Origin of the sequence: Streptomyces sp. NPDC002809 (assembly GCF_040295435.1) — a bacterium.
In the GTDB taxonomy this organism is placed as follows: domain Bacteria; phylum Actinomycetota; class Actinomycetes; order Streptomycetales; family Streptomycetaceae; genus Streptomyces.
Genome location: NZ_JBEOVJ010000009.1, coordinates 114300 through 171693, shown reverse-complemented (window position 1 = coordinate 171693; position 57394 = coordinate 114300). Strand labels below are relative to the sequence as shown.

Here is a 57394-nt window from a genome sequence, read left to right as displayed (position 1 = left end):
ATGTGGAAGAGCTTGCCCGCCCACAGGGCCTGGGCGATGCCGTGGGCGAAGTTCAGCCCGGCCATCTGCTCGTGGCCGACCTCGGGGTTCACGCCGTACATCTCCGGGCGCTCCAGGCGCTCGATGAACGCGAGGGCGTGGCCGACCGTCGGCAGCAGGATGTCGCCGCGGGGCTCGTTCGGCTTGGGCTCGATGGCGAACTTGAGGTCGTAGCCCTGGTCGACGACGTAGTCGCCCAGCAGGTCGAACGCTTCCTTCATCCGGTCCAGCGCGTCCCGCACGTCCTTGGCACCGCCGGACTCCGCACCTTCGCGGCCGCCCCAGGCGACATACGTCTCGGCGCCCAGCTCGACGGCGAGGTCGATGTTGCGGATGACCTTGCGCAGCGCGAAGCGGCGGACGTCGCGGTCGTTGGAGGTGAAGCCGCCGTCCTTGAAGACGGGGTGTGTGAAGAGGTTGGTGGTGGCCATGGGGACCTTGAGACCGGTGCGGTCCAGGGCGTCCTTGAAGCGCGCGATGATCGCGGCGCGCTCGCTGTCCGAGGACCCGAACGGAATCAGGTCGTCGTCGTGGAACGTCACACCGTGCGCGCCGAGTTCCGCGAGGCGCTCGACGGACTCGACCGGGTCCAGGGCGGGGCGGGTGGCGTCACCGAAGGGGTCGTTGCCTCGCCAGCCGACGGTCCAGAGCCCGAAGGTGAACCGGTCGGCGGGGGTGGGGGTGAAGCGATTCGACATTCTTCTGCCTCTTGTCGACATGGCCCGGGCGGCTGCTCTGCCGTCCGACCGATTTGTTTTCTGACAGTACTAATACGGCATCCTGACGTTTGTTTCTAGACCATCCCGGTGACACATCCGTCACATAGGGGCAACTTGCGAGGCCCGTAGGGGCTCGAAGTCCCCATTGGGGCGGCCCACAGGGCCTTTTCGACCGCAGTCGAAGCGCTTCGAAGATTATTTGTTTTGTGTACGATCAAAATCGGGACCCACAGGAACGAGGTACGACATGCCGTCGCGACCAGCCAGGAATCCGGCCACCGCACCGGTATCGGCCGTCATCGGCGTGGACAGCTCCACCCAGTCCACCAAGGCCGCCGTCGTCGACACCGCGACCGGCCGGCTGCTCGCCGTGGGCCGCGCCCCGCACACCGTGACCGGCCAGGGCGGCGCCCGTGAGAGCGACCCCGAACAGTGGTGGCAGGCCCTGCGCACCGCCGTCACCGCCGCCCTCGCCGAATCGGGCCTGGACCCCTCAGCGGTCACCGGGATCGCTGTGGCCGGCCAGCAGCACGGACTCGTCACGCTGGACGCCGACGGCAACCCGCTGCGCCCCGCCCTCCTGTGGAACGACACCCGCTCCGCCCCGCAGGCCGCCGCCCTCACCGCCGCACTCGGCCGGGAGGGCTGGCTGGACCGCACCGGATCGGTGCCCGTCGCCTCGATGACCGCCGCCAAGTGGATGTGGCTCCGCGAGAACGAACCGGCCAACGCCGCCGCGACCGCCGCCGTCCGCCTCCCGCACGACTTCCTCACCGAGCGGCTGAGCGGCGCCGCCGTCACCGACCCCGGCGACGCCTCCGGCACCTGCTGGTACGACCCCGCCACCCAGGGTTACGACCCCGAGCTGCTCGCCCTCACCGGCATCCGCGCGGACATGCTGTCCACGGTCGCCGCCACCGGAGCCACCCGCGCCGGACACCTCACCGCCGAGGCCGCCCGCGCCCTCGGCCTGCCCGCGGGCATCCCCGTCGCCGCCGGCACGGGCGACAACATGGCCGCCGCGGTGGGCCTGGGCCTGGGCGCCGAGGGGCTCCTCGACCACCCCGTCGTCAGCCTCGGCACCTCGGGCACCGTCTTCGCCGCCACCCGCAACATCCCGCACTCCCCGCTGCTCGCCGACTTCGCCGCCACCGACGGCACCCGCCTCCCGCTGGGCTGCACCCTGAACTGCACCCTCGCCGTGGACAAGGTCGCCGAGCTGCTCGGCCTGGACCGCGAGGACGCCGTACCGGGCGGCGAGGCCGTGCTGCTGCCCTTCCTGGACGGCGAGCGCACCCCGGACCTCCCGGCCGCCTCCGGGCTCCTGCACGGCCTGCGGCACGACACGACCCGGCAGCAGATCCTCGGCGCCGCCTACGAGGGCGCGGTCGTCGCCGTCCTGCGCGCCCTGGACGAGCTGCCGCTGGTGCCGGGGCGGTCGACGTCCGCCCCGTCGCACGAGCAGACGGTGACCGCCGCGGCACCGGACGCGCCCGACGCGCCGCTGCGCCTGATCGGCGGGGGAGCGCGGGGCACGATGTGGGTGGAGACCGTGCGCCGGCTGTCCGGCCGTGCGGTGATCCTCCCGGACTCCGCCGAACTGGTCGCCCTGGGAGCGGCCGCCCTCGCCGCGGGCGCCGCCACCGGGCGCGACCCGGTCGCCCTGGCGACGGAGTGGGGCACCGGCGAGGGCCGCGAGCTGCCCGCCGTACCGCGGGACACGGCCACCTGGGACCGGGTGACTGCGGTCCTCGACCGGGCGACGCCCGCACTCCTGACGACGCACTCCTGACGACGGACCCCTGAACGACGTACCCCGCACGCCCCCGTACCACCGGCTAAGGAAGACCCCCCATGAAGTTCACCGACGGCTTCTGGCAGATGCGAGACGGTGTGAACGCCTCGTACGCCACCGAAACCCGCGACCTCCGCCTCGACGCCGACCGCCTCACCGCCCATGCAGCCGTCAAGCGCGTGACGCGGCGCGGGGACACCCTGAACGCCCCCCTGATCACGGTGGAGGCGTACGCCGCCGCCGAGGGCGTCATCGGTGTCCGCGTCACCCACCTCTCGGGCAAGCGCCGCCCCGGCCCGGACTTCGTCCTCCCCGGCGCGACCGGGGACACCACGGCCACCACCCGCGACGACGGCCCCACCGCCGAACTCACCAGCGGCCCGCTCACCCTCCGGCTCCCCACCGAGGGCGGCTTCGGCCTGGAGTTCCTGGACGCGGACGGCCGCGTGCTGACCTCCGCCGGACGCAAGGGCACCGCCTTCGCCACCGTCCAGGACGGCGGCCACCACATGTTCGCCCAGCTCGCCATCGGCGTCGGCGAGACGATCCACGGCCTCGGCGAGCGGTTCACCCCGTACGTCAAGAACGGCCAGGTCGTCGACATGTGGCAGGCCGACGGCGGCACCAGCAGCGAACAGGCCTACAAGAACGTCCCGTTCTACCTCTCCTCGCGCGGCTACGGCGTCTTCGTCAACCACCCCGGCAAGGTGTCCTTCGAGGTCGGCTCCGAGGCCGTCGGCCAGGTGCAGTTCAGCGTCGAGGACCAGACGATGGAGTACTTCGTCGTCGCCGGCCCCACGCCCAAGGACGTCCTCACCCGCTACACCGCGCTCACCGGCCGCCCGGCCCTCCCGCCGGCCTGGTCCTTCGGTCTCTGGCTGACCACCTCGTTCACCACCAACTACGACGAGGCGACGGTCACCTCGTTCGTCGACGGCATGGCCGAACGCGGCATCCCGCTCTCCGTGTTCCACTTCGACTGCTTCTGGATGCGCGAGTACCAGTGGTGCGACTTCGAATGGGACCCGGACACCTTCCCCGACCCGGCCGGCATGCTCGCCCGCCTCAAGGCCAAGGGCCTGAAGATCTGCGTCTGGATCAACCCGTACATCGCGCAGAAGAGCGCCCTGTACGCGGAGGGCGTGGAGAACGGCTACTTCGTCCTCACCCCCGAGGGCGACATCTGGCAGTGGGACAAGTGGCAGGCCGGCATGGCGCTGGTCGACTTCACCAACCCCGCGGCCACCGCCTGGTTCCAGGCCAAGCTGAAGACCCTCCTCGACCAGGGCGTCGACGGCTTCAAGACGGACTTCGGCGAGCGCATCCCCACCGACGTCGTCTGGCACGACGGCTCCGACCCGGAGCGGATGCACAACTACTACACGCACCTGTACAACAAGGCCGTCTTCGACATCCTGGAGAAGGAGCGCGGCCAGGGCGAGGCGGTCCTCTTCGCCCGCTCCGCCACCGCCGGCGGCCAGCAGTTCCCGGTCCACTGGGGCGGCGACTGCTGGTCCTCGTTCGAGGCGATGGCCGAGTCGCTGCGAGGCGGACTCTCCCTGTCCCTCTCCGGCTTCGGCTTCTGGAGCCATGACATCGGCGGCTTCGAGGGCACCCCGGACCCGGCGGTCTTCAAGCGCTGGCTCGCCTTCGGCCTGCTCTCCTCGCACAGCCGCCTGCACGGCTCCTCGTCGTACCGCGTGCCGTGGGAGTTCGGCGACGAGGCGGTCGCGGTCGCCAAGCAGTTCACCGAACTGAAGCACCGCCTCATGCCGTACCTGTACGGAGCCGCCGTCGAGGCCCACCGCACCGGCGTCCCCACCATGCGCCCGATGCTGCTGGAGTTCCCCGACGACCCGGCCACCCGCACGGTGGACCGCCAGTACCTGCTGGGCCCGGACCTCCTAGTGGCGCCGGTCTTCAGCGAGGACGGCCAGGTCGAGTACTACGTCCCCGAGGGCACCTGGACCCACTTCCTGACCGGCGAGACCGTCAGCGGCCCCGCCTGGCACCACGACACCCACGGCTTCGACAGCCTCCCGCTCCTGGTCCGCCCCGGCGCGGTCCTCCCGCTGGGCGCGGACGCCTCCCGCCCCGACGGCGACTGGACGCAGGACCTGGAGCTGCGCGTGTACGCCCCCGAGGGGATCGGCGACTTCACCCGCACGGTGACGGTCCCCGACCTCACGGGCGCCCCGGCCGCCACGTACGAACTGGTCCGCGAGGGCGGCACGCTCCGCGTCACGGCGGACACGGACCGGCCGTACGAGGTCGTGGTCGTCGGCGACGCGGCGCCGGAGGTCGTCAAGGGCTGAGGACGAGGCAGGCCCCTCCGGCCACAGTGCCGGGCCGGAGGGGCCTGCGGGGCGGTTCGGTCAGCCGCGGGTCAGGTCCTGGAGGCCGACCACGCGCAGCAGTTCCAGCCGCTCGTGGGACGGGCTGCCCGGACGGGCGGTGTAGACGACCAGCCGCTGGTCGTGCTCCGGATTCAGCAGCACCTCGCAGTCCAGCTCCAGCAGGCCGACGACCGGGTGCAGGAAGCGTTTGACGTCGGCGCGGCGTACCGCGACATCGTGGGTGTCCCACAGCGCCGAGAACTCCTCGCTGCGGGCGCGGAGCCTGCGTACGAGCTCTGCCAGCCGCGCGTCGTCGGGGCGGCGCGCGGCGGTGGCGCGCAGATCCGCCACCGCCGCGCGGGCGGCACGGTCGCGGTCCTCGGCCGGGAAGAGCTCCCGAGCGGAGGGGTCGGTGAAGTAGCGCCAGGTGGCGTTGTGGTCCGCCTCGGGGCGGGCGGACGCGTCACCGTGGAGCGCCTTCGCCATCGCGTTCTGCGCGAGGACGTCGCCGCGGTCGCTCACCACCTGGGCGGGGGTGTCGGTCAGCCGGTCCAGGACGAGAAGCAGCCCGGGGCGGACATGCTCGGTCGTCGGCCGGTTGCGTGGGGGCTCCTCACCGGCGAGATGGAACAGGTGGTCCCGTTCGTCGCCGGTCAGCCGCAGCGCGCGGGCCACGGCGGCGAGCATCTGGCGGGACGGGCGCGAGCCCCTGGCCTGTTCCAGCCGCGTGTAGTGGTCCGTGGACATGCCGGCCAGCTGCGCGACCTCCTCTCGGCGCAGCCCGGGGGTGCGCCGCCGCGCGCCCTGCGGCAGCCCCACGTCGGCAGGGGCGAGCCGGGTACGGCAATGCCGCAGGAAGTCGGCCACTTCGGTTCTGTCCACACCTCCACCATGCCCCCGGACTCCGGCCGCAGCCAGGGACAGCCCGTCCCCGGACAAGCACGTCTCTCCCGCCGACACCCGGCCCGCCGCACGCTGGAAGCCGGATGCCGCGTGCCACATGCGGTATCAGTACGGCAGCCGTAATCGGCGTACGCGGACTCACCGGCATGACCGTCCACCTGCATGTTCACGGAGAGAGGGAGATTTCCCATGCGCTACCGCACACTCGGCCGGACCGGGATCAAGGTCAGTCCCTACGGGCTCGGCACGCTGATGCTCGCCACATCCATCGGCAACCCCGACCCCGACGACTCGGCCCGCATCATCCACAAGGCGCTGGACGCGGGAATCAACCTCATCGACACCGCCGACGCCTACGGTGACTCCGAAGAGGTCGTCGGCAAGGCGCTCAAGGGGCGACGGGACAACGTCGTCCTCGCGACCAAGGTGAGCCGTCCGACGGGAGACGACCCCAACCAGCAGGGCGCCTCACGGCGCTGGATCGTGACCGCGGTCGAGAACTCACTGCGCCGCCTGCGGACCGACCACATCGACCTCTACCAGATCCAGCGGCCGGACCCCGCCACGGACATCGAGGAGACGCTCTCCGCGCTCTCCGACCTGATCCACAGCGGGAAGGTCCGGGCGATCGGGACGTCCACGATGCCGGCGTCCGACATCGTCGAGGCCCAGTGGGTCGCCGAGCGGCGCGGCCTGGCACGGTTCCACACGGAGCAGCCGCCGTACTCGCTGCTCAACCGCGGGATCGAACGCGAGGTGCTGCCGGTCGCACAGCGCTACGGGATGGGCGCGCTGGTGTGGGGACCGCTCGGGCAGGGACTGCTCACGGGGCGCGTCCGCAAGGGCCGGCCGAACGAACTCCGACGCGCCGGCTTCTTCAAGCACCTCAATGACGAGCGCCGCCTCGACACCGCCGAGCAGTTCACCGCGCTCGCCGAGGATTCGGGCCTGGCGCCGAGCCACCTCGCCATGGCGTTCGCGATCGCCCATCCGGGTGTGACCAGCGCGATCATCGGTGCGCGCACGATGAGCCACCTCGACGACCTTCTCGCCGGCCTCGACGTGGCACTCACCGACGACATCCTCGACCGGATCGACGAGATCGTTCCGCCGGGCACCGACGTCGGCACGCTCGACCAGGCATACGTGCCGCCGGCTCTTGAGCGGGCGAACCTTCGCCGCCGCCCCGCAGGTGAACGCACCGCCGCCTGAAGGCCGGTGGCAGACGCGTCCTGCCGCTTTTGCCCCTGCGAGGCCAATTGAGCGGAACTGACGTAGCGTCACGTTGCAATGGCAGCCCCGCGCGCGTCGCTCGAGTGCAGGTTGCTGACGATGTGTCACACAAAGCTTGTGAAAAGTTCGGTGACGGCTTCGCCGGTCAATGTCGGGTCCCCTTCGCAAGGGGGCGGGTACTCGCCGGTGGCGGTGTTCCGGAACCCGTCCACGGTGCCCTACGGCGCTCCTGCGGGATCGGGCGCGGCCGAAGCGGTGTTCGTGGACGCATCCGGGGTCCTGCGCCACCTCTCCTCGAACGGCGGGCTGAGCTGGAGCGTGGCGGGTCTGACAGGCGGGCCGTACACGCTGGGCGGTGGCGACGAGCGTGCAGGGGGGATCGTCGCCGTCACCGGGTGCTCCGGCGACCCGGCCACGGTCAACGTCTTCTGGACCGACGAGTCCGGGACGCTCGGGCAGCTGGAGCTGACCGCAGGCGGCTGGAGCGACTCGCCGCAGTACCCGGTGGGACAGGTGCCGATCGTCAACGGCCTGAAGGTCGCCTATTCCCCGCCGGTCGGCGACGACCCGCCGCGCCCGGTCCTGTACGGCGCACAGAACTCCTCCACCATCGTCGTCACCGCGTTCAACGGCAACGGCTGGATGCCGTACCAGAACTTCAGCGACTGGTCCCTCGCGCCGCAGTACAACGGGACGGTACTGGCGCCGACCGCGGCGGGGACCGGGACGAGTGGCTATCCGCACTTCAACGTGTTCTTCAACTCCAGCGGCTCTCCCGGCGTCACGCAGTTCTCCGGCTCGGGGGACGGCGTCCTGACGCCGTGGCACACCCTCCGGTCGCCCGGTCTCAGCGGCAGGGCGGGCGTGGCCGGCGGCGTCTTCCCGGGAGGGCTCGTGGCCCTGACCCAGGCGTACTCCGAGGGCGAGCCGCTCATCCCTGCCTGCGTCTACCTGGACGAGCAGCCGGACGGCGAGCGGAACCTGATGGTCTGGCCGGCCGGGTTCACCGGGGCGATGGCGCTGCCGGTGCCGAATCTGGGGTGCCGGCTGGCCGTCGCCGGACAGTCCGTGGCCGGCCTCAACACGACCGTGTACGTGATCGGCTCCGACAACAGCGTCTACGCCATCCCGCAGATCAGCACGTGCTTCAACGCCCAGACGCCGATGATGGGCCCGGCCTCGCAGATCTATGCCGGCGGATCCGGAACCGACCCCGTGCAGCTCGCTCCGGACCAGGTGCCGGGCGACGCCCCCGCCCTGTTCGTGGTCGGCGACGACCAGAGCCTCTGGCTCTACGAATCCTCGGGCCGGCCAGGCAGCTACAGCGCCACATTGCCCGGCTGCACCGGCCAGTGGTCCGGATACCAGGTGCGGCAGAACGCCCCGCTGCCGCCCGTCGAGCTCGTCAGCCCTGTACCCGCCGGTACGGCGCTGCCCACCGGTTCGAGCGTCAGCACGCCTCTGAACACCATGCTGACGGTGCAGCCGACCGGTCTGCTGCTCACCACGGGCGACACCCCGGTGTGGACCCTGCCCCTCGACGGCGTCGGCGGTGCGATGCTGACCCAGGGCGCCGATCTGACCGTCGTCGACGTGTACGGCGACACGCTCTGGGCGTCGGGAACCGGCACGTCCCCGGGCGCGAGCCTGAAGATCGTGGACTCTCCGCCCAGCGTGCAGATCCTCGACGGCAACGGCTTCCCGTTCTGGTACTCGAACCGTACGCAGGGCCCGTGTTCACCCGGAACCCCGATCGGCCCCGGTGCTCAGATCGCCGCCGACGGAGTGGTGCTGGTCATGCAGCTCGACGGCAACCTGGTCCTGCTCGACCGGTCAAGTCAGCCGGTCTGGAGCACCGGCACGGACGGGAGCGGCGGCAACACCCCCGGGCACTGCGCCGCCTTCACCGAGGCGGGCATGCTGGAGGTCTACGACAGCACCGGGGCGAACGTGGTGTGGAGCTCCGCAGCCTTCGGGGGCAGTCCCGGTGACAGCCTCACGCTTTCCAGCGACCCCGAGCCCTGTCTGGAGATCACGTCCGGCGGTTCCCTGGTCTTCCGGGTCGGCCGGCCGCCGACCGGCGGCGACGCCACAGGCTGCCCTCCCGGCTGGTGGTTCACCCCCGGCACCGGCATGACCGGCGACGGAGGATCCCAACTGCTCATGCAGGCTGACCGGTTGCTCTTGTGGGACCAGATCGGGACGGACTACTGGTCGCAGCCCGGATCGGGCGCCGTGTTCACCACCGACGGCGATCTGCAGCTGCTCGACGGTCAGGGCGCCGCCATCTGGAAGGCGGGGGTGAACGGCGCCCAGCTCATCGTGGACAAGTCTCCCGGCACGCTCTGCATCGTCGACGACCACGGCAACAACCTCTGGACCGTCCCCCCGTCCGGCTGACCGCGTGCCGACCGCCGAACGCCCCCGAAGCCGCCGCCAACTTCCGGAGACCGCCCGTGAGTACGCCGTACCCCAAGATGCCGTTCAGCGCGCAGGTCAGCAGTGTCCTGATCCAGGACGCCGTCAACACCAACAGCGTCATGGTCAGCCTCGATCAGGACCTTCCGCAGAGCGCGGCCCCCTGGGTCGGCACGTTCTGCAACCCCTTCAAGAACGGGCTGGCCGAGGCCTTCGTCATCACCGACACCGCTTCGGACGGGGCATCGAACAACGGCACATACGCGCTGAACCACCTCGCCCAGGACCCCACCGCGGTGCACGGCTGGACCCTGACCCCCATCTCCGGCATCCCCGACGGCTACAGGCCGGCATCGGTCGTCTCCTGCATGGCCGGCGGGTTCCCCAACTTCCTCTGCACTCTGGAAGACGCCGATGGGGCGTCGGGCACGATGTGGCACGGCTGGCTCGACGCGGACGGCAACGTCTCCTCTGAGACGCTCGAATTCCCTGGCGTGGTCGAGGTGTCAACGCTCAAGGTGGCCTACTACGATCCCGCCGTCCACGGCCCGAACAACGGTCCTCTTCCGACAACCGGCGCAGGTCCGTTCCCGATCGTCTACACCGTGGTCCCCGACGCCGTCGACTCCTATCCGGTTTACGGCACACTGAGCTTTGACGGAGGAAGCTGGAACGGCACCACCTTGATCTGGCCCGGGCCCGGCTGGGACACCCCCTTCTCCGACTGGACGCTGTTCCCGGTCCCCGGGGAGTTCGGCAACTGGGACCTGGTCTTTGCCAACGGGTCGTCGTCCGCCGGCGCGTCGCTGTTCTCGATGGAGCGGCGCAACAGCGACGACCTGGTCTACCAGGACCCGTATTCCAGTACCGGCACACCGGTCTCGCCTCCACCGGTCACGGCGGTTCGGTCGTTCGCCGGCGTCTGCTGGGAAGGAAGCGAGTACGGCTCCCGGCCGCTGTACGTCGATGCCAACGGCGTGCCGTTCCTCTACGACGCCGAGTACGGCAGCATCGTGCTGCCCGTGAACACGAGCGGCACGATCACCGCGGCCCAGGCCGTCACCGACAGCGCGGGCATGACCTCGGTGTTCTTCACCGACTCGGACGAGAACCTGTTCTTCCTGACGCAGACGGGCTACTTCACCAGCGGCTCCGCGCCGGACAAGTACACGATCCAGTGGGCGCCCAGCGTCGCGATCGCCGCCGCCTCCACGGAGAGCGGCGGGGTCAACGAGGGCTGCTCCGCCCTGTATCCATCGCTCTTCCCGGGCGACCCGCCCACCCTCTTCACGGCCAACGCCGCAGGCGAACTGAGGTTGCGTCAGCTCAACCCGGCCACCGACGCCGGCCCGGGCGGCTGGATGAACCACACCCCGTCCCTGGCCCAGGTGATGACGTACGAACTGGCCACGTACCGCACCCAGTTCACTCTCACCGACGTCAACGGGCTGCCGGTGGGCAACCGGAGGATCGAGGTCACCGCCTCGACGGTTACCGGCGCGGTCCTCAACGGCACCGTTCAGGTGATCGGGCCCGGCGACGGCCAGTCCGCCACCGTCACCACGACAGCGGCCGGCACCGCCACCGTCGCCCTCGTCGCGAGCGACTTCACCCCCGCCACGCTCACCTTCACCGACGCGCCCGGCCAGTCCGGTGCCGACGCCGGAGAAGGCCCCGCGTTCGCGACGCGGGCCGCCGCCCCGGCCGCCCCGGTACAGGCCTACCTCGCGGGCAGTTCCGACGGCGTCAGCAACGGATGCCTCGGCACCACCGGCTCTCTCCCGTACATGGGCAGGGACAACACGACCTTCACCCCGGACACGATCTCGGGGGCGCAGAACCCGAACCCCGCCCGTCCCGGCAGTCTGTTCCCCGGCGTGCAGGGCGACAACCCGGTCATGTCCGCCGACCAGGCGCACACGGCGATCCAGAGCCTCATGGCCAAGGGAACCGGCCGGCCGAACCAGGGCCGGGCGTCCGCGAAGGACACGGACGGCGCCCTGGCGGGATTCATCATCAACCGCGACATCGTCACTGGCCGGCCCCGCTACCAGGAGTTCCACGACGCCGACGCCTACCGGCGTGAACTGGCCCACCACAACACCGTCATCGGCGAGAGCCTGTGGGGTGACATCGAGCGCATCGCGGACAGCATCTGGCAGGGCATCAAGTCGGCCGCGATGGAGGTGTACCACCTCGGCGCGAACCTCGTCGACGGGATCGTGCAGCTCGCGGTCAAGATCGGTGACGCGATCGTCAACATCGGCAGCATCATCATCGAGGGCATCGAGGACGCGGTCAACGTCGTCATGGCCGTCTTCTCGGCCATCGAGGCGTACGTCAAGGACGTCATCGACTTCCTCAAGGCCCTGTTCGACGGCAAGGCCGTCTTCGCCTGCCAGAAGGCCCTGGCCCAGGCGCTGGACGACACCATCGACGCCGTGACCGCGGCCCTGACCAACGCCCGGACGAACCTCGGTCCGCACGGGACGTTCTTCTCCGATCTCACGGCCGACGTCCAGGGCTGGTTCGGGTCGGCCGCCACGGGCATCGGTTCCGGCACGACGCTGGGCACCACTCCCACGTATCAGCAGTACGCCGCACCGAGTGGCGTCACGGGCAACACCACCCCGATCGCGCGGACGGGCACCAGCGGCACGGCGGTCTCGCCGTCCGACCTGACAGCGAGCCCGCACGCCCACTACCTGACCCACAAGTCCTTCGGTGCGGTCCCCCCGGTGGCCGGCGGCAACGACGGCACGCGCGAAGGCGGCCGTGCCCAGGCGCGCCCCGGCCCGGCCCCGCGCACGTCATCGGCACCATCGTCGAGGGAGAGTCCGCGAGCCTGGCCTGGCCCCCGGTCTCCGCCGACCAGGGACGCTCCGGCGACCGCGGTCCCGAACTCACCGGTACGTGGTTGTCGATCTACTACGTCGGCGGGGCGTTGTGCAGCGTCGTCGAGGGCTTCTGCCTCATGTACATGGACCTGTGCTCGGCGGGCGGCCTGTCCTGGTCGGACGGCTGGAAGGAATTCGGCAGTGCTCTCACCGCGCTCGGGATGGGTCTCAACGTGCTGTCGGTCGCGCTGACCGTCCCGCTTCCCCTCGACAGCCTCAACGCCTGGCCGATCGCCGACTGGGCTGCCGGAGGCCTCTTCGCCACCCTCTCCACGGTCGGCTGGCAGCTGTTCAAGACGTTCTGTCTGAACGACTATCTCAGTGGTCTGGAGGCGCCGGAAGCCGAGTCGCTCAAGCTGTTCGCCTTGTCGGTGTTCAACATGATCCTCGGTCTGATCGATCTCGTCGTGAACATCGTCGGCGACTGCGTGGGGGTCGACGACTGGACCGCCGATCGCATCCTGTCCGCCATCAGCGCGGGACTCGGCCCGCTGGCCAACATCTTCTCCCCGCTCGGCACCCAGCCCCTCCAGGACCTGTTCGGGAAGGACGTGGCGCGGGCCCCGCCGGTCGCCGACGTCACGAGCTACGTCGTCGGCGCGATCATCGGCCTCTTCGGCAACCTGGAGGTGTAGGCCGTTCGTCCGGATCACGCCGGAGGGTCGGGCCCGGCCCGAATCGGGTTGACGGGCGCGTCCCGGCTGAGGTCGGATGTCGGGCGGACAGACAGGACCACCCGCTCCAGGACGGCAGGGATGAGCACAGACAGGATGCACGCCGACGAGCCCGGGATCGACGACTTCCTTGTGCAGCAGCTGATCACCGCGCAGTTCCCGCGCTGGTCCGGCCTCCCCGTCGAGCGCGTCGGCGCCGCCGGTACCTCCAACGTGATGTACCGGCTCGGTGCGGACATGGTCGTGCGGCTTCCCCGTACCGCGGGCTCGGCCGACGACACCACCACGGAGCACCACTGGCTGCCGCGCCTCGCGCCCGCGCTCCCGGTCGCGATCCCCGTACCCCTGGGCGCGGGTGTGCCCGGCGAGGGCTACCCGTGGCCCTGGTCCGTCTACGGCTGGCTCGACGGGAACTGCCCCGCGGTCGGCGACACGGCCGAAGCCGCCCCGCTCGCCCGGGACCTGGCCCGCTTCGTCACCGCGCTCCACCGCGTCGACCCCACCGGCGGGCCCCCCTCCTACCGCAGCGAAACCCTGGCCTCCCGGGACTCCGCAGTCCGTGCCGCGCTCGACGACCTGCACGCCGACCTCGACACCGGTGCGGCCGCCGAAGCCTGGGACACGGCCCTGCGGGCACCCGCACCGACCGGCCCGCCGGTCTGGATCCACGCGGACCTGCAACCCGGGAACATGCTGACGGCTGACGGCCGGCTCACCGCCGTCATCGACTTCGGCTGCCTCGGCCTGGGCGACGCCGCCGTCGACCTGATCGTGGCCTGGTACGTGCTGCCCGCCGCGGCGCGCGGCACCTTCCGTGACGCGGCCGGGGCTGACGACGCGGCGTGGGCGCGGGGGACCGGCTGGGCGCTGTCGATCGCGCTGATGGAGCTTCAGTACTACCGGGAGACCAACGCGTTCATGGCGGACACCGCACGGCACGTCATCGCGGAGATCCTGGCCGACCAGCGGCAGCGCGCGTAGGCAGTGTGCCGACGGTGCGTGTCGAGTCGTACCGATCCGCAACGGGCCGACGCCGGTCGGTGGGGCGAGGCCGAGACCCATCCGGGCCGGCTCCCGAACGGATCTGTCGACGAGCCTCCGGGGGCCGTCCGATACCGACAGGTCACGGAGCTTGAGAGCTCAGCAGAGGCCAACGAAGCAGGGCCCGCCGGTCGGGACGCCCCGGACCGCGCTCTGCACGCGGGTACCGGGGCTCCGGCGTCGGGGTTCGCGACGGGTGGTCAGCGTTCGAGGAGGGAGATGCGAATGGCTCGTTCGACGTGGGCGGCGGTGTTGGCGTGTCCTGCGGCGTTGGGGTGGACCAGGGTGGCGCGCTTGTTGACGAGAGCGCAGTTCAGCAGGGTGCCGACGACCTTGGTGGGCCAGTAGTCCTCGGCGTCGCCGCAGATGCCTTCGACCCACTTGGTGCCCGCGGGCCGGCAGGCGTCGTGGCCCACGCTGGAGGAGTAGACGTCGACGTAGCGGTCGCCGAAGAACGTCGTGACCCGCTGGATCGTGCTGTTCAGCTTCTCGAGTACGTCGTCACGGAGCCAGTCGACGTCGGCGTGGGTGATCGAGCCGAGCTCGGTGAGGGAGAGACGATTGCAGTCACTGCCCTGTGCCGGCAGTACGGCCGGGTAGCCGACCGTGATCACCTTGGCGTTCGGCGCGGCCTGGTGCACCCTGGCCAGCATCTCGATGTACTCGTCCTGCACCCGGGCGAGCTTGTCCTGGATGCTCTCCTCCCCCTCGGGAGGATCGGTGTAGTGGTCGCGGCAGGACTTGCCGGTCGCACCCTGTGCGAGGCACTTCAGGAGGATGTCGCCGAAGGGCAGGCTGTTGCCGCCGACGCCGATGGTGACGATGTCGGTCTGGTCGTCGAGCCCGGCCCGCCGGGTCTGTGGGTCCACCGCCGGCCAGCCCCCTTCGGGTGGCTGGACCGGACTGATCGGTGCTTGCCTGGCCGTGGCGATATCGGCGATGGTGGCGTTGCCACAGCTGACGTCGGTCAGGTGGACGGGCCTGCCCGGCGGGAACTCGGCGAGCTCCCGGTCGACGACGTCGGGGTAGGAGTTGGTGGTGCGGTCGCAGCCGTCCCGGGAGGCGTCACCGAGTGCGGGCCGTGGATCGCCGACGAAGACACCGGCGGTGTACGAGTCGCCCAGCGCGGCCCACTCGTACTGATCAGCCGCACCGGCGGAGCCGACGGGCACGAGCGCGGACGCCGCCAGCGCCAGCCCGACGGCCAGTGCTCGCGTGCGCAGGCGGGAGACAGTGTGTCGCATGGATCCTCCGGGATCTGCAGAAGACGCCCCCAGGGCCGAACGTGCCGCGGGGGTGGAAGGCATCTCGGCCAAGATCATCCACACCGGCAACCTGTCCCTTTGACGAATCGGGCCCACCAACCCCGATCGAGCTAAATGATCAGATCTTTCGTGCCGCCGCATGCCGCATGCCACCTGCCGACACCCCCACTCAGGGCAGCCGACTGGACAACGACATTCCGGCGGTAGCTCTCGGGCCACCGCCGATACACGCCCGGGGTCCGGTCACTCCGGGCGCGCCCGCCCGCCTCGCCACGGCCGGAATGCGATCGTGGACCAGCGGGTTCTCACCATCGACAGCACGTGAGCGGTAACAGCACTGAGAGCGGATGGCCTTCACATGGGCGAGTTGATCCTGATCCGGCACGGCGAGACCGAGTGGTCCCGCAACGGACAGCACACGAGCCACACCGATCTGCCCCTGACGCCTCTGGGCGAGCGCCAGGCCCGAGCCCTCGCACCCCTGCTCGCCGACCGGCGCATCGCGCTCACCCTGGTCAGCCCCTCGGTACGGGCCCGGCGCACCGCCGAACTCGCGGGGCTCGCCGCGCCCCGCATCACCCCGGAGCTGCGTGAGTGGGACTACGGCGGCTACGAGGGTGTCACCACCCACGACATCCATCTCGCCCGCCCCGGCTGGAACCTCTGGACCGATGGCGTCACGGCCGGCCCCGAGGCCCACCCGGGCGAGACCCCCGCGGCCGTCGGCGAGCGAGCCGACCGGATCCTGGCCGAGGTCGGGGAAGCCGCCGAACGGGCCGGGGACGAGGACATCGTGCTCGTCGCGCACTCCCACTTCCTGCGTGTCCTGACGGCCCGCTACCTCGGCCTGCCCCCGGCGGAGGGAACCCTCTTCCAGCTCGCGACCGGCGCCGTGTCCCGGCTCGGCAGGGAGCACGGCCAGCCGGTCATCACGGCGTGGAACGTGACCCTGCCGGAGAGCCTGTTCCCCACCGCCGTCCCGGACACGCCGCAGCTCTGAAGGAGCCGTGGCCGCCCGGCTTCAGCCCTCGTCGGCGAACTCGTCGTCCGCGTACAGGTTTTCCAGGTTGGCGATGCACTCCGCGGCGACCGCGGCCGCGAACCGCGGGCAGGTCCAGGACTCCGCGCTGCGGGACTCCTCGCCCGCCGGGAACTCCGCCGGGTCCCAGAAGTGCGCCAGGCCGGCGCGGAACCCCGCACGCGGCAGCGCCGGGTGCTCGTCCTCGTGCGGGCACCCGGCGGGCAGGGGAGCCGCGGCGACGGCGCGCATGGTGGCCAGGACTTCCCGGACGACGGCGAGCGGAGGGCTCGGGTACGAGATGATCACCGCCTGGTGGGCGACGAGCAGCAGCACGGCGCGATCCCGGTCGTCGGACTGCTCGTGGCGACGGGCTGCCCACAGACCCAGGTCGTCGGCGTGCTTCTCGTTCCAGCTCTTGTGGTCCGTCCGTTCCACGAGCTTCTCGATGTCGAGCCGACCGTCCGCACGCAGGTATTCGGCGTCGGCGTGCGAGGTGTCGCGCTCCCCGAAGAGCTCGTCGCGCCGCTCGCGCAGCTGCGCCAGTGTCTCGTCCGCGATCTCCGCCATGAGGACCGGACACACCACCGCGTCGAGCGGGGCGTCCCCGCCCGACGCGATGCGGCCACGTTCGTAGATCTCCCGTCCGCCGGCACTGCTCAGGGTGATGCCGAGTGCCGCGGCGGACGGCCCGCTGTTCGGCAGCGCCGGGTGCCCGTCGTGGGCGCAGTCGCCGCCGGCGAAGTGCGGCAGCACCTTCTCCACCGCTTCGGCCAGGCCGTCGAGGACGGACTTCGTACGCACCATGCCGGAAACCGCGTACCAGGTCACCGCCCTGACCACCTGCAGACGCCCGGCGCGGTCCGCCGGGTCCGCGTGGGTAAGCTCCGACGCCTGGCTGCTGATCTCGTCGTCGATGTCCGTCCACGGCTTCGGGTACCCGTGCAGCAGCGCCGACAGGGTACTGATGCTGTCCTTGGCCTCCAGCGGCAGGCGGGGCGGCACATCCGTGACCGATCCGGGGCGGATGATGTCCAGACCGATCCGCGCGAATCCGGCCGCGTTGCGCGGGCAGCGCCACTCGCTCCGGGGCCGGTCCTCGTCCCAGTCGGCCGACTCGTCGGCGAGCGCGGGCAGCAGCTCGGCGAGGTAGGCGTCCTCCTCGTCGTCGTGGCTCTGGTACGGATGCGAGTCGTGGGGGCAGTCACGGTCACGCAGGGCCCTGTCAGCGGTTTCCATCACCGCCGCGGCCTGGTCTGCGACGCCTGCTCCGGGCAGCCAGGTGAGGTAGGGGGCCATCACCGCCAGCCCGATCGCCCACACGTAGGCCGACTCGCCACCTGGGTCGGAGGCGAGCTCGCCGACGCAGTCGAGCACCGTCCGGTCGTAGTCACTGTTGTTGGAGGTGTCGTAGTTCTCGCGTATGTCGTCCCAGATCTCGCTGAGTTCGTCGAGAAACATGTCGTCCACGTCGTCCATGTCTGTCACGGTCTTCATGACGCGCGACGGGCCCGGGGGAGTTCCCGTCAGAGCGAGCCGTCGCCGATGGCTGCGACGAAGGGGGCCCAGAGTGCCCTCGTGAAGGTGATCGACGGCCCCCCGGGGCCGGTCTTGCTGTCGCGTACGGGGACGATGCCGGGGAGGTTGTCGGCGATCTCGACGCACTCGCCGCCGTCGCCGTTGCTGTACGACGACGTGCGCCAGGCAGCGGTGCTCAGGTCAGGTGTGGTGCTCATGACTTCGCGAACTCCTTCGCCGCCGAGGCGATCCGGTCAAGGGACGCCTCCGGCGACAGCGCGGCAGCCCTGGCCAGATCGTATGCGGTGCTGTACTGCTCCACCAGCAGGGGTTCTTCCACGAGTTGGCCGCTGTAGGCGCCCTCCGTGTACACGACGGCGGGTGCCTCGGCGAACTGCATCAGCGTCATGGACGCATGCAGGAAGGGGTGCGCCCCGGCGGAAAACGGGAGCACCTGCGTGACGATGCGCGGGCGGGAGGCCGTCTGCTCGGCGAGATGGGTGAGTTGTTCGGCCATCACGACATTTCCCCCTACCGGCAGGAGCAGAGCGGCTTCGTGAATGACCACCCAAAGCACAGGCGTGGTAGGTGAGTCGAGAAGGCTTGTGCGTTCCATGCGTGTCCGGACGTGACCTTCGATGACGTCCTGGGTGGCGAACGGGTGGGACGCGCGGGTGAGCGCCCGCGCATACGACTCGGTCTGCAACAGGCCGAGGACGAGCATGGACGTATAGCTTCCGATGGAAGAGGCCTGGAGCTGGAGTTCAGCCGCATCCGCGAAGTACCCCGCCACCTTCGACGTCCGGGCCAGGAGGCACAGCCGCTGAAGGTGCTCGCCGCTCCCCAGCAACTCGTCCAGCGTGCGTGACAGGTCCAGTTGGGGACGTCGTTCCCCCGCTTCGAACAGCCCGATGTACGTGCCGGAACAGAACGCCCGGGAACCCAGCTCGCCCTGGGACATCCCGGCCGCCTCGCGCAGCCGGCGCAACTCGGCGCCGTAGAAGGCGCGGGGATTGGTGTACGGGTCCAGATCCTTCGGCTGAGGCATGAGCGGAATGTAGCGACAGTCCGGCCCGTGGCGCCTTCGAACGGCCCGGACCAACCCTCACGGGTGACCGAGGGAAAACGGAACGGAAGCGTTTACAGTCCCGCACCGGAGCGCTAGCCTCCCCGAGCAGTGGGAGCGCTCCCAAGCGCGACACGGCACCACGCCGCACAGCACGACCCGAACGTTGTTCCGCCAATCCCCCCGGACGACAGCAGCGAAGGGACGTACCTCGTGATCCACCGATCGAGCCGCCGATTACTGATCGGAGGCCGGCTCCTGGCCGGTACCCGCAGCAGAGCCCTGCTCCTCACTCTGCTCGCCCTGCTCACCGCCATCCCCGCCCTCGGGCTGGTCCTCGTCACCTCCGGTGGCCGGGCCGAGGCCCACGGCACGCCGATGAAGCCCGCCAGTCGTACCTTCCTGTGCTGGCAGGACGGGCTCACCGACACCGGAGAGATCAAGCCGGTCAACCCCGCCTGCCGGGCCGCCGCACAGCAGAGCGGGACCACCCCGTTCTACAACTGGTTCTCCGTGCTCCGCTCGGACGGGGCCGGCCGCACCCGTGGCTTCGTGCCCGACGGTGAGCTGTGCAGTGGCGGGAACCCCAACTTCACCGGGTTCAACACCCCGAGCGCCGACTGGCCGTTGACCCATCTGACCTCGGGTGCGACCGTCGACTTCACCTACAACGCCTGGGCCGCCCACCCCGGTTCGTTCTACGTCTACATCACGAAGGACGGCTACGACCCGACGCAGCCGCTCACCTGGGACGACATGGAGGAGGCCCCCTTCCTCACCGTCGACCACCCGCCGCTGAACGGGACTCCGGGGACGGTGGAGGCCAACTACGCCTGGTCCGGAGCACTTCCGTCCGGCAAGGACGGCCGCAACATCATCTACATGGTGTGGCAGCGCTCCGACAGCCAGGAGACGTTCTACTCCTGCTCCGACGTCGTCTTCGACGGGGGCAACGGTGAGGTGACCGGGGTCAAGGACGGCTCCACCACCACCCCGACCGAACCGCCGCCCGGTCTGTGCTCGGCGGTGCTGAGGACCACCAACAGCTGGAGCGGCGGCTACCAGTCCGAGGTGACCGTCACCAACACCGGCGACGTGCCGATGCTCGGCTGGATGGTCGGCTGGACCCAGCCGGACGGACAGAGTGTGGCCAGTCTGTGGAGCGGGGCGATGACCGTCCAGGGACAGGAGGTCATGGTCCACAACGTGGACTGGAACGGATCGCTCGATCCGGGAGAGTCCGCGACCTTCGGGTACGTCTCCTCGGGTGGCGACCCCGATCCCGCCACCGAGCTCGACTGCACCGTGGGGTGAGAACGCGGACGGCCGGTACCCCCGCGAGGAGGCACCGGCCGTCCGCGCACGTCCGCGGTCAGGAGATCGGCTCCACCCCGGAACTCAGTCCAGCCACACCACGATCCCGGTGTGCCCCGTCAGTACCGCCGCGGCCCCCGCCCGGATCGCGGCCGCGCAACGGGCGTCGGTGAACGAGGCGGGGTCGTACGTCGAGGACATGCCGAGCCCCTCCCCGCGGAACGAGGCGCCCGACCAGTCGACCGCGGTCACGTTCTCGGTGGGCTCGGCGAGTTCCGCCCCCACGATCAGGAACTTCTGGGCGAGATGGCTCGGGGTGACCGTCGTCAGGGGGTCGATGAGGTCGTTGCCCGCGCTGACGACGATGTCCGGGTGCAGGTCCAGCGCCCGGGTGACGGCCGGCAGGAGGTCGGCGGCGTCGGACGCGGTCACGGTCCGCAGATCCACGTCCGTGTCATCCGCCCACGCCTTCACCGCTTTCGCCAGGGCCTTCGCCGGACGGTCGCTGCCCGCGCCGAGCAGGACGACACGGGTGCCGGGCGAGGGCCGCACCCCGGACCACGAACCCGGGCTCGGGGTGACCGTCGACTCCGGTGCGGGTGATCCGTCCCGACCGGTGAATCCCACCTCCAGCGCGCCGGCCGCGGAGGGGGTGGGGCGCCGCTGTGACCAGTCGTCAACCGAGGCGCATCCGGTGAGCAGGACGGCGGCCGTCACCAGGACGGCGGCCAGGGGTGGGCGGTGCAAGACGATCGTCCTCCGGGAGGGGCGCGGCGGCTGCCCTGCGGGGAGCGGGACGGGGCCGGTGCGGAGCGGCTTTTCCACATCCTGCTCATCCGTTCCACACGATCTCCATCGATCCGACCGCTTTCGAACGTTTGTTTACTCACGGTTCGCTGACCGGTCGTCGGCGGTTCATCCGCGACCAGCACGGTGCACGAGCAACCCCCAAGGAGACCCATGCCGCACCGTGTCCGCCGCCCGCTGCTCGTCCTCGCCGCGGCGGTCTTCCTCTTTCTCGGCCTCGTCAGGCCCGCCGCCGCCCATGGCTTCACCTCCGTCGTGTACGCGCACGTCACCACCGACAGTGACAGCCCTGACGGCCCGATCCGGACCGAACTGAAGCTGGAGTACGACCTGCTCGTCGTCTCGGCCGCCGACGCCGGTTCCGACGACGCCCTTTTCCGTGCCGGCACCGACGCGTTCGAGGGCGGGGACGCCCCTGCCCGGGCCGCGGCCCTCGACTCCCACCGCGAGACCGTCGTCGGCTACGTCACCCGGCGCCTCTCGGTCACCACGGGTGGCACCGCCTGCGAGCCCGCTCCCGTCGGCGGATTCCGCATGGGCGCCGAGGATGGCGTGCCCTACGCGCTGCTCGCGCTCGACTGGACCTGCGCCGGACACGCCACCGGCGACCACGAGATTCGCAGCGGCCTCTTCCCGGACCGGGAGGGCTACGTCAAGGGCACCAAGACGATCGCCACCTATGCCGTCGACGGCCGTACCGGCAGCGCCGCCCTCGACAGCGGACACCCGGCCTTCTCCATCGGCCAGTCCTGGCCGGAGCGCTTCTGGGAGTTCTTCCGCCTCGGCGCCGAGCACCTGCTGACGGGCACCGACCACATCCTGTTCCTGCTCGCCCTCATCGCCGGATCCCGGCGGCCCCGCGAAGTGGTCCTCGCCGCCACCGCGTTCACCCTCGCCCACTCGGTGACGTTCCTGCTGGCCGCCCTGGGGCTGGTCTCCGTCCCCGCGGACCTGGTGGAGCCCGTCATCGCGCTGTCCATCGCCGTGGTCGCGGGCTGGCACCTGTGGCGCTTGAGGGAGGACGGTGCCCACGCCCCGGACCTCCGGGGGCCCGGCGGGAGCCGCTTCGCCCTGGACCGTGCCGGGTGGACCCGTCTCGGTGTCGTGTTCTGCTTCGGCCTCGTGCACGGCCTCGGCTTCGCCGGCGCACTCGGCATCGAGGCCGCGTGGTCATGGACTCTGCTGTGGTCCCTGCTGGTGTTCAACATAGGCATCGAGGCCGTCCAACTCGCCTTCATCGCCGCACTGTTCCCGCTGCTTCTGCTGCTCGGGCGCCGCTCGCCGCGGGCCGCCCGGTGGGTCACCGGAGCCCTGTCGGCGGGAGTGGCCGCCATGGGGCTCGTCTGGTTCGTCCAGCGCGTGACCGGAGCGTAGAAACCCCAGGTCAGCGGTGATGTTCAGGCTCCGCCCGGATCGCATTCGCGCGCCGTTCACCCGGTGCCGAGAGCTTGGTGTCCTCCTTCGTGTGTGCACTTCTTGCTCACCGTTTGAACACAAAAGAATCGATACTTCATGAGAACGCACCACCAGCGGACCGGAAGGCCCGTGCGGCACCGCGTGGCCACCGGCGCCACTGCTGCCTTCCTCGGTCTGGCCGTGGCCCTCGCGGGCGGGCAGGGCTCTCCCGCCGCCGCGGCCGAATCCGCCACCGCGGCCGAGTCCTCCACCGCCTCCGGCATCGTCCTGGGGGTCGGCGCCGACGAGACCCAGCGCACCGTCAGCTGGTACACCTCAGCCGACACCGCCCAGAAGGTCCAGCTCGCCCCCACCGCGCAGCTCACCGGCGGCCAGTTCCCCGCCGACTCGATCAACTTCGATGCGCTGGGCGCCAAGAACATCGCCACCAGCGGTGGTTACCACCGCAGCGCCACCCTCACCGGCCTCAAGGAGAACACCGCTTACTCCTACCGCGTCGGCACCGAGGGCAGCTGGTCCCAGGCGTACTCCTTCGCGACCCAGGACTTCGAGGGCGAGTACGACTTCCTGTTCCTCGGCGACCCGCAGATCGGCTCCTCCGGAGACCTGGCGCAGGACCAGGCCGGCTGGCAGGACACCCTGGACGTGGCCACCAAGGCCAACCCGAAGGCCGAGATCCTGGTCTCCGGCGGCGACCAGGTCGAGAGCGCCAACAACGAGTCCCAGTGGAACTCCTTCCTGGCGCCCGACCAGCTGCGCCAGTACCCGTTCGCCGCCACCATCGGCAACCACGACGTCGGCGGCAAGGCGTACGAGCAGCACTTCTCGACGCCGAACACGGACAACTCGGGTGCCCTGTACGCCAATGGCGACCCGGCGTCCAACACATCCGGCGGCGACTACTGGTACATCTACAAGGATGTGCTGTTCATCGACCTCAACAGCAACAGCTACGCCACCTCCCAGGGCGGCGGCGGCGACGAGGCGCACACCAAGTACGTCACCGACGTCATCAACGAGCACGGCTCCGAGGCCAAGTGGAAGGTGCTCGTCTACCACCACTCGATCTACTCGCCGGCCTCGCACGCCAAGGACAAGGACAACAAGGCCCGCCGGGTCGACTTCCCGACGACCTTCTCCGAGCTGGGCGTCGACATGGTCCTGCAGGGCCACGACCACAGCTACTCCCGCAGCTACCTCATCAAGAACGGCGAAAAGGCCGACGCCGATGAGCAGCCCGGCGCGGCCGACGTCTACCCCGGCCCCGGCGGCGTCCTCTACGTCACGGCCAACTCGGCCTCGGGCTCGAAGTACTACGACATCACCGCCCCCGACTCCAGCGGCACCAGCGGCGCGGGCAACGGCGCCGACCCGCTGAACCCGGACAGCTACTGGTACAACTCCGTCCAGAACCAGGAGCACGTCCGCAGCTACGTCAAGGTCCAGGTGCGGGACGAGAAGCTCGTCGTGGAGAACATCCGCAGCGGCAGCTGCGCTGCACCCAACTCCCAGGTCTCTGAGGGCGACTGGTGCAAGAACACCACAGCCGCCCAGCCGGTCGGCTCGGTCGTCGACAAGGTGAGCGTCCACCCGTACAACGGTGACGGCCAGTCCCTCCAGGTGAACGTGCCGAAGCCCGCTCCGGGCGAGTTCGGCTGGACCATCGACGGCTACAACGGCCTGGTGGACCTCGGTACGGCCAAGGAGGAGAACGGCGACCACTTCACCGCCTCCGGCAAGATCAACCCGATCCTCGTGTCGGACACCCGCCGCTCCCTCTCCCCGTGGGCGGTCTCGGCCGGAGTGAGCGAGTTCAAGGACGCCGAGAAGACGTTCGCGGGCTCCTACCTCGGCTGGTCCCCGTACCTCCTCGACCAGGGCGCCGGTGCCAAGGCCGGCGCGTCGGTCCCCTCCGGCTACGGCGGCACGGGTGACGGCCTGGCCCTCTCCCGGGGCCTCGGCTCCGCGCCCCAGGGCCACGCCCGCGGCACGGCCAAGCTGGGCGCCGACCTCGACCTGAAGATCCCGGACTCCGTCCAGAAGGGCGGCTACCGAGCCACCCTCACCATCACTGCGCTGAGCAGCTGACGCTCCCCGCTCCACCGGCGTGGCAGGCTCCGGTACGCCGCAGCCTGCCACGCCGCCGTTCCGAGAGAGACCCCATGCACGCAGTGGCACCACCTCGCCGCACCACCACCGCCGTCCTCGTCCGCACCGCCCTCCTCGTCCTCCTCGCGGCCCTGGTGTCCGGCACGTTCGCCCGCCCGGCACAGGCGGCCGAGGGCGACGTCACCTGGACGGTCAGGACGGCCGCGAACGACTACGGGGAGGACCGGTCGAGCTTCAGCTACGCCGTCAACCCCGGCGGCGAGGCCGAGGATGCCCTGGTCGTGGCCAACCACGGCACCGAACCATTGAGCCTCGCCGTCTACGCCGCCGACGGCTACACGACGGAGAAGGGGCAGCTCGACCTCCTCACCGAGGGGACGAAGTCCCGCTCCATCGGCTCCTGGGTCCGGGCCGGCCGCGAAACCGTCCGGATAGCCCCGGGCAAGAGCGCCGAGATCCCCTTCACCGTCAAGGTCCCGGGCAACGCGACCCCCGGCGACTACGTGGGCGGCATCCTGACGTCGCTCAAGCAGGCCGACGACACCGAAGGCATCGCGGTCGACCGCCGCCTCGGCATCCGGATCAAGCTGCGCGTCAGCGGCGCCCTGCGGCCCGGACTCTCCGTCGAGGACCTGCACGTCGACTACCGGGGCTCCGCCGGCCCGTTCGCCCGGGGCGACGCCACGGTGACCTACAACCTCCACAACACCGGCAACGCGCTGCTCTCCGGCACCCACAAGGTCACCCTCACCGGCCCCTTCGGGACGCTGAGCACCGATGCCGGCGACATCCCCGCACCGCCGGAACTGCTGCCCGGCGAGCGCTGGAAGGTCACGGTCCCCGTCCACGCCGTCACTCCGGCCTTCCGGCTCACGGCCACCGTCGCCGTCACCCCGCTCATCACCGATGCCGCGGGCTCCACCACCGCCCTCGAACCCGTGCGGGCCACGGCCCGCGGCTGGGCCGTTCCCTGGACGCTCCTGCTGCTCCTGGTCCTCGTCCTGGGCGCGGCGGCGGCGGCGTTCGTGCTCGTCCGGCGGGGGCGCGCCCGGCGCGCACTGCACGAGGAGGAGCGGGTGCGTGTCGCGGTGGAACAAGCCCTGCGGGACAAGGCGGACCAGCACTCCTGAGGGCCGGTGCCGGGGCGGCGTGGGCATCGGGACCCGGTGAAGGGCTCGGCGCGGCCCGGCCGGCGCGCCCACGCGAACGGGCCGCCCGGTGTGCGGGCGGCCCGTCCTCATGCGTTCTGCGGGTGGCTCAGGAGATCAGCTCGATCTCCGCCAGCGTCGCCGCCTGCGTGCTCACGAGCCGGTAGTGCGCGTACGACCCCGGGGCGTTCACCGTGAAGGCCCTCGTCTGCTTGTCCCAGGCGAACGACTGGCCGGACCGCTTGTCGAGGTCCTTCCAGCTCGTGCCGTCCGACGAGCCCTGCAGCGTCCAGCCACTCGGCGCCTTCGCGGCGTCGCCCGACGTCAGCGTGTACTGCACCGCGTTCGTCGCCGACGGAACCGGGAGCTCCACCGTGGAGGCCGTGGCCGTGGTGGCCGAGGTGTTGTCGAACAGTGCGCCCTCGCCCTTCAGGAAGTCCTTCCTCGGCGACGGCACCTTGTCGTCCTTGGTGATCGAGACCGGGGCGGCGTCCTTGCCGGTACCCCAGGCCGACGGCTTGGAGCCCATGTCGAACTCCAGCACGCCGCCCTTGGCCAGCAGGTCGTGCGGCAGCGACGTGGAGGTCCACTTCTTGCCGTTCACCTTCAGGCTCTGGACGTAGATGTTCTTCGCGCTGTTCTTCGGCGCCCTGACGACCAGGTCGTGGCCGTTCTCCAGGTGCACCGTGGTCTTCGTGAACAGCGGGGAGCCGATCGCGTACTCGCCACTGCCCATGACCAGCGGGTAGAAGCCGAGGGAGGAGAAGAGGAACCAGGCCGACTGCTCGCCGTTGTCCTCGTCGCCGTGGTACCCCTGGCCGATCTCGCTGCCCGTGTACAGACGGCCGAGGACCTCGCGGACCTTCTCCTGCGTCTTGTACGGCTGCGAGGCCGCGTCGTACATGTACGTGACGTGGTGCGCGACCTGGTTGCTGTGACCGTACTGGCCCATCCGCACGTCACGGGCCTCCGTCATCTCGTGGATGACGCCGCCGTACGAGCCGACGAACTCCGGGCCCGCCGTCTCGGGGGTGGAGAAGTACGTGTCCAGCTTCTCGGCCAGACCGTCCCGGCCGCCGTACAGGTTGGCGAGGCCCTTGCTGTCCTGCGGGGCGGTGAAGGCGTAGCCCCAGCCGTTGGTCTCCGTGTAGTCGTAGCCCCAGACCCGCGGGTCGTACTGGCCGGACGGGAGCCGCCAGTCGCCCTTGGCGTCCTTGCCCTGGAAGAAACCCGCCTTGTCGTCGAACAGTTCGACGTAGTTGCGGGCCCGGTTCAGGAAGTACTCGGACTCGTCCTTGTAGTGCTGCTTGTGCGTCTTCTTGTAGAGGGCCTGGCCCATCTGTGCGATGCCGTAGTCGTTGAGGTAGCCCTCCAGCGACCAGGACAGGCCCTCGTGGGTGGAGGTGTCGGCGTACCCGGCGAACGGGGACGTCTCCATGCCCTTGCGGCCGACACCCGAGGACGGCGGGACGACCGTGGCGTTCTTCAGGGCCGCGTCGTACGCCGCCTCCGCGTCGAACTTCACGCCCTTGACGTACGCGTCCGCGAACGCGACGTCCGAGGAGGTGCCGGTCATCAGGTCCGAGTAGCCGGGGGAGGACCAGCGGGAGATCCAGCCGCCGTCCTTGTACTGCTGGACGAAGCCGTCGACCATCTCACCGGCCTTCTTCGGGGTGAGGAAGGAGTACGCCGGCCATGTGGTCCGGTAGGTGTCCCAGAACCCGTTGTTGACGTACACCTTGCCCTGGACGATCTTCGCGCCGGTGTGCGTCGGGGTGTCCGAGCCGACCTGCGGGGAGAACGGGGAGGCGTACGTGTCCTTGCCGTCGACCTGCTCGAAGCCCGAGTTCGGGTAGAGGTAGAGGCGGTACATGCTGGAGTACAGCGTGGTCAGCTGGTCGGCGGACGCGCCCTCGACCTCGATCTTGCCCAGCAGGTCGTCCCAGGCGTCCTGGGCCTTGTCCTCGACCCGGCCGAAGGAGCGCGAGGCGGGGATCTCGTCGGCCAGGTTCCGCTTCGCCTGGTCGATGCTGATCAGTGAGGTCGCGAGCCGCAGGCTGACGGTGTGGTCCTTGCCCGCGTCGAAGCGCAGGTAGCCCGTGACGTCACCGCCGCCGCCGGAGAGCTTGCCGCTGCCGGTGACGGGCGCGTCGAAGACGCCGTACACGAAGAGCCGGGTCGCGCCGGTCGAGCCGCCGCTCTTCACGTCGGAGAAGCCGGTGAAGGAGCTCGTCCCCGGGTCGAGGGTCAGACCGCCGTCGTTGGAGACGTTGTCGAAGACCATGCTCGCGTCGTCACCGGGGTAGGTGAACCGCATCCGCGCCGCGTGGTCGGTCGGCGTCATCTCGGCCTTGAGGCCGTTCTCGAACGTCACCCCGTAGTAGTGGGGCCTCGCCGTCTCGTTCTCGTGCCTGAACGGCAGCGCACGCGCCGTGCGTGAGGCGTCCGGGGTGCCGGAGGCCGCCGACGGCATCAGCTGGAAGGTCTGCCGGTCGCCCATCCAGGGGCTCGGCTCATGGCTGGCGCTGAAGGCCTGCAGGGTGGGCAGGTTGTCGTCGTTGTTGCCGCGTGCGTAGTCGTACAGCCAACTGGTCGATCCGGCGTTGGTGACCGGCGTCCAGAAGTTGAAGCCGTTGGGGACGGCGGTTGCGGGGAAGTTGTTGCCCCGGGAGAAGCCGCCGCTGGAGTTGGTGCCGCGGACGGTCGAGGCGTAGTCCGAAAGGTGCGCCTTGCGCTTCTCGGGCGCCTTCGGGGCGATCTTGACGTCGTCGATCCAGCCCTGGAACTTCGACGGGCCCTTGGGGGAGTCGTACGCGACCAGGATCCTGTCGACGGTCCTGCCGGCCGCGACCGCGCCGATCCGCGCGTCGACCTTGTTCCACTGGTTGACGTACAGACGCTTGGCGTCGGCCTGGCCCCCGGGGGTCAGCAGACCGCCGTTGGAGTCGGTGGCGCGCAGGTCGCTCAGGTATGTGCCGTCGGTGAACGCAAGGTCCACGGCGACGTGCGTGGCCGGGTAGGAGAGGTCCGTTTCGCCCATCTGGGGGTACACCAGGTAGGAAAGTTCGGTGTCCTCGGTGACGGCCGTGTTGACGTCGAAGATCTTGTTGTACGAGTACGCCCGGCCGTCAGCCTTGTGCGTGCCCGCGTACCGCAGCGCCTTCTTGCCGGTGAAGCCGGCGCCGGCCTTGGCGGTGGGGGAGCCGGACGGGCCGCGGTCGATCTGGCTGCGCATGTCGTCGGGGGCGGGGACGGAGGTGTTCCCGTCGGAGAACTGGACGTCGGCGAGCTGGGTCGCGTCGCCTGCGCCGTTGTTCTTCGTGATGTCCAGACGGAAGTGCTGGTAGGCCTTGTCCGCCGTGAAGTCGTACGACTTGGTCTGGAAGCGCTCGCTGAAGGTCTGGCCGGTCCGGGTGTCCAGGTCCGTCCAGTTCGTGCCGTCCTCGGAGCCCTGGAGTGTCCAGTCCTTCGGGTCCCGCTCGTCGTGGTCGTCGGCGGAAGTCAGCGCGTACGTCACGACCTTGACCGGCTCGACGAGATCGAACTCGGCCCACGCGGTGGACTCGAACGACAGCCACTTCGTACCGGATTCGCCGTCGACGAGGTTTTCCTTCACCTCGCCGCCGCCGGTGTTCTCGTCACTGGCGCGGACATCTGTGACCTTGTCGGTCACATTGCCCGGTATTCCGGCGGAGAAGCCGCCATCGATACCCGATGCCCGCTTCTTGCCGTCAGGGCCTTCATCGACGGTATTACGCCAGTCCGGCTGCTTTTCGTCCGCCTCGAAGGATGAGCTGAATGTCCGGTCGCCGGAGGGCTTTTGGCCCTTCGCGCCCGTGCCGGCCGATGTGGCCGCGGCTGCGGTGGGGGCTGTCACGAGCAGGACGAGTGAGGCCGCGATCAGCGCGGCCGTGCTGCTTTGTCTCTTGCGAGAACCATGTCGGGGCTGCATGCCGAGCCATTCCTCCCGAGGAAGTGCGCTTGGACAACGTTGTCAGAGGGGGGCGCAGGAACCAGTAGGGAGTGAAGTTGCGGTTGGTGTCAAGGGTGTTGGATCAGAGTCGGTGTTCGAATCGACCGGAATGCGGAAATCGTTACATCCGAAGGAGGCCGTGCGGTGCCGAGGTATCCGCGAGGTCTCAACTCGGGAAAGACTGCCGTCCAAACCTGCATTCGATCTTGCTCAGTTGGCGACAAGTGGACTATACCTGTCGGCGTCTGCACAGCTTCTTTCCAACTGTGCGGTCAGGGAGACACGGGGGCACGACAACAGGGCGCCGCAGGTGCGTCCGCTGTCAGGTCTCCTCGTGCCCCCCACTGCATTGATCCAGCCAGAAATCAGCACCACCCAAGCGCAACTGACCGCGGTGGCGGGGCCCTTCGCCTGAGGCGAATATCGACGGGCGACCGGTACACACCGCCTGAGTCCTGGAGAAGGCGAGGACTTGAGCATGGGATCCACCTCCGGCCACAAGAATGAGGGCCTTGGCCGTCGCGATGTGATCAAGCGTTCTGCCGCACTCGGTCTGATCACCATCCCGACGATGAGCTTCCTGTCTGCCTGCGCGAGCAGCGACGACGGCGGCGACAAGCAGGTCGAGAAGGGCAAGACCAGCGCGAAGAACCCGCTGGGCGTCAACGAGACGGCCGCGCTCGACGTGGTCATCTTCGACGGCGGCTTCGGCCAGCAGTACGCGATCGACGCCGAGAAGAAGTACACGACGGCCTTCCCGAAGGCCAAGGTCAAGCACTCCGCGACCCAGAAGATCCAGTCGCAGCTGCAGCCGCGCTTCAACGGTGGCACCCCGCCGGACCTGATCGACAACTCCGGTGCCGAGCAGATGGACATGGGTGTCCTCGTCGGCAAGAAGCAGCTGCTCGACCTGACGCCGCTGATGGACGCCCCGTCCATCGACGACCCGAGCAAGAAGGTCCGCGACACCCTGCGCCCGGGTGTCCTGGAGATGGGTCAGTTCGACGGCGACCCGGTCTGGATCATGTACTACGCGTACACCGTGTACGGCGTCTGGTACTCGCAGACCAACCTGGAGAAGCTCGACGCCGAGTATCCCGAGGACTGGGATGCCATGCTCGCCCTGTGTGCGAAGGCGAAGAAGAAGGGCGTCGCCGGCTGGACGTACCCGGGCAAGTACCCGTACTACCTGCCGTTCTCGCTCTACCCGTTCATCGCCAAGATCGGCGGCCGGGAGGTTCTCGACAAGATCGACAACCTGGAGCCGAACGCCTGGAAGGACCCCGCGGTCAAGGCGGCGTTCGAGGCGTACTACGAGCTGCAGCAGAAGGGGTACATCCTCAAGGGCACCCCGGGCCTGACCCACATCCAGTCGCAGACCGAGTGGACCAAGGGCAAGGCGCTCTTCATCCCGAACGGTTCGTGGGTGGAGAACGAGGCGGCGCCGACCACGCCCAAGGACTTCAAGATGATGGTCGCGGCCCCCTCCGGCCTCGACTCGTCGGACAAGATGCCGTTCGGCACCATCTGGGCGTCCGGCGGCGAGCCCTTCGTCGTCCCGGCCAAGGCGAAGAACCCGCAGGGCGGCATGGAGCAGCTGCGCATCATGCTCTCCGAGGAGTCCTCGAAGAACTTCACCAAGCAGGTCAAGTCCCTCAGTGCCTTCAACGGCGGCACCGACGGCCTGACCCTCTCCACGGCCATGCAGGCCGGTGTCGACGCGCTGAAGAAGGCCGGCGACAACGTGGTGAACCCGCGCCTGCAGGACTGGTACGTGAAGCTCCAGAAGGAGCAGATCGGCACCGCCGGCATCGGCGAGATGATGGCCGGGCGCCTGACGCCCGCCGAGGCCATCAAGAAGATCCAGGGCTACGCGGACGCCGCGGCCAAGGACCAGTCCATCAAGCACTACCAGCACTAGTGAGTAACCGTCACCAGCGGCGGCACCCGCGGAAAGATCGGGGTCGGTAAACGATGCAGCACGGCAAGTACCGGTTCATTGTGGGGTTCTTGGTAGCCCCACTGGCGTTGTATGCGGTCTTCGTCATCTGGCCGTTCATCCAGTCCATCTACTACTCGTTCACGGACTGGACCGGCCTGAGCCCGGACTTCAAGATGGTCGGCCTCGACAACTACACGAGGATGCTCAAGGACGACATTTTCTGGAAGTCGCTGCAGCACAGCGTGCTGCTCGTGCTGTTGCTGCCGTTGGTGACGCTGGGCCTCGCGCTCTTCTTCGCCTTCATGCTCAATGTCGGAGGCCGGCGGCGTAAGAACGCCGCGGTCTCCGGCGTGCGGGGCTCGGGTTTCTACAAGATCGCCTATTTCTTCCCGCAGGTGCTCTCGATCGTCATCGTCGCCCTGCTGTTCCAGTTCGCGTACAACCCGCGCAGTGGAATGCTGAATTCGGCGCTCAAGGGAGTCGGACTCGACTCCATCCAGCCGGACTGGCTGGGTGACCCGAACCTGGCGCTCATCTGCGTCATGGTGGTTCTGGTCTGGTCGACGGTCGGATTCTTCGTCGTCCTCTTCTCCGCCGGAATGGCGTCCATTCCGAAGGACTTCTACGAGGCGGCGCTCCTGGACGGGGCCAGCCGCGTCACGACGTTCTTCAGGATCACCCTGCCGCTGCTCTGGGACACGGTGCAGTCGGGGTGGGTCTACATGGGCATCCTGGCGCTCGGGGTCGAGGCGTTCACGGCCGTACAGGTCATGACCGTGGGCCCCGGTGGCCCCGACTACGCGACCTCGGTCCTGCCGCTGTACGTCTACCAGACGGCGTTCCGCGACGGTCAGGCCGGATACGCGACCACGATCGGTGTGGGGCTGCTCATCGTCACCATGGTGTTCGCCGCCATCGTGATGCGCCTGGGCCGGCGCGAGCGGCTGGAGTTCTGATGCTGTGCTTCCCGGGACACGTCGCCCGGATCCCCAGCAGGCAAGACAGCCCGGTCCCGGCGGCCGGCTCGACAGTACGAGGTGAGCACACGTGAAGGCCACTGAAACCCCTCCCGTGGTCACGGTGACGGAACCGGCCCCCGTGTCCAAGGCGCCCGCACCGGACGCCAAGGAGAAGAGCGGCGAGGGCAGGATCCTCAACGTCTTCTCCCACGGTGTGCTGATCATCTGGGCGATCCTGGTGGTCATGCCGCTGCTCTGGGCGATCATGACCTCGTTCAAGACCGACGACTCGATCCTGTCGACGCCCTGGGCGCTGCCGGACAAGCTCCACTTCGAGAACTGGTCCCGCGCCTGGGGCCAGGCGCACATGAGCGAATACTTCTTGAACACGGTCGTGGTGGTGGGCGGTTCGCTCATCGGCACGCTGCTGCTCGGGTCGATGGCGGCGTACGTACTGGCCCGGTTCGACTTCCCGGGCAACCGCTTCGTGTACTACCTGTTCATCGGCGGCATGAGCTTCCCGATCATCCTGGCGCTCGTCCCCCTGTTCTTCGTCATGAACAACATGGGGCTCCTGAACACGACGCACGGACTGATCCTGGTCTACATCGCCTACTCGCTCCCGTTCACCGTCTTCTTCCTCACCTCCTTCTTCCGGACGCTGCCGGGCTCGGTGGCGGAGGCGGCGATGCTCGACGGGGCCTCGCACACCCGGACGTTCTTCCAGGTGATGCTGCCCATGGCGAAGCCGGGTCTGATCAGCGTCGGCATCTTCAACTTCCTCGGGCAGTGGAACCAGTACATGCTGCCCACGGTGCTGAACAGCGACCCCGACCACCGGGTGCTCTCCCAGGGGCTGGTCGAACTGGCCAACAGCCAGGGCTACAAGGGCGACTGGTCCGGACTCTTCGCCGGCCTTGTCATGGCGATGCTCCCGGTCCTCGCGGCCTACATCGTCTTCCAGCGCCAGGTCGTGGCCGGTCTGACCGCGGGAGCGGTGAAGTAATAGCTCAAGCGCTTTCTCCACGGAACCACCGAACCGCCCGCCGGCAGCCCTGCCGGCGGGCGGTTCGTCTGTGTACGGGGGAGTTCGCGGAGCGTGCCGAGAGGGGGTTCGGTGCTCATCCGAGGCTTCGACTGCTCAAGGTCTTGACGGGGGGCGCCCCAAAACGCTCAGCTTAGGGTTCACATGTTGGAGAATATGGCAGGAGTGAGAGAGTCGATGGAGACTCCGGGGTCGCAGACATCTCTGCATCGCGCCAACCTTGAGCGGGTCGTGCGCGCCGTACGTATGGCGGGCTCGCTCACCCAGGCGGAGATCGCCAGGAGTACGGGCCTCTCCGCGGCCACCGTCTCCAATATCGTTCGCGAACTGAAGGAGGGCGGCACCGTCGAGGTGACCCCCACCTCGGCCGGCGGCCGCCGGGCCCGCAGCGTCTCGCTCAGCGGGGACGCGGGCATCGTCATCGGCGTCGATTTCGGACATACGCACCTGCGGGTGGCGGTCGGCAACCTGGCCCACCAGGTGCTCGCCGAGGAGTCCGAGCCGCTGGACGTGGATGCCTCGTCCGCCGAGGGCTTCGGGCGGGCGGAACAGCTGGTCAACCGGCTGATCGAGACCACCGGGATCAGCCCGGGCAAGGTCATCGGGGTGGGCCTCGGTGTTCCCGGCCCGATCGACGTCGAGTCCGGCACGCTGGGCTCCACGTCGATCCTGCCGGGCTGGACGGGCATCAACCCCAGTGACGAGCTCGCCGGACGCCTCGGCGTGCCGGTGTACGTCGACAACGACGCCAACCTCGGGGCCCTGGGCGAGCTGGTGTGGGGGAGCGGCCGCGGGGTCCGCGACCTCGCGTACATCAAGGTCGCGAGCGGTGTCGGCGCCGGTCTGGTGATCGACGGGCACATCTACCGGGGGCCGGGCGGCACGGCCGGCGAGATCGGCCACATCACCCTCGACGAATCGGGCCCTGTCTGCCGCTGCGGCAACCGCGGGTGCCTGGAGACCTTCACGGCCGCGCGGTACGTCCTGCCCCTGCTCCAGTCCAGCCACGGGCCCGATCTCACCATGGAGCGGGTGGTCCAGCTGGCCCGCGAGGGCGACCCGGGCTGCCGCCGGGTGATCGGCGACGTCGGGCGGCACATCGGCAGCGGGGTGGCCAACCTCTGCAATCTGCTCAACCCGAGCCGTGTGGTGCTCGGCGGTTCGCTCGCGGAGGCGGGCGAGCTGGTCCTCGGCCCCATCCGCGACTCCGTGTCGCGCTACGCCATCCCCAGCGCCGCACGACAGCTCTCGGTGCTCCCCGGCGCCCTCGGCGGACGGGCGGAGGTGCTGGGTGCGCTGGCCCTCGTCCTGAACGAGATGGGGGATTCAACCCTTTTGGAGAGCACCCTGCCTGCGGCGACGCCTGCCTTCACTTAGATAACGAATGGCACCGTTGTCATCTCGTTAAGAATTTACTCCTTGACGCCACGCCTGCGGCCGAGTTGACTCCAACCCACCTCGGCCGCAACGTTGCGGCCTCGTCAGGGAGGCAAACCCGCAATGAACGCAATGACGCGACGCATCGTCATAGGCACGGCCGCAGTTTCGATGGCCGTCTCCCTCGCCGCTTGTGGCAAGGCGGGCGACGACAAGAAGGACTCCGCGGACTCGGGCAGCAAGACGAAGATCGGTCTGCTCCTCCCGGAGAACAAGACCGCCCGCTACGAGACGCTGGACAAGCCGCTGTTCATCGAAGCGGTCAAGAAGGACTGCGCGGACTGCGAGGTTGTCTACAACAACGCGGCCGGTGACGTCGGCCAGCAGAAGCAGCAGTTCGAGCAGCAGATCGCCGACGGCATCAAGGTCATCGCGATCTCCTCGGTCGACTCCGAGAAGTCCGCCGGGTGGATCGACGCCGCACACAAGAAGGGCGTCAAGGTCGTCGCGTACGACCGCGCCATCGTCGGTGCCGACGCCTACGTCAGCCACGACAACGAGAAGATCGGCAAGCTCCAGGGCCAGGCGATCCTCGACGCCCTCGGCTCCAAGGCTGCCGACTCCAACCTCGTCATGATCAACGGTGACGAGAAGGACCCGAACGCCGGCCTGTTCAAGAAGGGCGCCCACGCCTCCCTCGACGGCAAGGTCAAGATCGCCTACGAGGCGTCCGGCGAGTGGGACCCGAAGATCGCCGGCGAGAAGATGACCGCCGCGATCTCCTCGGTCGGCAAGGGCAAGATCAACGCCGTCTACTCCGCCAACGACGGCATGGCGGGCGGCATCATCACGTCCCTGGACAACGCCGGCATCAAGGACATCCCGGTGGGTGGCCAGGACGCCGAGCTCCCCGGCATCCAGCGCCTCATCGCCGGTACGCAGACCTTCACGATCTACAAGTCGCCGAAGCAGCTCGCCCCGACGGCCGCCCAGTTCGCCGTCAACCTGCTCCAGGGCAAGGACATCGGCGCCGCGGGCAAGACGGACGGCGTTCCCTCCACGCTGCTCGAGCCGACCGTGGTGAACAAGGACAACATCGAGTCCACCGTGATCAAGGACGGCATCTACAAGGCCGCCGATGTCTGCGTCAAGGACATCGCCGCCAAGTGCACCGCACTGGGCATCAAGTAGTCCCTCCTCGCGCCAGGGCCAACAGGCCCTGGCGCGTGCGGGTTTGATCCGCCCCGCACGGCGGGGTCCGCCCGCCCCATGACTGTCCGGCCCCGGCCGGCCCACACCCCGCTGCCGGCCGGGTGCCGGACATTCTTCCCCCAGTACTTCCAGTACGTCGACGCTGCCGCTCGTGGCGCGGCGTCTCCGCCGGTCAGGCGGCACATCCCCGCCGGTCAGGCGGCGAAGGAGATGGTTCACGTGTCACAGACGCCCGTGCTGGCGTTGCGTGGAGTCTTCAAGCGATTCGGAGCGGTCCAGGTCCTCTCCGGTGTCGATCTCGAAGTCCACGCCGGAGAAGTGGTCGCCCTGGTCGGCGACAACGGTGCAGGAAAGTCCACGCTGGTCAAGACGATCGCCGGCGTGCACCCCATCGATGAGGGCGTCATCGAGTGGGAGGGCGCGAAGGTGGACATCAGCCGTCCGCACGACGCCCAGAACCTCGGCGTCGCCACCGTCTACCAGGACCTCGCGCTCTGCGACAACCTGGACGTCGTCGCCAACCTCTTCCTCGGTCGCGAGATCAAGAAGGGCGGCGTCCTCGACGAGGTCGCCATGGAGAAGCGGGCACAGGACCTCCTGTCCACGCTCTCCATCCGTATCCCCAGCGTCCGTATCCCGGTCGCCGCGCTCTCCGGCGGCCAGCGCCAGGTCGTGGCCATCGCCCGCGCCCTGGTCGGCAACCCCAAGATCGTGATCCTGGACGAGCCCACCGCGGCCCTCGGCGTCGAGCAGACCGCACAGGTCCTCGACCTGGTGGAGCGGCTGCGCGAGCAGAACCTCGGTGTCATCCTCATCAGCCACAACATGGCCGACGTGAAGGCTGTCGCCGACAAGGTCGCCGTGCTGCGACTCGGTCACAACAACGGCATCTTCCCCGTGGCGACGACCAGCCACGAAGAAATCATCGCCGCGATCACGGGCGCCACGGACAACGCCGTGACCCGCCGCAAGTCCCGCAGCGCGGAGGCATCCAAGTGAGCAAGAGCAGCAAGACTTCGGCCGCCGAGGTCCCGGCCCAGGCAAAGGCCACCGAGGCTCCCGCGGCAGCGGCCGGCGCCGTCAAGGTCGTCGACCCCCGCCTGCTCATCCGTGAGCAGGGCTTCAAGGGCTACTGGACCGAGTTCAAGCGCAAGGTGCGCTCGGGCGAGATCGGCTCGCTGCCCGTCGTGGTGGGCCTGATCATCATCGGGATCGTCTTCCAGCTCGAGACCGGCAACTTCCTCACCTCGTACAACCTCGACCAGATCACGCTGTACGCGGCGGGCCCCGGCATCATGGCCGTCGGCATCGTCTTCGTACTGCTGCTCGGCGAGATCGACCTCGCGGTCGGTTCCGTCGCGGGTCTCGCGGGTGCCGTCTGGGCCGTGGTCGGCACGGACCTGCCCGACGGCCTCGCCATCGTGGCCGGCATCCTGTCCGGCACGGTCATCGGTGCCTTCCACGGCATCGTCTTCGCCAAGATCGGCGTGCCCGCGTTCGTCGTGACGCTGGCGGGCTTCCTGGGCTGGGCCGGTCTGCAGACCTGGGTGATGGGCGACAAGTCCACCATCACCACCCCGCTCGGCAGCTTCGTCCGCGACCTGACCAGCTACTACTTCGCCGACGTCGCCGCCGCCTACGGTCTCGCCGTGGTCGTGATCATCGCCTTCTACCTCGCGCAGCTGCGCGACTCGCGCCGTCGCAGGGCCGCGGAGCTGCCGCACCGCCCGCAGAGCGAGATCATCCTGCGCACCGTGCTGCTCGCCGTCCTGAGCCTCCTCGCCGCGTACGCGTTCAACCAGGAGCAGGGCCTCCCGCTCTCCCTGGTGATCTTCCTCGCGATCCTGGTCATCACCGACTTCGTTCTGCGCCGCACCACCTACGGCCGTCAGATCTTCGCGGTCGGCGGTGGCATCGAGGCAGCGCGTCGTGCCGGTATCAACGTGTCCTGGATCCGCATCTCGGTGTTCATGATCTCCGGCACGCTCGGTGCGGTCGGCGGTCTCTTCCTGGCCTCCGCGACCGGCGGCGCCGACCGTTCGCTCGGTGGCGGCAACCAGCTCATGATGTGCATCGCCGCAGCCGTCATCGGCGGCACGTCCCTGTTCGGCGGACGCGGCAAGGTCTGGTCCGCGCTGCTGGGCATCCTGGTCATCCAGTCGATCGTCCAGGGCCTCAACCAGATGAACCTGTCGTCGAACGCGATCCAGTACATGATCACCGGTGGAGTACTCCTCATCGCCGTGATCATCGACTCGGTCTCGCGCAAGACCCAGAAGACCGCGGGCCGCGCCTGACCGCGGATCCGCAGGAGCGCCCGGCACCGCATCCAGGTGCCGGGCGCTCCTGCGCGCCCGCCCCCGGGTGACGCACAACGCACCGCCCGATGAACACGTTCGCGGCCGGAACATTAGACTCGACGAGATCCGGCAGAAGTTCGATCAGGCTAGAACGCAACGCAAGGAGGCACGGGTGGCGCTGCTGACCCGCATCACGGGACCGCGCGATCTGGACCGGCTCACACCGGAGCAGCTGGACCAGCTGGCCGAAGAGATCCGGACCTTCCTCGTCGACGCGGTCTCCAAGACCGGCGGACACCTCGGCCCCAACCTCGGCGTGGTCGAGCTGACCATCGCCCTGCACCGGGTCTTCGACTCGCCGAAGGACAAGGTCCTCTTCGACACCGGCCACCAGAGCTATGTGCACAAGCTCCTCACCGGCCGCCAGGACTTCTCGAAGCTCAAGAGCAAGGGCGGCCTCTCCGGCTACCCCTCGCGTGCCGAGTCCGAGCACGACGTCATCGAGAACTCGCACGCCTCCACCGTGCTCGGCTGGGCCGACGGCCTCGCCAAGGCCAACGAGGTGCTGGGCAAGGAGGACCACGTCGTCGCGGTCATCGGTGACGGCGCACTCACCGGCGGCATGGCCTGGGAGGCGCTGAACAACATCGCCGCCGCCAAGGACCGCCCCCTCGTCATCGTCGTCAACGACAACGAGCGCTCCTACGCCCCGACCATCGGCGGCCTCGCCAACCACCTGGCGACCCTGCGCACCACGGACGGCTACGAGCGCTTCCTGGCCCGCGGCAAGGACCTCCTGGAGCGCACCCCCGTCGTCGGGAAGCCGCTGTACGAGACGCTGCACGGCGCCAAGAAGGGCCTGAAGGACTTCATCGCCCCGCAGGGCATGTTCGAGGACCTCGGCCTGAAGTACGTCGGCCCGATCGACGGCCACGACATGGAGGCCCTGGAGTCCGCGCTCCAGCGTGCCAAGCGCTTCGGCGGACCCGTCATCGTGCACTGCCTCACCGAGAAGGGCCGCGGCTACACCCCGGCCCTGCTGGACGAGGCCGACCGTTTCCACGCCGTCGGCAAGATCCACCCCGACACCGGGCTGCCCGTCGCCACCTCGGGTCTCGACTGGACCTCCGTCTTCGGCGAGGAGATGGTCAAGCTCGGCAAGGAGCGCGAGGACATCGTCGCGATCACCGCGGCCATGCTCCAGCCGGTCGGTCTGACCAAGTTCGAGAAGGCCTTCCCGGACCGGATCTACGACGTCGGCATCGCCGAGCAGCACGGCGCGGTCTCCGCGGCGGGCCTCGCCACCGGCGGTCTGCACCCCGTCTTCGCGGTGTACGCCACCTTCCTCAACCGCGCCTTCGACCAGGTCCTGATGGACGTCGCCCTGCACAAGTGCGGTGTGACGTTCGTCCTCGACCGGGCCGGGGTCACCGGTACGGACGGCGCCTCGCACAACGGCATGTGGGACATGTCGATCCTGCAGTGCGTGCCGACGCTGCGGATCGCCGCCCCGCGCGACGCCGACCAGGTCCGCGCCCAGCTGCGCGAGGCCGTCGAGGTCGACGACGCCCCGACGGTCGTGCGCTTCTCCAAGGGCGCGGTCGGCCCGTCGGTCAAGGCCGTCGGCACGGTCGGCGGCATGGACGTGCTCCGTGAGCCGGCCGCGACCCGGCCGGACGTCCTGCTGGTCTCCATCGGGGCGCTCGCCCCGATGTGCCTGGAGATCGCGGACCTGCTCGACGCCCAGGGCATCTCGACCACCGTCGTCGACCCGCGCTGGGTCAAGCCCGTGGACGAGGCCATGGCCCCGCTCGCCGCGAAGCACCGGGTCGTCGTGACCGTCGAGGACAACAGCAGGGCCGGCGGTGTCGGCTCCGCCGTCGCCCAGGCGCTGCGCGACGCCGACGTCGACGTACCGCTGCGCGACTTCGGCATCCCGCCGGTCTTCCTCGACCACGCCTCCCGCAAGGAGGTCATGGCCGAGATCGGACTGACGGCGCCGGACATCGCCCGCCAGGTCACCGGTCTGGTCGCCAAGCTCGACGGCCGTTACGACGCGGACGCGGCGAGCACCTCGGTGGCGGAGCCGGTCCGCGACTGACGCGTACCACCGCACGGCCGATTGGGCCGGTCGCCCACCCTGTACGGGTGGTCCGACCGGCCCATTCGCGTGAAATGCCGCCGTGCGCGGCGTGCTGCGGGCAGTCGGGGGCTCGGCGGGTCCGAATCATGGCGTGCACGACGAGTGCGTGGAGGTACGCCGGTGAGCACCCAGCAGGACCTGCCCCCCAGCGGAGACGGACTGTTCAGGACCAAGACGGTCGAACAGTCGATCCGCGACACCGAGGAGCCGGAGCACGCCCTCAAGAAGTCTCTCTCCGCCCTGGACCTCACGGTCTTCGGGGTGGGCGTCATCATCGGAACCGGAATCTTCGTGCTCACCGGCAAGGTGGCCAAGGAGACGGCGGGCCCCGCCACCGCCATCGCCTTCGTGGTCGCGGGTGTCGTCTGTGCCCTGGCCGCGCTCTGCTATGCGGAATTCGCCTCCACGGTCCCGGTGGCCGGCTCCGCGTACACCTTCTCCTACGCCTCGCTCGGCGAGCTGGTCGCCTGGATCATCGGCTGGGACCTGGTCCTGGAGTTCGCGCTGGGTACGGCGGTGGTGGCGGTCGGCTGGTCCGGCTACGTCCGCTCACTGATGGACAACGCCGGATGGCACCTGCCCGACGCCCTGTCCGGCCCCGATGTGTCGGACGGATTCGGCTTCGACGTCCTCGCCTTCGTCCTGGTGCTGGTGCTGACCGTCATCCTGGTGCTCGGGATGAAGCTCTCCGCCCGGGTCACGACGGTGGTGGTGGCCATCAAGGTGGCCGTCGTCCTGATCGTGATCATCGCGGGGCTCTTCTTCATCGACACCGCGAACTACTCGCCCTTCATCCCCGAGGCCCAGCCCCAGCCCGCCGGATCGGGCCTGGACGCCCCGCTGATCCAGCTGATCTTCGGATACGAGCCCACGAACTTCGGCGTCATGGGCATCTTCACCGCCGCATCCGTCGTCTTCTTCGCCTTCATCGGCTTCGACGTCGTGGCGACGGCCGCCGAGGAGACCAAGGTCCCGCAGCGCGACATGCCCCGCGGGATCATGGCCTCGCTCTTCATCTGCACCACGCTCTACGTCGCCGTATCGATCGTCGTCACCGGAATGCAGCATTACACCGAGCTTTCCGTGAGCGCCCCGCTCGCCGACGCCTTCAAGGCCGTCGGGCACCCCTTCTATGCCGGGGTCATCAGCTTCGGCGCCGCCGTCGGCCTCACCACGGTCTGCATGATCCTGCTCCTGGGCCAGACACGGGTGTTCTTCGCGATGAGCCGCGACGGCCTGCTCCCGCGGTTCTTCTCGAAGACGCATCCGCGGTTCCGGACCCCGTACCGCCCGACGATCCTGCTCGGCGTGCTCATCGCGGTCATCGCGGGCTTCACCAGCATCAACGAGCTGGCGACACTGGTGAACATCGGCACGCTGTTCGCCTTCGTGGTCGTCGCCCTGGGCGTCATCGTCCTGCGCCGCACCCGCCCCGACCTGCACCGCGCCTTCCGCACCCCGTTGGTTCCGCTGATCCCGGTCCTCTCGGTCGCCGCGTCGGTCTGGCTGATGCTCAACCTGCCGGCGGAGACGTGGCTGCGGTTCGGCATCTGGATGGTCATCGGCGTGATCATCTACTTCGCGTACGGACGCGGGCACAGCCGGGTGAACCGCACCAGGGTGTGACGCCGACGGCCCCGCCGGCCCTTCCGGGCCGGCGGGGCCGGTCTGCCCGCGGGTGCCGTCAGCCGCCGGTGGCGGGGGACTTCTTCGCGGACTCGGGGATCGTGGCGTCCTCGCGGATCGCCTTCCAGAGCATGCCGGCCTGCGGCTGCGCGGAGATCACCCGGTTCGGGTCGATCTTGTCGTAGGCGACGGGGAGCATGATGGTCTCCATCGAGGCCGGGTCGACGCCGTTCATCGAACGGGCGAACTCGGTCAGCGACTTGAGCGAGGCGAGGCCCTCATCGGTCGTCAGCGACTTGGTGGCGGAGTTGGCGATCTTGTAGGCGCTGGTCGGACTGCCCAGCAGGTCCTGCTTCTTCACCTCGCTGAGGAGGGCGAACAGGAACTGCTGCTGGAGGCCGATGCGGCCGAGGTCGCTGCCGTCGCCGATGCCGTGCCGGGTGCGGACGTAGGCGAGGGACTGGGTGCCGTCGAGCTTGTGGGGCCCGGCGGTGAGGTCGAGGCCGGAGGACGTGTCGTGGATGTCCTGCGGGACGTCGACGGTGACACCGCCGATGGCGTCCACGAGCCCCTTGAACCCGGCGAAGTTGATCTCCAGGTAGTGGTCGATGCGTACGCCGGACATCTTCTCGACGGTCTTGACCACGCAGGCGGGACCGACCTGGGCGTAGACGGAGTTGAACATCTCGCGGTCCGAGGAGGGCACCACGGTCCCGTCGGACTTGGTGCACTCGGGCCGGGTCACCAGGGTGTCGCGCGGGATGGAGACGGCGACGGCCCTGCTGCGGCCCTCGGGGATGTGCACGACCATCGCGGTGTCGGAGCGGGCTCCACTGACGCTGCCGCCGCCGCCCAGTTCCTTGTTCTCGGCTCCGGCGCGCGAGTCCGAGCCGAGGACCAGGAGGTTCTGTCCGCTGGTCGGGAGCTTCTCGGGGCGGTCGTCTCCGAGAGCCTTGTCGATGTCGACACCCTTGATGTTCCCGTCCAGTTGGCTGTACAGCCAGTAGCCGGTGCCGCCCGCCGCGATGACGAGAACCAGAAGGGACAGCAGGATGGCCCGGCGTATGCGCCGGCCCCGTGTCCGCACACGCTTGCGCCCGCGGGAAGGGTTCTCCGGGGGGCTTTGGTGTTCGGGCGTGATGGCGTCTTGGCTCATCCTGAGTGAGTCCTCACAACTTATGGCCTGGTCGGGGCGCAGGTGATGGGGTGGGACTCGGGTGGGGGGTGGAGCCGGTCCGCGTTTTGCCGATGAGTGAGCACTATAGACAGTCGCTCTGGTGTACGTACGAAGTCCGTGGCACGACTGTGACGCGGCGGCCGGCCGGCGGAGCCGGTGCGCGGCGGCGGATCGTATGCCGGTGAGGCCCGGGGGAGGCGTCCGTGCCGGGGCTTTAGGATGTGACAGCTTCGAAACACTGTACGAGGTGTCGGAAGTCAGTTCTCGGAAAGGTGATCGCGAACCATGCCCGGACAGGATGCCCGTGCGGCCTCCAAGGTCGTGCCTGAAGCCGAGGCGCTCCGCGGTATCTGGCTCACCCGGGGGAAGGACGGCAGGCTCACCGCGTACGTCCCCGGCGAGGGCGGTCTGCGGCGCTGGACCGAGAGCCGTCCCGGAGGCCCTGGATGGGGCGCTCCGGACGTCGTGCCGGTACCGCACCTGACGCATCTGTCCGTGACACAGAGCCCCGAGGCCTATGTGCACCTCGTCGGCCGCCGTGAACAGACCGCGGCGGACGGCGGCGTCGCTGTCGACATCGTGCACGCGATCCAGTACCAGACGGGCCGCCCCCCTTCCGCCTGGCACTCGTTGGGCAACCCGCACAAGGAAGCCCACCTGGGCGTCGGTGTCGGTGCGCCCGTCGCCGCCGTCAGCCGGCCGGGCGAGGTGCACGTGGTCGTCCGCGACGGGGAAGGCACCATGAGGTTGCGCCGGGAGATGCCCGGCGGCAAATGGGGTATCTGGGGAGTCCTGCACGGCAAGGACGTCGAGGGTGAACCCGCCGTGGTCCCGCTCGGGTCCGGATGCGTCTCGGTCCTCGCCACGACGGGCGAGGGCGTGCTGCACTGGCCGCAGGAGAAGCCCGGCGGACGCTGGGGAGCGTTCCAGCGCTTGGGGGTCACGCTGCGGCCCGGCTCGCTGGCCGTACTGGAGACGGCTCCCGGCCGTGCCACGTACTACGGGACCGATCCGGCGGGCGGTGTCGTCGCCTACCGTGCCGATGCAGGGCCCATGCCCCTCGGCGGCGCCCCGGGCGACGGGCCGCAGGCCGTGATCCGCACGGTTCTGGACGGCTTCGACTGCACGGTGCTGGCCCACCGCGGCGTGAACGGCTGCGCGATCGTCGGCGTCGGGGTGACCGAGAACGAGGCCGACGGACTGTGGTGGTCCGACACCGGTGTGCCCTGCCTGACCACTCCGGTCCTGACCCACGATGCCGAGGGGCGGGTGGTGATGGCGGTGGTCGGTACGGATGGCGCCCCGCGGGTGGCGCGGCAGACGGACGGGCCGGGGCTGAGCTTCGAACAGTGGCGCGAGCTCTGACCGGTTCCGTCCGTCGCCATGCGGCGGACGGCGGGCCCCTGCACCGCACTTGTCCCCGAGCGGATGGCCGTTCGCGACCGGACCGATCGCGGACGGCCGGCTCCGGCGGGGCGTATGCCGTCCACCCTGCGTGCGAGGCCGGTGAACGACGGGGTGCGGAGTGTCGACGACCTGCCGGGGCGGCGCGGCGCTGAGCATATGATGTTGTCGGCCCTGTGTGGGCATGATGGAGAACCGGTGAAGCGGAGAGGGTGTCACGGGTCATGCGGAGAAGAGGACCGGACTCCGCGAGCAGTGCCCGCCCTCTCGCCCCGTCGTCCGGGAACCACCAGGTCTGCGGTACGCCGCGTGGCCGCTGGATGCCGCTCGGCAAGGACGGCAGGCTCACGCTCTACGCCCGCACGGACGGCGGCCTGTTGCGCTGGACGGAGCGGAGCCCGGGCGAGGACCGGTGGGACGGACCGGACTTCGTGTCGATCGCGGACCTGACTGACCTCACCGTCGTTCAGGGTGCCGACTCGTATGTGCACCTCCTCGGGCGGCGCGAGCGCGGCGGTTCCGACGGGCCCGTCGTGGACTTCGTGCACGCCGTCCAGTACCAGACCGGCCGTCCCGTCACCGCGTGGCGCTCCCTCGGCAACTTCCACCGTGACCGGGAGGAGGGCCGGAAGGCCGGCGTGCCGGCCGGCGCCATCGACGCGCAGGGGGCGGTCTTCGTCTTCGCGCGCAACGCGGGTCGCGGACTGCAGATGCGCCGCGAAGGGAAGAGCGGCAAGTGGGGAGCCTGGCAGGACCTCAAGGGTTCCGGACTCGCCGCCGAAATCGTGCCGTCGGTGACCTCGGGCGGGCTCGTGGAGGTCTTCGCGCCCACCGATCACGGGGCGCAGCAGTGGCGTCAGGGTGAGCCGGACGGCCCGCTGGTGATCGCGCCGCCCTCGCCGTTCCGCGCTCTGGAGGGGTCGGTGACGGCGCTGGAGACCGCGCCCGGCCGCCTCACCTACTACTGGACCGATGCGAACGGGACCGGGGTCGTCTCCTACCGGGAGGGCGCCTGGCCCGTGCCGGTGGGCGGACAGCCCGGGGACGGCGCCGTCGTGGCCCTGCGCACCGCGCTCGACGGTCAGGACTGCACGGTTCTCGCGCAGCGCGGGGCGGGCGGCACCCTGTTGATCGGGCTCTGCGGTACCGAGGGGGAGCAGGGCGGCGTCTGGTGGTCGGACACCACCGAGGAGTGCGTCGGAGACCCCGCACTCGCCCTCGACGGGCGCGGTCGCGTCGTCGTGGCGGTACGCGGGCAGGGCGGGGCCGTGTCCGTCGCCCGGCAGGATGCGGGCCCTGGGCTCACGCTCTCGCCGCACTGGCACCGGCTGTGATCTGACGACCCCTTCCGTAGCTCCGGGCGACACCGGTGCGTCGGCTCGAATTCATGTGCCGTTCTCGTGAAGTCGTAAAAGGTTGTACGAGCTCCCGGTGGGATTCATCACGAGCATATGGCCCGTATGTCCGTCTTTCTGGCTGGACGTTGATCGGCTCTTTATGTGAAGGTTCTGTGACTTGCCCGCGGGTGAGCAGGTGTGACCGTCCAGCGGGGTGGTCTCCATGGGGATGACAGGTTTCGGTCTCATACCGTCCGTCACCCGGGCACGAGGGGGTGCCCGGTCGCGGCAGACGCTGGACCGCAGTGGCGTGGGTGGTGGATGCCTCGTGGTCGGTTCCGGTAATCCGGAGGCGGGATCGCTCGTTTCGGCGTACCGGTCCGTGATGCCGGTGGGCGCGCGAAGGGGCATCGTCCGCAAGGTACCGGCCCCGCTGCGCTCCGCCGTGAAGTCCTCGTTCACCTCCGTCGACGCCGTCCGTTCGGCGACGGTCGTCTGGGCGATGGGCGGCCGCCGCAACGCGCCCCGGCACAGTGCCGCCTCCACGCGCCGCGTGGTGCGCGTCAAGGGCCGGCACATGCACGCCCTGCTCGTGGAGGGCGCCACGGCCTGGGCTGCCCGGGCACGCAATCTGCACATTCTCATCGCCGCGCTTGAGGCCGGGGGCATCGAGTACTTCTGTGTCCGCGGGGCCACGCAGGACGTCCCGACGGTCGCGGTGCCCGCCGCGCTGCGGGAGCCGGCCCAGGAGATGCTCCAGATCGCCTTCGAGCAGACGCCGGGCTACGTGGGCGCGGCCACCGCATCGGAGTCGGGCATGCGACCCGGCGACGACGACAGGTCCTGGCGCCAGCTGCGCAGGCACGAGGCCCTACGGGTCGCCTGGTACGTCACCGACCCCACGCAGGAGCTCGTCTTCGGCGCCGATCAGGGCTGTGACCTGGAGTTCTGGCCGGAACGGGCGGGCCGGTTCGAGGCACCCCGACCCAACCGGGTGGTGGAGGAGGTGCCCGTCGACGCACCACGCCACACCGTCCCGCAGGCCCTGTTCGCCCTGGTGCCCGGCGCCTACACCACGGGCAGCGCGCGCACCGTGGCCGAATTCACCCAACCCCTGGCAGAGGACCACCTCTTCCCCATCGACGTCGTCTACACCTGGGTCGACGACTCCGACCCCAAGTGGAGCGCCGAACGCGACGCCGTCCGCGCGGGACGGACGGGCGGCACGCCTCAGGCACTGCACGCCCAGGCAGCCAACGACGCGCGCTTCACCAGCCGCGACGAACTGCGCTACTCCCTGCGCTCCCTGCACCAGTACGCACCCTGGGTCCGTAACGTCTACCTGGTCACCGCAGGACAGGTGCCCGGCTGGCTGGACACCGACGCCCCGGGCCTCCGGGTCGTCGACCACCGCGAGATCTTCTCGGACGCCACTGCTCTGCCCACGTTCAACTCCCACGCCATCGAAAGCCAGTTGCACCACATCGACGGGCTGTCGGAGCACTTCCTCTACCTCAACGACGATGTGTTCTTCGGCCGCCCGCTCGGCGCCGAACGCTTCTTCCACACCAATGGCCTGACCAAGTTCTTCCAGTCCAAGGCGCTCATACCGAGCGGCCCCGCGGACACGGACGACCTGCCGGTGAACGCGGCGGGCAAGAACAGCCGGGCACTGATCGAGCGGTCCTTCGGTACCCGTATCGCGCAGAAGATGAAGCACACCCCGCATCCGTTGCGCCGCAGCATCCTCGCCGACATCGAGCTGGTCTACGGCGAGGAGCACCACCGCACCCAGCACTCCCGGTTCCGGTCCCCCGAGGACGTCCCGATCGCGTCGTCCCTGCACCACTACTACGGCTTCCACACCGGCCGTACGACCGCCGGGAACCTGCGCTACCAGTACATCGACCTCGCCGCCGACCAGGCCCGGCGCCGCCTGGACAACCTCCTCGCGCACCGGAACTTCGACACGTTCTGCCTGAACGACACCGTCGAGCATCCCGACCCCGAGGCCCAGGAGCGCATGGTCAGGAGCTTTCTCGACGCGTACTTCCCCGTCCCCAGCCGCTTCGAGCGGGTGGACTCGGACGAGTACCGCAACACGAGCCGTTCGCAGGACCGGTCAGGGAAGGCCGAGATCAGACGGTGAGCGAACCGCTCCTCCTGCCGCAGCACCCATCCCCCGTAACGAAAGTGAACCGCGTGTTTGACACCTCCGGCCGAGAGACGGCCGGCGAGACCTCCATGGGCACCGGCCCCCGCCCGGAGCCCACGCCGCCGCAACTGCGCAGGAGCCGTACGGAGCGGCAGGTCATCGTGGACATGCACAAGCGTGTCGCGCTGGTGCACGACCGGCTCACACCGCTCGCCGCGCGTGAGCTGAACAACCTGGAGGTCCGTCGCGCCCTGGAAGCCGAGCGGATCGACTGGTTCGCGGTGCCGGGCCTCGACGACACGGCCTCCGCGGTCGGCGTCGACGCGCGCCGGCGCACCCAGGCCCTGGCCGCGCTACGCGCCCGCCTGTCCGGCAGCCAGGGCTACATCGCCCGCCCCAAGGCCGGCATGGCCCCAGGCGACGGCGCGTGGGAGGGCTCCTCGGACAGGACCTGGGAGCGGGCGAAGGACCTGTCCGTCGTGCGCGCCTTCTGGTTCCGCACCACGGAGGAAGGGCACCTGACGCATGGTGCCGACACGGGCTGTGACATCGAGTTCTGGGAGCCCGGGGAGAGCGTGCCCGGCCAGGGAGTCGACCGCCTCGTCGCGCCCCGCCGCAACCGCGCCAGCGAGCACGTCTCCCTCGGCCTCGAGCAGCTTGTCGTCCCCGGAGAGCAGATGACCAGACTCGTGGGCCGGGCCCACGAGTCCGATGTGCCGCCGCTGCGCCCGACCCGTACCCGCCCCGAACTGGACATCCTCTTCCCGGACGAGCACCCCTTCCCCATCGACGTCGTGTACACCTGGGTGGACGGCGACGACCCGGCCTGGCAACGGCGCCGCGCCGAGAGCCGCGGTGAGGTCTTCCACGCGGAGGCGGCCAGCCTGGCCCGTTACGTCTCCCGCGACGAACTGAAGTACAGCCTCCGCTCGGTGCGGATGTTCATGCCGTGGGTGCGGAACATCTACGTCGTCACCGACCGGCAGACCCCGCACTGGTGGGACGACGGCGACGGCAGGGCCCGCGTGGTGGACCACCGGGAGATCTTCGACGATCCCTCCCACCTGCCCACCTTCAACAGCCACGCGATCGAGTCCAGGCTGCACCACATCCCCGGACTGTCGCGCCACTTCGTCTACTTCAACGACGACATGTTCATCGGGCGGACCCTCACCCCCTCCGCCTTCTTCCACCCGAACGGCATCGCCAAGTTCTTCCCGTCCCCGGCCCAGGTCCCCTACGGACCCCCGGAGCCCGACGAGGTGCCCACCTCGGTCGCCGCGAAGAACAACCGCCGGCTCATCCAGGAGCGGTTCGGCCGCACGCTCGTACAGAAGATGAAGCACGTGCCGTACGCGCTCAACCGGGACGTCCTCACCGCCATCGAACAGGACTTCCCCGAAGAGCACCGGGGCACCTCCGCCAGCGCCGTGCGCAGCGTCACCGACCTGTCCATAGCCTCCTCGCTGCACCACTACTACGGCTACTACTCCGGGCGCAGCCTGCCCGGCGACCTCCGGTACGGCTACTTCGCGCTGGACGACCCCGAGCTGGAGCACAAGCTGGAACTGCTGCTGCTGCGCCGGGACCGCGACACCTTCTGCCTCAACGACTCCGCGAGCGACCCCGCCGAGATCGAGCACCAGAGCCAACTGCTCCACCGATTCCTCGAGGCGTTCTACCCGGTGCCGAGCCCGTACGAGAAGACGGCGGCCTGAGCCATGAACATCGAGATCCTGGTCCACACCCTGGCCACCGATTCCATCGGCGCGCGGGCGGCCGCCCGGCTTGCCCAGTCCCTCGTCGCCGGTCACCGGGTGACCGTCGTCACCGCGCGCGGCGCCGCCGCACCGCACCCGGCGCTGCGGCTCCCGAAGAACGTCGGCGTCCTGGCCCTGGCCCCCTCGGTCGCGGCCGGCGAACGGGACGACGACAACACCTCGCAGCTCGTCATCGCGGGCGACCCCGAGTTCCGGCGCTACAACCGCGCCGACGACGGACGGCTCCGCAAGCACCTGACCGCGAGCGGCGCCGACGTGGTGGTCGCCCTCAGCTCCGCGCTCGGCGCGGTCCTGGCCCAGTGCCGGGTACCCCACGCGCGGCGCATCGCCCGCCAGCCGGCACCGGTCGAGCGGCTCCCGGAGTCGGTACGCGCCCGCTGGACCGAGCTCTACCGCGAACTGGACGCGGTCGTCCCGCTCACCCAGGGCGACGCCGTCGCCCCCGAGTACCAGGCGCTGCGCGCCGTCGGCGTCGCGGTGCGCCACATCGCCGAGCCGGTGCTGCTTGCCGAGAGCCCGGACAAACCGACGACGGGTGTGGTGATCAGCGCCGGGCGGCTGGTCTCGCACCGGCGCGTCGACCTGGCGCTGCACGCCTTCGCCCGGACCCGGGCGGCTCAACCGGGCTGGCAGCTGAGGGTGTTCGGCACCGGGCCGCTGCGCCATGAGACCCGCGAACTGGTCACCGCGCTGGGACTCCATGACGATGTCCTGCTGTTCGACCGGGAGGCCGGTGAAGAGGACTTCTACGACGCCGACATCGCCCTGGTGACCGCGGAGCGCCTGGACAGTGCCCGCCCGGTCCTGGAGGCGCTCGCCCAGGCCACGCCCGTGGTCGCCACCGAGGTGGCCTGCGGAGCTCCCGAGGTGCTCGCCGACGGCCACGGCGGCCTGCTGGTGCCGGTCGGTGACGTCAACGGCACGGCCCACGCCCTGGAGCGCTACATGGAGGACGAGGGTCTGCGCTCCGCGCAGCGGGCCCAGGCCCTCCAGGCCGCGCAGTCCGCCGGCACGGACCAGGTCGGCGAGGCGTACGAGGAACTGTTCAAGGCGGTCAAGGCCGGGGTACGCGGCCGCTGGGGCAAGGGGCGGCGGGCAAGCGGCGGCGCTCCGGCCGAGGACCGCCCCCTCCCCACCGCTGAATGCCGGGTGCTGCCGAACGGCGCATGGGAGGTCACCGTGCGGGGCGTGTCCGGTGCCCGCACCGTGCGCGTCAAGGAGCAGGGCAAGGGCCGCGAGGAGGTGGTCGACTTCGCCGTCGAGGGCGGCGGCACCCGGGCCCTGATCGACGCTCGCGCCCTTGCCGTGCTCGGCGAGGGCCGCGCCGACTTCTACGTGGTGGACGGCAAGGGCAAGGAGAGGCGCCTGCGCTACGGGCGGTGCACACTCGGCGGGGCACGCGACGTCGGGCACCTCGGCGACCTGAACCACTTCCACTGGGTGCTCCCGTACGCGACCGAGGGCGGCTATCTGCGTCTGCGTGTCTGGTCCCGCCCCAGCCATGCCGAGCTGGTGACCGTCGACTACAGCGACACGGGCCTTCGGCTGACGGGCTGGCTGCACGGGGAGTGGCAGCTCGGCGGCGAGCTGTCGTTGCTGCTGCGCCGCCGCCAGGAGCCCGCGCGCACACTGGCAGCAGGCCGGGTGCGCTTCGAGGACGGCTGGTTCGGCGCGGAGCTGAACATGGAAGAGGCCATGAGGGCCCGGCTGCTCATGCGCGAGAACTGGGACGTGCTGCTCACCGGCAGCGGCGGCGAGCCGGTCAGAGTGGCGCGCATCGCCGACGACCAGGTGGTGAGGCGCGATGTGCAGCGCTTCCCGGAGCTGGTGCGGGAGGAGCCGGCGGATCTGTTCGGCCCCGACGTCGGCCGTGCCGTCGTCGGACTGCGCCCCTACTTCACCGCGGACAACGAACTCTCCCTCGTGGTGACCGAGCATCACTGACAGCGGCCCTTACGGACCTCGAGACATCCCTGAGGACACTTGTGCGGATCTCCTTCCTGCTCCACAGCATCGACAATTTCGGCGGGGTACCCCGGGCGACCAGCAGCCTGGCCTCCGCGCTGGCGGTCCACCACGAGGTGGAGATCGTCTCGGTCTTCCGTACAGCGGACCGGCCGTCGTTCGTGCCGTCCGGCGACGTGACCCTGCGCTACCTGGAAGACCGGCGTGAGGGCGCGGCGAAGGCCAAGGGCGGCAAGCCGTCCCGGATCATGCCGCGGGAGGACGACTGGGCCGACCAGTACACCGAGCAGGTCGACGACCTGATCCTCGGTCACCTCGGCAGCTGCGGTGCCGATGTCGTGATCGCTGCCCGGCCCACGTTCGCCGCATATCTCATCGCCCACGGGCGGCACGGCTACGGGCGCGTGGTCATCGACCACGAGGGCTCGATGGTGCCCTCCCAGGAGCTGCGCGAGCGCACGCTGGAGCTGTACCGCGAGATGGACGGCGTCGTCTGCCTCACCCAGGCCGACATGAACAACTACCGGCGACAGCTGGGCGACCGGGCGCCCCTGCTCGCCGGCATCGGCAACATCGTGCCGCCGCCGGCCCGGCACGCCCCGGTGCGCGGCCTGCCGCTGATCGCCGCCGCAGGACAGCTCGTTCCGCGCAAGGGCTTCGACACGCTGATCAACGCGTTCGCCCTGGTCGCTCCCCACCACCCGCAGTGGCGGCTGCGCATCTTCGGCCGCGGGGCCGAGCACGCGCGCCTCCAGGACCTCGTGCACGCGCACGGGCTCAGCGACGCCGTCCGTCTCATGGGCGCGCTGCCCGACCTCACGGCGGAGTGGGACAAGGCCGCGTTCGCGGTGAGCGCGGCCCGCCGCGAGTCCTTCGGACTGACCATGGTGGAGGCCATGCACCACGGGCTTCCGGTCCTCGCGGCCGATGCGCCCTTCGGTCCCGGCGAGATCGTCGTCCCGGGCCACAACGGCATCCTGGTCCCGGTCGGTGACGAGGAGGCCATGGCCCAGGCGATGCGCTACCTCATCGAACAGCCGGCCGAGCGGGAGAAGTTGTCCCAGGGCGCCTACGCCACGGCCCCGCTCTACAGCGCCGAGCAGATCGCCTTCCGTTACGACGGGTTCCTGCGGGACGTGGCGGCCTCGATACCCAAGGAGCGCACCGTCGCGGAGCCGCCCGCCGCCCCGTCCGGTGTCCCGGCGGAGGTACTGGTGCGCGGCGACGGCACGATCGAGGTCCGCACCGAGCTGCACCCCGGCTCGGAGCCCCCCGCGCTGTGCGTCACCCCGCGCAGGGGCGAGACGCTGGTCAGGCTGGCCGCCCTCGGGACGTCGGTGGACGAGGCGACGGGCACTCTGCGGGCGGTGCACACGGTCCCCGCCGAACCGCCGGTCCTCGCCGAGGGCCGCTACGACATCGACCTGGAGCTGCCGGACGGCCGCCGTCAGCCGCTCTCCGTGGACGGCGTCCACACCGGCGGTCTGCTGGTCCGCCGGATCCCGGCGCAAGGTCCCGCGTACTGGCCCGTGCCCTACCGCACCGCGGACGGCCATCTGTCGGTCTTCGTGCGTCATCGTGCGGAGCATGCCGAGGTGCATGCCGTGCTGGTGGGGCAGGACGGCTGGATCGTCCGCGGCGGCCTGGTCGTTCCGCCGGGCACCGACCTCTCCGGTCTGCGGCTGGGGGCCATGCCCCGCAAGGGGAGTCTCGCGTCCACGGTGTCGGGCCAGGTCTCCGTGGGACACGACGGCGCCTTCGAGGCGCATCTGCCGTTCGCCGGGGTGGTTGCCGCCTCGTCGGGCGGCCACGACGACTGGGACCTGTGGCTGGAGCGCGAACCCGGCCAGTCGCGTATCCGGCTGGCGCGCTTCTTCGACGACATCCTGGAGCGCAAGCGGATCGACGTCTATCCCACACAGCGCTGGCACCACCCGACGCAGGGACCGGCACGCGGGAGGGTCTTCTTCACGCCCGGCAACGAGCTGTCCTTCACCGTCAGCCCCGACAAGGCCTGACACCCTTCTCTCCGGAGTGCACACCTTCATGTCTACGCACCACCGCCGTACCCGCAAGGCCGTCATCCCGGCCGCGGGTCTCGGCACCCGATTCCTCCCCGCGACCAAGGCGACTCCCAAGGAGATGCTCCCGGTCGTGGACCGGCCCGCCATCGAGTACGTGGTGGCGGAGGCCGTTCGCAGCGGACTCGACGACGTGCTCATGGTCACCGGCCGTAACAAACGGGCGCTGGAGGACCACTTCGACTGTGCCTACGAACTGGAGCACCTGCTGGAGCTGAAGGGCGACACCGGCAAGCTGCGCCAGGTCCGTGAGTCGAGCGAACTGGCCGACGTCCACTACGTGCGGCAGGGCAACCCGCTCGGCCTGGGCCACGCCGTCCTCTGCGCCGAACCGCACGTCGGTGACGCCCCGTTCGCGGTGCTGCTCGGCGACGACCTCATCGACGAACGCGATCCGCTGCTCGCCCGGATGCTGGAGGTCCAGGAGCAGCGTGGCGGCAGCGTCGTGGCGCTCATGGAGGTCGAGGACGACCGTACCCACCTGTACGGATGCGCGGCCGTGGCCCCCCTGGACGACGAGGAGGGCGACGTGCTGGCCGTCACCGATCTGGTCGAGAAGCCCGAACCGGGCACCGCGCCCAGCAATCTCGCCGTGATCGGGCGTTACGTCCTCGCCCCGCAGATCTTCGACATCCTGCGCAGGACCCCGCCGGGCCGCGGAGGCGAGATCCAGCTGACCGACGCCCTGCGCCAGTTGGCCCTCGACCCGACTCTCGGTGGTCCCGTGCACGCGGTGGTCTTCGGCGGCCGCCGCTACGACACCGGGGACCGGGGCGACTACCTGCGTGCCGTCGTCCGGCTGGCCTGCGAGCGCGAGGACCTCGGCCCGGACTTCCGTGCCTGGCTGGGCGAGTTCGTGCGGGAAGTGGGCATCCGTTAGCAGGCCGTCCCGTGTCATGGGGAGGCGGAATGGGCGAGGGCCGTACGGGAGCGATCCCGTACGACCCTCGCCGCGTTCACCGTGACGGTGTTACGCCGGAACGCTCGCCACGCCCTGCGCCAGGAACTTCTTGCCGTTGACCCGCTCGGAGACGCCCTCGCGGTCCAGGTACGGCGTGATGCCGCCCAGGTGGAAGGGCCAGCCCGCGCCGGTGATCAGGCAGAGGTCGATGTCCTGGGCCTCGGCGACGACGCCCTCGTCCAGCATCAGACCGATCTCCTGCGCGACCGCGTCCAGGACGCGGTCCCGGACCTGCTCCTCGGACAGGACGACGTCGCCCTGCTTCAGGAGTGCGGCGACCTCCGGGTCCAGCTCCGGCTTGCCGGAGTCGTAGACGTAGAAGCCGCGCTTGCCGGCCTTGACGACCGCCGCGAGGTTCTCGGAGACGGTGAAGCGCTCCGGGAAGGCGCGGTTCAGGGTCTCGGAGACGTGCAGGCCGATCGCCGGGCCGACCAGCTCCAGGAGCACCAGCGGGGACATCGGCAGGCCGAGCGGCTCGATGGCCTTCTCCGCGACCTCGACCGGGGTGCCCTCGTCGATGACGTTCTGGATCTCGCCCATGAAGCGGGTGAGGATGCGGTTGACGACGAACGCCGGGGCGTCCTTCACCAGCACCGCGGTCTTCTTCAGCTTCCGCGCGACACCGAAGGCCGTGGCCAGCGAGGCGTCGTCGGTCTGCTCGCCGCGGACGATCTCCAGGAGCGGGAGGATCGCGACCGGGTTGAAGAAGTGGAAGCCGACGACCCGCTCGGGGTTCTTCAGCTTCGACGCCATCTCGGTGACCGAGAGGGACGAGGTGTTGGTGGCGAGGATCGCGTGCGCCGGGGCGACCGCCTCGACCTCCGCGAACACCTGCTGCTTGACGCCGATCTCCTCGAAGACGGCCTCGATGATGAAGTCGGCGTCGGAGAAGCCCTCCGCCTTGTCCAGCACACCGGAGACCAGGGCCTTGAGGCGGTTGGCCTTGTCCTGGTTGATGCGGCCCTTGCCGAGCAGCTTCTCGATCTCGGCGTGGACGTAGCCCACACCCTTGTCGACCCGTGCCTGGTCGATGTCGGTCAGGACGACCGGCACCTCCAGACGGCGGAGGAACAGCAGGGCGAGCTGCGAGGCCATCAGGCCCGCGCCCACCACGCCGACCTTGGTCACCGGGCGGGCCAGGGCCTTGTCCGGGGCACCGGCGGGGCGCTTGGCGCGCTTCTGGACCAGGTTGAACGAGTAGATCCCGGCGCGCAGCTCACCGCCCATGATCAGGTCCGCGAGGGCCTGGTCCTCGCGGTCGAAGCCGGCACCCAGGTCGCCGTCCTTGGCCGCGGCGATGATCTCCAGCGCGCGGTACGCGGCCGGGGCCGCGCCGTGCACCTTGGAGTCGGCGACGGCCTTGCCACGCGCGACGGCCTGGTCCCAGGCGTCACCGCGGTCGATCTCGGGGCGCTCGACCGTGACCGTGCCGTTCAGCACGTTCGCGGTCCAGATCAGCGACTGCTCCAGGAAGTCCGCACCCTCGAAGAGGGCGTCGGCGATCCCGAGCTCGAAGACCTGCTTGCCCTTGAGCTGACGGTTCTGGTTCAGCGAGTTCTCGATGATCACCGAGACCGCGCGGTCGGCACCGATCAGGTTGGGAAGCAGTGCGCAGCCGCCCCAGCCGGGGACCAGACCGAGGAAGACCTCGGGCAGCGAGAACGCGGGCAGCGCCTTGGAGACGGTGCGGTACGAGCAGTGCAGACCGACCTCGACACCGCCGCCCATCGCGGCGCCGTTGTAGTACGCGAACGTCGGCACCGCGAGACCGGACAGGCGGCGGAAGACGTCGTGGCCGCCCTTGCCGATGGCGAGCGCGTCCTTGTGCTCCTTCAGCAGCTCGACGCCCTTGAGGTCGGCGCCGACCGCGAAGATGAACGGCTTCCCGGTGATGCCGACACCGGTGATCGAGCCCTCGGCGGCCTCCTTCTCGACCTGGTCGACGGCGGCGTCCAGGTTCGCCAGCGACTGCGGTCCGAAGGTGGTCGGCTTGGTGTGGTCCAGGCCGTTGTCCAGCGTGATGAGGGCGAAGCGCCCCGCACCGGCCGGCAGGTCGAGGTGGCGTACGTGCGCCTGGGTGACGACCTCGCCGGGGAACAGCTCGGCCGCACCCTTCAGAAGCTCAGTGGTGGTCGTGCTCACTTGTTGCCTCCGTCGAAGTGCGGGTTCTCCCAGACGACCGTCGCGCCCATGCCGAAGCCGACGCACATGGTCGTCAGGCCGTAGCGGACCTCCGGCTG

Annotated in this window: 39 protein-coding genes (1 of these 39 running past the window's edge); 28 read left to right on the top strand and 11 right to left on the bottom strand. The window is 69.7% G+C overall.

Annotated features, from left to right (window positions below):
• A partial coding sequence (gene xylA / locus ABT025_RS08875) for a xylose isomerase (RefSeq protein ID WP_350991452.1) occupies positions 1-737 on the bottom strand: 737 nt, incomplete at its 3' end.
• Positions 738-1005: 268 nt separating this feature from the next.
• Between xylA and xylB the strand changes: the two genes are divergently transcribed.
• Positions 1006-2550, top strand: coding sequence for a xylulokinase (gene xylB, locus ABT025_RS08870; protein WP_350991450.1), 1545 nt, complete (start codon positions 1006-1008; stop codon positions 2548-2550).
• 62 nt (positions 2551-2612) lie between these two features.
• Entirely contained in the window at positions 2613-4868 is a 2256-nt protein-coding gene (yicI, locus tag ABT025_RS08865) for an alpha-xylosidase (protein ID WP_350991448.1), read from the top strand.
• A 60-nt stretch (positions 4869-4928) separates the two neighbouring features.
• Here yicI and ABT025_RS08860 read toward each other — a convergent pair whose 3' ends face one another.
• Positions 4929-5771: a helix-turn-helix transcriptional regulator gene (locus ABT025_RS08860; protein WP_350991446.1), complete on the bottom strand. Its 843-nt coding sequence runs from the start codon at positions 5769-5771 to the stop codon at positions 4929-4931.
• 210 nt (positions 5772-5981) lie between these two features.
• Here ABT025_RS08860 and ABT025_RS08855 point away from each other — a divergent pair, with 210 nt between their 5' ends.
• The 5 genes from ABT025_RS08855 to ABT025_RS08835 all read left to right on the top strand — a co-directional run bounded on the left by ABT025_RS08855 (position 5982) and on the right by ABT025_RS08835 (position 13995).
• Positions 5982-7004, top strand: coding sequence for an aldo/keto reductase (locus tag ABT025_RS08855; RefSeq protein WP_350991444.1), 1023 nt, complete (start codon positions 5982-5984; stop codon positions 7002-7004).
• Between the two features lie 207 nt (positions 7005-7211).
• Positions 7212-9425, top strand: a complete 2214-nt coding sequence (locus ABT025_RS08850; protein ID WP_350991442.1) for a hypothetical protein — start codon at positions 7212-7214, stop codon at positions 9423-9425.
• 56 nt (positions 9426-9481) lie between these two features.
• Positions 9482-12532, top strand: a complete 3051-nt coding sequence (locus ABT025_RS08845; RefSeq protein WP_350991440.1) for a phage tail family protein — start codon at positions 9482-9484, stop codon at positions 12530-12532.
• Entirely contained in the window at positions 12502-12975 is a 474-nt protein-coding gene (locus tag ABT025_RS08840; protein ID WP_350991438.1) for a hypothetical protein, read from the top strand. Before ABT025_RS08845 ends, ABT025_RS08840 begins: the two co-directional genes overlap by 31 nt.
• 120 nt (positions 12976-13095) lie before the next feature.
• Positions 13096-13995: an aminoglycoside phosphotransferase family protein gene (locus tag ABT025_RS08835; RefSeq protein ID WP_350991436.1), complete on the top strand. Its 900-nt coding sequence runs from the start codon at positions 13096-13098 to the stop codon at positions 13993-13995.
• Positions 13996-14255: 260 nt separating this feature from the next.
• On the opposite strand, the gene ABT025_RS08830 is transcribed toward ABT025_RS08835, so the two are convergent.
• Complete coding sequence (locus tag ABT025_RS08830) at positions 14256-15299, bottom strand: SGNH/GDSL hydrolase family protein (protein ID WP_350991434.1); 1044 nt, start codon at positions 15297-15299, stop codon at positions 14256-14258.
• Positions 15300-15678: 379 nt separating this feature from the next.
• Here ABT025_RS08830 and ABT025_RS08825 point away from each other — a divergent pair, with 379 nt between their 5' ends.
• The gene (locus ABT025_RS08825; protein WP_350991432.1) at positions 15679-16320 is read left to right on the top strand and encodes a histidine phosphatase family protein; all 642 of its coding nucleotides are present in this window, start codon (positions 15679-15681) and stop codon (positions 16318-16320) included.
• Between the two features lie 21 nt (positions 16321-16341).
• Here ABT025_RS08825 and ABT025_RS08820 read toward each other — a convergent pair whose 3' ends face one another.
• Genes ABT025_RS08820 through ABT025_RS08810 form a run of 3 tightly spaced genes read right to left on the bottom strand, consistent with a single transcriptional unit; the run spans position 16342 to position 18904 of the window.
• Positions 16342-17835 carry a hypothetical protein gene (locus ABT025_RS08820; RefSeq protein ID WP_350991430.1) on the bottom strand — a complete coding sequence of 498 codons (1494 nt, stop codon included), beginning with the start codon at positions 17833-17835 and terminating at the stop codon, positions 16342-16344.
• 29 nt (positions 17836-17864) lie between these two features.
• Positions 17865-18074 (bottom strand): DUF397 domain-containing protein, encoded by a 210-nt coding sequence (locus tag ABT025_RS08815; RefSeq protein WP_350991428.1) that lies wholly within the window; start codon positions 18072-18074, stop codon positions 17865-17867.
• A complete protein-coding gene (locus ABT025_RS08810) occupies positions 18071-18904 on the bottom strand; it encodes a helix-turn-helix domain-containing protein (protein WP_350991426.1) in 834 nt (277 codons plus the stop codon). Before ABT025_RS08810 ends, ABT025_RS08815 begins: the two co-directional genes overlap by 4 nt.
• 234 nt (positions 18905-19138) lie before the next feature.
• Here ABT025_RS08810 and ABT025_RS08805 point away from each other — a divergent pair, with 234 nt between their 5' ends.
• A complete protein-coding gene (locus tag ABT025_RS08805; protein WP_502971907.1) occupies positions 19139-20236 on the top strand; it encodes a lytic polysaccharide monooxygenase auxiliary activity family 9 protein in 1098 nt (365 codons plus the stop codon).
• An 84-nt stretch (positions 20237-20320) separates the two neighbouring features.
• On the opposite strand, the gene ABT025_RS08800 is transcribed toward ABT025_RS08805, so the two are convergent.
• Complete coding sequence (locus ABT025_RS08800) at positions 20321-20983, bottom strand: type 1 periplasmic-binding domain-containing protein (RefSeq protein ID WP_350991422.1); 663 nt, start codon at positions 20981-20983, stop codon at positions 20321-20323.
• 213 nt (positions 20984-21196) lie between these two features.
• On the opposite strand from ABT025_RS08800, the gene ABT025_RS08795 reads away from it, so the two are divergent.
• From ABT025_RS08795 to ABT025_RS08785, 3 genes are all read left to right on the top strand, one after another.
• Entirely contained in the window at positions 21197-22417 is a 1221-nt protein-coding gene (locus ABT025_RS08795) for a HupE/UreJ family protein (protein ID WP_350991420.1), read from the top strand.
• 138 nt (positions 22418-22555) lie between these two features.
• Positions 22556-24547 (top strand): purple acid phosphatase family protein, encoded by a 1992-nt coding sequence (locus ABT025_RS08790; protein WP_350991418.1) that lies wholly within the window; start codon positions 22556-22558, stop codon positions 24545-24547.
• A 74-nt stretch (positions 24548-24621) separates the two neighbouring features.
• Positions 24622-25698, top strand: a complete 1077-nt coding sequence (locus tag ABT025_RS08785) for a WxL protein peptidoglycan domain-containing protein (protein WP_350991416.1) — start codon at positions 24622-24624, stop codon at positions 25696-25698.
• A gap of 127 nt (positions 25699-25825) precedes the next feature.
• Here ABT025_RS08785 and ABT025_RS08780 read toward each other — a convergent pair whose 3' ends face one another.
• Positions 25826-29668, bottom strand: coding sequence for a GH92 family glycosyl hydrolase (locus ABT025_RS08780; protein ID WP_350991414.1), 3843 nt, complete (start codon positions 29666-29668; stop codon positions 25826-25828).
• 499 nt (positions 29669-30167) lie between these two features.
• Between ABT025_RS08780 and ngcE the strand changes: the two genes are divergently transcribed.
• The 9 genes from ngcE (at position 30168) to ABT025_RS08735 (ending at position 42293) form a co-directional block, all read left to right on the top strand.
• Positions 30168-31610: an N-acetylglucosamine/diacetylchitobiose ABC transporter substrate-binding protein gene (gene ngcE, locus ABT025_RS08775; protein ID WP_350991412.1), complete on the top strand. Its 1443-nt coding sequence runs from the start codon at positions 30168-30170 to the stop codon at positions 31608-31610.
• A 53-nt stretch (positions 31611-31663) separates the two neighbouring features.
• Positions 31664-32587: a carbohydrate ABC transporter permease gene (locus tag ABT025_RS08770; protein WP_350991410.1), complete on the top strand. Its 924-nt coding sequence runs from the start codon at positions 31664-31666 to the stop codon at positions 32585-32587.
• Positions 32588-32678: 91 nt separating this feature from the next.
• Positions 32679-33596 (top strand): carbohydrate ABC transporter permease, encoded by a 918-nt coding sequence (locus ABT025_RS08765; RefSeq protein ID WP_350991408.1) that lies wholly within the window; start codon positions 32679-32681, stop codon positions 33594-33596.
• A gap of 216 nt (positions 33597-33812) precedes the next feature.
• On the top strand, positions 33813-35012 hold the full coding sequence (locus ABT025_RS08760) for an ROK family transcriptional regulator (RefSeq protein WP_350991406.1): 1200 nt from the start codon (positions 33813-33815) through the stop codon (positions 35010-35012).
• A gap of 123 nt (positions 35013-35135) precedes the next feature.
• Positions 35136-36203 (top strand): sugar ABC transporter substrate-binding protein, encoded by a 1068-nt coding sequence (locus ABT025_RS08755; RefSeq protein ID WP_502971906.1) that lies wholly within the window; start codon positions 35136-35138, stop codon positions 36201-36203.
• A 231-nt stretch (positions 36204-36434) separates the two neighbouring features.
• On the top strand, positions 36435-37223 hold the full coding sequence (locus ABT025_RS08750; RefSeq protein WP_078622658.1) for an ATP-binding cassette domain-containing protein: 789 nt from the start codon (positions 36435-36437) through the stop codon (positions 37221-37223).
• Positions 37220-38521, top strand: coding sequence for a sugar ABC transporter permease (locus tag ABT025_RS08745; RefSeq protein ID WP_350991403.1), 1302 nt, complete (start codon positions 37220-37222; stop codon positions 38519-38521). Before ABT025_RS08750 ends, ABT025_RS08745 begins: the two co-directional genes overlap by 4 nt.
• Before the next feature lie 175 nt (positions 38522-38696).
• Positions 38697-40625, top strand: a complete 1929-nt coding sequence (gene dxs, locus ABT025_RS08740; protein ID WP_350991401.1) for a 1-deoxy-D-xylulose-5-phosphate synthase — start codon at positions 38697-38699, stop codon at positions 40623-40625.
• A gap of 162 nt (positions 40626-40787) precedes the next feature.
• Positions 40788-42293 carry an amino acid permease gene (locus ABT025_RS08735; RefSeq protein WP_350991399.1) on the top strand — a complete coding sequence of 502 codons (1506 nt, stop codon included), beginning with the start codon at positions 40788-40790 and terminating at the stop codon, positions 42291-42293.
• 58 nt (positions 42294-42351) lie between these two features.
• Here the strand turns inward: ABT025_RS08735 and ABT025_RS08730 are convergent, their stop codons facing one another.
• A complete protein-coding gene (locus ABT025_RS08730; RefSeq protein ID WP_350991397.1) occupies positions 42352-43449 on the bottom strand; it encodes an LCP family protein in 1098 nt (365 codons plus the stop codon).
• A 306-nt stretch (positions 43450-43755) separates the two neighbouring features.
• Here ABT025_RS08730 and ABT025_RS08725 point away from each other — a divergent pair, with 306 nt between their 5' ends.
• The 7 genes from ABT025_RS08725 to galU all read left to right on the top strand — a co-directional run bounded on the left by ABT025_RS08725 (position 43756) and on the right by galU (position 55073).
• Positions 43756-44835, top strand: a complete 1080-nt coding sequence (locus ABT025_RS08725; RefSeq protein WP_350991395.1) for a PLL family lectin — start codon at positions 43756-43758, stop codon at positions 44833-44835.
• Positions 44836-45098: 263 nt separating this feature from the next.
• The gene (locus ABT025_RS08720) at positions 45099-46208 is read left to right on the top strand and encodes a PLL family lectin (protein WP_350991393.1); all 1110 of its coding nucleotides are present in this window, start codon (positions 45099-45101) and stop codon (positions 46206-46208) included.
• A gap of 388 nt (positions 46209-46596) precedes the next feature.
• Complete coding sequence (locus tag ABT025_RS08715) at positions 46597-48360, top strand: stealth family protein (RefSeq protein WP_350991466.1); 1764 nt, start codon at positions 46597-46599, stop codon at positions 48358-48360.
• A gap of 53 nt (positions 48361-48413) precedes the next feature.
• Positions 48414-50084 (top strand): stealth family protein, encoded by a 1671-nt coding sequence (locus tag ABT025_RS08710; RefSeq protein ID WP_350991391.1) that lies wholly within the window; start codon positions 48414-48416, stop codon positions 50082-50084.
• Positions 50085-50087: 3 nt separating this feature from the next.
• The gene (locus ABT025_RS08705) at positions 50088-52091 is read left to right on the top strand and encodes a glycosyltransferase (protein WP_350991389.1); all 2004 of its coding nucleotides are present in this window, start codon (positions 50088-50090) and stop codon (positions 52089-52091) included.
• A gap of 41 nt (positions 52092-52132) precedes the next feature.
• Positions 52133-54130: a glycosyltransferase gene (locus tag ABT025_RS08700; protein ID WP_350991387.1), complete on the top strand. Its 1998-nt coding sequence runs from the start codon at positions 52133-52135 to the stop codon at positions 54128-54130.
• 28 nt (positions 54131-54158) lie between these two features.
• Positions 54159-55073 (top strand): UTP--glucose-1-phosphate uridylyltransferase GalU, encoded by a 915-nt coding sequence (gene galU / locus ABT025_RS08695; protein ID WP_350991385.1) that lies wholly within the window; start codon positions 54159-54161, stop codon positions 55071-55073.
• Positions 55074-55163: 90 nt separating this feature from the next.
• Here the strand turns inward: galU and ABT025_RS08690 are convergent, their stop codons facing one another.
• Together ABT025_RS08690 and ABT025_RS08685 are read right to left on the bottom strand one after the other, a co-directional pair.
• Complete coding sequence (locus ABT025_RS08690) at positions 55164-57296, bottom strand: 3-hydroxyacyl-CoA dehydrogenase NAD-binding domain-containing protein (protein WP_350991382.1); 2133 nt, start codon at positions 57294-57296, stop codon at positions 55164-55166.
• On the bottom strand, positions 57293-57394 hold the final stretch of the coding sequence (locus ABT025_RS08685; protein ID WP_350991378.1) for a thiolase family protein. It continues 1119 nt past the right edge of the window; the window shows 102 of its 1221 coding nt (coding positions 1120-1221); its start codon lies beyond the right edge, outside the window; the stop codon is at positions 57293-57295. The genes ABT025_RS08690 and ABT025_RS08685 overlap by 4 nt, the downstream gene beginning before the upstream one ends.

What these genes read in the sequence shown, in the direction of transcription:
- ABT025_RS08810 (WP_350991426.1), bottom strand. Translation starts at nt 18,904, where the DNA reads ATGCCTCAGCCGAAGGATCTGGACCCGTACACCAATCCCCGCGCCTTC.
- xylB (WP_350991450.1), top strand. Translation starts at nt 1,006, where the DNA reads ATGCCGTCGCGACCAGCCAGGAATCCGGCCACCGCACCGGTATCGGCC.
- ABT025_RS08755 (WP_502971906.1), top strand. Translation starts at nt 35,136, where the DNA reads ATGAACGCAATGACGCGACGCATCGTCATAGGCACGGCCGCAGTTTCG.
- ABT025_RS08815 (WP_350991428.1), bottom strand. Translation starts at nt 18,074, where the DNA reads ATGAGCACCACACCTGACCTGAGCACCGCTGCCTGGCGCACGTCGTCG.
- ABT025_RS08785 (WP_350991416.1), top strand. Translation starts at nt 24,622, where the DNA reads ATGCACGCAGTGGCACCACCTCGCCGCACCACCACCGCCGTCCTCGTC.
- ngcE (WP_350991412.1), top strand. Translation starts at nt 30,168, where the DNA reads ATGGGATCCACCTCCGGCCACAAGAATGAGGGCCTTGGCCGTCGCGAT.
- ABT025_RS08770 (WP_350991410.1), top strand. Translation starts at nt 31,664, where the DNA reads ATGCAGCACGGCAAGTACCGGTTCATTGTGGGGTTCTTGGTAGCCCCA.
- ABT025_RS08715 (WP_350991466.1), top strand. Translation starts at nt 46,597, where the DNA reads ATGCCGGTGGGCGCGCGAAGGGGCATCGTCCGCAAGGTACCGGCCCCG.
- yicI (WP_350991448.1), top strand. Translation starts at nt 2,613, where the DNA reads ATGAAGTTCACCGACGGCTTCTGGCAGATGCGAGACGGTGTGAACGCC.
- ABT025_RS08780 (WP_350991414.1), bottom strand. Translation starts at nt 29,668, where the DNA reads ATGCAGCCCCGACATGGTTCTCGCAAGAGACAAAGCAGCACGGCCGCG.
- ABT025_RS08760 (WP_350991406.1), top strand. Translation starts at nt 33,813, where the DNA reads ATGGAGACTCCGGGGTCGCAGACATCTCTGCATCGCGCCAACCTTGAG.
- ABT025_RS08725 (WP_350991395.1), top strand. Translation starts at nt 43,756, where the DNA reads ATGCCCGGACAGGATGCCCGTGCGGCCTCCAAGGTCGTGCCTGAAGCC.
- ABT025_RS08825 (WP_350991432.1), top strand. Translation starts at nt 15,679, where the DNA reads ATGGGCGAGTTGATCCTGATCCGGCACGGCGAGACCGAGTGGTCCCGC.
- ABT025_RS08730 (WP_350991397.1), bottom strand. Translation starts at nt 43,449, where the DNA reads ATGAGCCAAGACGCCATCACGCCCGAACACCAAAGCCCCCCGGAGAAC.
- ABT025_RS08855 (WP_350991444.1), top strand. Translation starts at nt 5,982, where the DNA reads ATGCGCTACCGCACACTCGGCCGGACCGGGATCAAGGTCAGTCCCTAC.
- ABT025_RS08790 (WP_350991418.1), top strand. Translation starts at nt 22,556, where the DNA reads ATGAGAACGCACCACCAGCGGACCGGAAGGCCCGTGCGGCACCGCGTG.
- ABT025_RS08840 (WP_350991438.1), top strand. Translation starts at nt 12,502, where the DNA reads ATGGGTCTCAACGTGCTGTCGGTCGCGCTGACCGTCCCGCTTCCCCTC.
- galU (WP_350991385.1), top strand. Translation starts at nt 54,159, where the DNA reads ATGTCTACGCACCACCGCCGTACCCGCAAGGCCGTCATCCCGGCCGCG.
- ABT025_RS08750 (WP_078622658.1), top strand. Translation starts at nt 36,435, where the DNA reads ATGGTTCACGTGTCACAGACGCCCGTGCTGGCGTTGCGTGGAGTCTTC.
- ABT025_RS08830 (WP_350991434.1), bottom strand. Translation starts at nt 15,299, where the DNA reads ATGCGACACACTGTCTCCCGCCTGCGCACGCGAGCACTGGCCGTCGGG.
- ABT025_RS08820 (WP_350991430.1), bottom strand. Translation starts at nt 17,835, where the DNA reads ATGAAGACCGTGACAGACATGGACGACGTGGACGACATGTTTCTCGAC.
- ABT025_RS08795 (WP_350991420.1), top strand. Translation starts at nt 21,197, where the DNA reads ATGCCGCACCGTGTCCGCCGCCCGCTGCTCGTCCTCGCCGCGGCGGTC.
- ABT025_RS08720 (WP_350991393.1), top strand. Translation starts at nt 45,099, where the DNA reads ATGCGGAGAAGAGGACCGGACTCCGCGAGCAGTGCCCGCCCTCTCGCC.
- ABT025_RS08705 (WP_350991389.1), top strand. Translation starts at nt 50,088, where the DNA reads ATGAACATCGAGATCCTGGTCCACACCCTGGCCACCGATTCCATCGGC.
- ABT025_RS08835 (WP_350991436.1), top strand. Translation starts at nt 13,096, where the DNA reads ATGAGCACAGACAGGATGCACGCCGACGAGCCCGGGATCGACGACTTC.